42 protein-coding genes are annotated in these 42,464 nt (G+C 59.3%); 20 read left to right on the forward strand and 22 right to left on the reverse strand.

Annotated elements, in window-relative coordinates; genetic code table 11:
- Positions 1-247 precede the first annotated feature (247 nt).
- Together ACIQJ2_RS36625 and ACIQJ2_RS36630 are read left to right on the forward strand one after the other, a co-directional pair.
- Complete coding sequence (locus ACIQJ2_RS36625; protein WP_400677739.1) at positions 248-418, forward strand: hypothetical protein; 171 nt, start codon at positions 248-250, stop codon at positions 416-418.
- Between the two features lie 265 nt (positions 419-683).
- Positions 684-857 (forward strand): hypothetical protein, encoded by a 174-nt coding sequence (locus ACIQJ2_RS36630; RefSeq protein ID WP_400677741.1) that lies wholly within the window; start codon positions 684-686, stop codon positions 855-857.
- A gap of 35 nt (positions 858-892) precedes the next feature.
- Here the strand turns inward: ACIQJ2_RS36630 and ACIQJ2_RS36635 are convergent, their stop codons facing one another.
- The 6 genes from ACIQJ2_RS36635 to traC form a co-directional block, all read right to left on the reverse strand.
- Positions 893-1,318, reverse strand: coding sequence for a thermonuclease family protein (locus ACIQJ2_RS36635; protein WP_400677743.1), 426 nt, complete (start codon positions 1,316-1,318; stop codon positions 893-895).
- 144 nt (positions 1,319-1,462) lie between these two features.
- Positions 1,463-1,795 carry a WGR domain-containing protein gene (locus tag ACIQJ2_RS36640; RefSeq protein WP_400677744.1) on the reverse strand — a complete coding sequence of 111 codons (333 nt, stop codon included), beginning with the start codon at positions 1,793-1,795 and terminating at the stop codon, positions 1,463-1,465.
- A gap of 151 nt (positions 1,796-1,946) precedes the next feature.
- Positions 1,947-2,114: a hypothetical protein gene (locus ACIQJ2_RS36645; protein WP_400677745.1), complete on the reverse strand. Its 168-nt coding sequence runs from the start codon at positions 2,112-2,114 to the stop codon at positions 1,947-1,949.
- A 49-nt stretch (positions 2,115-2,163) separates the two neighbouring features.
- Complete coding sequence (gene traG / locus ACIQJ2_RS36650) at positions 2,164-4,101, reverse strand: Ti-type conjugative transfer system protein TraG (RefSeq protein WP_400677746.1); 1,938 nt, start codon at positions 4,099-4,101, stop codon at positions 2,164-2,166.
- The gene (gene traD, locus ACIQJ2_RS36655) at positions 4,088-4,303 is read right to left on the reverse strand and encodes a type IV conjugative transfer system coupling protein TraD (RefSeq protein WP_400677747.1); all 216 of its coding nucleotides are present in this window, start codon (positions 4,301-4,303) and stop codon (positions 4,088-4,090) included. Before traD ends, traG begins: the two co-directional genes overlap by 14 nt.
- A 4-nt stretch (positions 4,304-4,307) precedes the next feature.
- Complete coding sequence (gene traC / locus ACIQJ2_RS36660) at positions 4,308-4,604, reverse strand: conjugal transfer protein TraC (protein WP_400677748.1); 297 nt, start codon at positions 4,602-4,604, stop codon at positions 4,308-4,310.
- Between the two features lie 255 nt (positions 4,605-4,859).
- Between traC and traA the strand changes: the two genes are divergently transcribed.
- From traA to ACIQJ2_RS36685, 5 genes are all read left to right on the forward strand, one after another.
- Entirely contained in the window at positions 4,860-8,162 is a 3,303-nt protein-coding gene (traA, locus tag ACIQJ2_RS36665) for a Ti-type conjugative transfer relaxase TraA (protein WP_400677749.1), read from the forward strand.
- Positions 8,159-8,689, forward strand: a complete 531-nt coding sequence (gene traF, locus ACIQJ2_RS36670; protein ID WP_400677751.1) for a conjugative transfer signal peptidase TraF — start codon at positions 8,159-8,161, stop codon at positions 8,687-8,689. Before traA ends, traF begins: the two co-directional genes overlap by 4 nt.
- Positions 8,690-8,705: 16 nt before the next feature.
- A complete protein-coding gene (locus ACIQJ2_RS36675; protein ID WP_400677753.1) occupies positions 8,706-9,905 on the forward strand; it encodes a conjugal transfer protein TraB in 1,200 nt (399 codons plus the stop codon).
- Between the two features lie 13 nt (positions 9,906-9,918).
- Positions 9,919-10,539, forward strand: a complete 621-nt coding sequence (locus ACIQJ2_RS36680) for a TraH family protein (protein ID WP_400677754.1) — start codon at positions 9,919-9,921, stop codon at positions 10,537-10,539.
- A 309-nt stretch (positions 10,540-10,848) separates the two neighbouring features.
- Positions 10,849-11,157 (forward strand): transcriptional repressor TraM, encoded by a 309-nt coding sequence (locus ACIQJ2_RS36685; protein WP_400677756.1) that lies wholly within the window; start codon positions 10,849-10,851, stop codon positions 11,155-11,157.
- A 7-nt stretch (positions 11,158-11,164) separates the two neighbouring features.
- Here the strand turns inward: ACIQJ2_RS36685 and traR are convergent, their stop codons facing one another.
- The 4 genes from traR to ACIQJ2_RS36705 all read right to left on the reverse strand — a co-directional run bounded on the left by traR (position 11,165) and on the right by ACIQJ2_RS36705 (position 14,165).
- Entirely contained in the window at positions 11,165-11,863 is a 699-nt protein-coding gene (traR, locus tag ACIQJ2_RS36690; protein ID WP_400677758.1) for a transcriptional regulator TraR, read from the reverse strand.
- 213 nt (positions 11,864-12,076) lie between these two features.
- Positions 12,077-12,274, reverse strand: coding sequence for a hypothetical protein (locus tag ACIQJ2_RS36695; protein ID WP_162751806.1), 198 nt, complete (start codon positions 12,272-12,274; stop codon positions 12,077-12,079).
- A gap of 205 nt (positions 12,275-12,479) precedes the next feature.
- Positions 12,480-13,520: a hemin-degrading factor gene (locus ACIQJ2_RS36700; protein ID WP_400677760.1), complete on the reverse strand. Its 1,041-nt coding sequence runs from the start codon at positions 13,518-13,520 to the stop codon at positions 12,480-12,482.
- 204 nt (positions 13,521-13,724) lie between these two features.
- Positions 13,725-14,165, reverse strand: coding sequence for a pseudoazurin (locus ACIQJ2_RS36705; RefSeq protein WP_113379953.1), 441 nt, complete (start codon positions 14,163-14,165; stop codon positions 13,725-13,727).
- A gap of 535 nt (positions 14,166-14,700) precedes the next feature.
- Here ACIQJ2_RS36705 and ACIQJ2_RS36710 point away from each other — a divergent pair.
- Positions 14,701-15,933: an MFS transporter gene (locus tag ACIQJ2_RS36710; RefSeq protein WP_400677761.1), complete on the forward strand. Its 1,233-nt coding sequence runs from the start codon at positions 14,701-14,703 to the stop codon at positions 15,931-15,933.
- Between the two features lie 225 nt (positions 15,934-16,158).
- A complete protein-coding gene (locus tag ACIQJ2_RS36715; protein ID WP_400677763.1) occupies positions 16,159-16,905 on the forward strand; it encodes an SDR family oxidoreductase in 747 nt (248 codons plus the stop codon).
- 111 nt (positions 16,906-17,016) lie between these two features.
- On the opposite strand, the gene ACIQJ2_RS36720 is transcribed toward ACIQJ2_RS36715, so the two are convergent.
- The 4 genes from ACIQJ2_RS36720 to ACIQJ2_RS36735 all read right to left on the reverse strand — a co-directional run bounded on the left by ACIQJ2_RS36720 (position 17,017) and on the right by ACIQJ2_RS36735 (position 19,930).
- Positions 17,017-17,628, reverse strand: coding sequence for an SCO family protein (locus ACIQJ2_RS36720; protein WP_400677765.1), 612 nt, complete (start codon positions 17,626-17,628; stop codon positions 17,017-17,019).
- A complete protein-coding gene (locus ACIQJ2_RS36725; RefSeq protein ID WP_400677766.1) occupies positions 17,625-18,572 on the reverse strand; it encodes a cytochrome c oxidase assembly protein in 948 nt (315 codons plus the stop codon). Before ACIQJ2_RS36725 ends, ACIQJ2_RS36720 begins: the two co-directional genes overlap by 4 nt.
- A 584-nt stretch (positions 18,573-19,156) precedes the next feature.
- Entirely contained in the window at positions 19,157-19,588 is a 432-nt protein-coding gene (locus tag ACIQJ2_RS36730) for a CopD family protein (protein ID WP_400677768.1), read from the reverse strand.
- A 9-nt stretch (positions 19,589-19,597) separates the two neighbouring features.
- A complete protein-coding gene (locus ACIQJ2_RS36735) occupies positions 19,598-19,930 on the reverse strand; it encodes a DUF3817 domain-containing protein (RefSeq protein ID WP_400677770.1) in 333 nt (110 codons plus the stop codon).
- A 345-nt stretch (positions 19,931-20,275) separates the two neighbouring features.
- On the opposite strand from ACIQJ2_RS36735, the gene ACIQJ2_RS36740 reads away from it, so the two are divergent.
- Positions 20,276-21,283 (forward strand): GlxA family transcriptional regulator, encoded by a 1,008-nt coding sequence (locus ACIQJ2_RS36740; protein WP_113379961.1) that lies wholly within the window; start codon positions 20,276-20,278, stop codon positions 21,281-21,283.
- A gap of 120 nt (positions 21,284-21,403) precedes the next feature.
- On the opposite strand, the gene ybiB is transcribed toward ACIQJ2_RS36740, so the two are convergent.
- Positions 21,404-22,336 carry a DNA-binding protein YbiB gene (gene ybiB / locus ACIQJ2_RS36745; RefSeq protein WP_113379962.1) on the reverse strand — a complete coding sequence of 311 codons (933 nt, stop codon included), beginning with the start codon at positions 22,334-22,336 and terminating at the stop codon, positions 21,404-21,406.
- Between the two features lie 386 nt (positions 22,337-22,722).
- Here ybiB and rirA point away from each other — a divergent pair, with 386 nt between their 5' ends.
- Complete coding sequence (gene rirA / locus ACIQJ2_RS36750; protein ID WP_400677772.1) at positions 22,723-23,184, forward strand: iron-responsive transcriptional regulator RirA; 462 nt, start codon at positions 22,723-22,725, stop codon at positions 23,182-23,184.
- A 35-nt stretch (positions 23,185-23,219) separates the two neighbouring features.
- Here the strand turns inward: rirA and ACIQJ2_RS36755 are convergent, their stop codons facing one another.
- The 6 genes from ACIQJ2_RS36755 to cyoA form a co-directional block, all read right to left on the reverse strand.
- Positions 23,220-23,972, reverse strand: a complete 753-nt coding sequence (locus ACIQJ2_RS36755) for an SURF1 family protein (protein WP_400677773.1) — start codon at positions 23,970-23,972, stop codon at positions 23,220-23,222.
- Positions 23,973-24,023: 51 nt separating this feature from the next.
- Complete coding sequence (gene cyoD / locus ACIQJ2_RS36760) at positions 24,024-24,428, reverse strand: cytochrome o ubiquinol oxidase subunit IV (RefSeq protein ID WP_113379966.1); 405 nt, start codon at positions 24,426-24,428, stop codon at positions 24,024-24,026.
- The gene (gene cyoC, locus ACIQJ2_RS36765; RefSeq protein WP_113379967.1) at positions 24,425-25,045 is read right to left on the reverse strand and encodes a cytochrome o ubiquinol oxidase subunit III; all 621 of its coding nucleotides are present in this window, start codon (positions 25,043-25,045) and stop codon (positions 24,425-24,427) included. The genes cyoD and cyoC overlap by 4 nt, the downstream gene beginning before the upstream one ends.
- Before the next feature lie 6 nt (positions 25,046-25,051).
- Positions 25,052-27,055, reverse strand: coding sequence for a cytochrome o ubiquinol oxidase subunit I (cyoB, locus tag ACIQJ2_RS36770; RefSeq protein WP_400677775.1), 2,004 nt, complete (start codon positions 27,053-27,055; stop codon positions 25,052-25,054).
- 110 nt (positions 27,056-27,165) lie between these two features.
- Positions 27,166-27,759 carry an SCO family protein gene (locus ACIQJ2_RS36775; protein ID WP_113379969.1) on the reverse strand — a complete coding sequence of 198 codons (594 nt, stop codon included), beginning with the start codon at positions 27,757-27,759 and terminating at the stop codon, positions 27,166-27,168.
- Positions 27,760-27,789: 30 nt separating this feature from the next.
- Complete coding sequence (gene cyoA, locus ACIQJ2_RS36780) at positions 27,790-28,836, reverse strand: ubiquinol oxidase subunit II (RefSeq protein WP_400677786.1); 1,047 nt, start codon at positions 28,834-28,836, stop codon at positions 27,790-27,792.
- Positions 28,837-29,571: 735 nt separating this feature from the next.
- On the opposite strand from cyoA, the gene ACIQJ2_RS36785 reads away from it, so the two are divergent.
- The 5 genes from ACIQJ2_RS36785 (at position 29,572) to ACIQJ2_RS36805 (ending at position 34,496) form a co-directional block, all read left to right on the forward strand.
- Positions 29,572-29,736 (forward strand): hypothetical protein, encoded by a 165-nt coding sequence (locus ACIQJ2_RS36785; RefSeq protein WP_400677776.1) that lies wholly within the window; start codon positions 29,572-29,574, stop codon positions 29,734-29,736.
- Positions 29,737-29,859: 123 nt separating this feature from the next.
- Entirely contained in the window at positions 29,860-30,729 is an 870-nt protein-coding gene (panC, locus tag ACIQJ2_RS36790) for a pantoate--beta-alanine ligase (RefSeq protein WP_400677778.1), read from the forward strand.
- Positions 30,726-31,550: a 3-methyl-2-oxobutanoate hydroxymethyltransferase gene (gene panB, locus ACIQJ2_RS36795; protein ID WP_400677780.1), complete on the forward strand. Its 825-nt coding sequence runs from the start codon at positions 30,726-30,728 to the stop codon at positions 31,548-31,550. The genes panC and panB overlap by 4 nt, the downstream gene beginning before the upstream one ends.
- A gap of 719 nt (positions 31,551-32,269) precedes the next feature.
- Positions 32,270-33,010, forward strand: coding sequence for an SDR family oxidoreductase (locus ACIQJ2_RS36800; protein ID WP_113335227.1), 741 nt, complete (start codon positions 32,270-32,272; stop codon positions 33,008-33,010).
- Positions 33,011-33,287: 277 nt separating this feature from the next.
- Positions 33,288-34,496, forward strand: a complete 1,209-nt coding sequence (locus ACIQJ2_RS36805) for an MFS transporter (protein WP_400677782.1) — start codon at positions 33,288-33,290, stop codon at positions 34,494-34,496.
- A 239-nt stretch (positions 34,497-34,735) separates the two neighbouring features.
- On the opposite strand, the gene ACIQJ2_RS36810 is transcribed toward ACIQJ2_RS36805, so the two are convergent.
- Positions 34,736-35,221 (reverse strand): Lrp/AsnC family transcriptional regulator, encoded by a 486-nt coding sequence (locus ACIQJ2_RS36810; RefSeq protein WP_113335215.1) that lies wholly within the window; start codon positions 35,219-35,221, stop codon positions 34,736-34,738.
- A gap of 132 nt (positions 35,222-35,353) precedes the next feature.
- Between ACIQJ2_RS36810 and mdeB the strand changes: the two genes are divergently transcribed.
- From mdeB to ACIQJ2_RS36830, 4 genes are all read left to right on the forward strand, one after another.
- Positions 35,354-38,035 (forward strand): alpha-ketoglutarate dehydrogenase, encoded by a 2,682-nt coding sequence (mdeB, locus tag ACIQJ2_RS36815; protein ID WP_400677788.1) that lies wholly within the window; start codon positions 35,354-35,356, stop codon positions 38,033-38,035.
- A gap of 112 nt (positions 38,036-38,147) precedes the next feature.
- The gene (gene aceF, locus ACIQJ2_RS36820) at positions 38,148-39,428 is read left to right on the forward strand and encodes a dihydrolipoyllysine-residue acetyltransferase (protein ID WP_400677783.1); all 1,281 of its coding nucleotides are present in this window, start codon (positions 38,148-38,150) and stop codon (positions 39,426-39,428) included.
- Between the two features lie 40 nt (positions 39,429-39,468).
- Entirely contained in the window at positions 39,469-41,202 is a 1,734-nt protein-coding gene (gene lpdA / locus ACIQJ2_RS36825; RefSeq protein ID WP_113379976.1) for a dihydrolipoyl dehydrogenase, read from the forward strand.
- Positions 41,203-41,375: 173 nt separating this feature from the next.
- The gene (locus ACIQJ2_RS36830; RefSeq protein WP_400677784.1) at positions 41,376-42,263 is read left to right on the forward strand and encodes a DMT family transporter; all 888 of its coding nucleotides are present in this window, start codon (positions 41,376-41,378) and stop codon (positions 42,261-42,263) included.
- Positions 42,264-42,464 lie beyond the last annotated feature (201 nt).

Here is a 42,464-nt window from a genome sequence, read left to right on the forward strand (position 1 = left end):
CATCGCTCGACAGCGCATTTGACGCCATCATGGCAGACGAGGAGCCGCCAGAATGACGGCGCCTTCTCCAAACAGGACGCTTGACTAAGACCTAAATCGTGGTACCCCCAATTTCGAATTGGCTGCGAAGCCGCCAACACGAAATCGGCTCCCCCACTCCCCGGCGCTGCCGGTCGCTTCAGCGATCCCTGACATCGTCATCCCCTATCCGGCGCCGCTGATCGTCTTTCACATAGGAGATCAGACGATGACCCACGAACTTGAGCGCCAGATCGAAGAACTTCGTGCCGAACTGCGTAACGCTGTCGATCCTTGCGAGCGCCGCCAGATCGAGACGGAACTCGATCTCGCACAGGCGGAACTGACACTGGCGATTGCCGAGACGGATGGCAGCGCCGATGCGGAGCCACCGTTCTGAGGGGGAGGCCTCAAGTCGCGTCGTGTGCGTCGCGAGCTACCGAAAGATCTCCTGTCGATCCGATTTCATTGACATCAGGGATGGTGCGTCCCGCGCGTCTGGCTGCAACCTGATGACGCCAGAATTTTCCCCGCTTATCGCTCCTCGCGCATCAAAATTCAGTTGCTATCAGGTCCTTCGCTCCGCTTCGGCCCTGCGGGTGCAGCCCTCCTTCCTTGTCCGCTCTTCATCCCCGCAATGAACCGCAATCAACAGGAGATCCACGATGCACCAGCTCGCAAAATTCCTCAGCGCCACCGGCCGCCGTCTTCGCACCCTTGGCAAGGTGGTCAGTCACCTCTTCCGCAAGGGCAAGCTCGGTCTGAAGATCGCCATCAAGATTCCCTTCTTCGTTGACGTTGAGATTAACATCGATACCGAATGGGAACGGCGCCAATGAGCGCCGTTGGCTCGGCCCTCACCGGCCGAGCCGTCCTAGCACCATGGTTCACGACGACCTGTCCAGGTGCGCGCCAATCCTTCGGAGACGAGAATATCGCCGAGGCTATGGCCATGGCGAACAAGAACCCGGAGGGCGCGACCGTAGCGATCCTTGTCACGACCCGGCCACGCCTGCAATTCGAATGGACCCTGGTTCACCAGTTCGACCAGCCGCTGGGTCGCGCGGTTACCGAGAGCAAGTTCCGAGGCGCATTTGGGCTCACTGATCTCGGGTGCATCGATGTCGGCGATCCGGATTTTCGTGCCGCCGATCCACAGCGTATCGCCATCGATAACGCAGGCGGTTCGATGGCCGCCGGTGCATTTTCCAAACTTTATAGAAGCCACATTCGATGCGGCAAGTGTGACCGTTGGAGGCCAGACTTCCAGGGCGACGGCACTTATGATGCCAGAGATCATCGCGAGGATCGCGAGATTGCGTTGCCTTCTCTTTTTCCGGAAGAAAAGCCGGAGATCATGCGAATGTGCCAAACGTCAAATGCTCCAGTTTCATCATCGTCGATGTGTGGACTTGGGTCAGAGGCCGCAAGAGATCGCCGGTCGTCAGTGACGGGCTGCCGAGGGGGTGACACGGTATCCGCGGCTTCGCTTCTGTCGAAGAAGATCGAGGAAGGCTGCGACAGCGTCTCGCTCTCGGGTAAAACGCTGGACCTTCATCTGGCCATGCGCTCCGATCCGGCCCCAGCGGCGTGTCAGGCATACCTCGCCGAACAGATTCGGCTCGATCGTCATGGCATAGAAGCGAGCCATGTTGCGGGCTTCGTCCGTGCGTTCGACATAGAGCTGATAGGGCTGGATGAGCATGCCAGCATAATCGCTCGGGCGCCAAAGTTCGTCCAACGAGAGATATGAATCGATGATGTCTGACCGATTCATTTTCGTGAAGTTCCGCTGAAAGATGGGCGGCACGCCTGCGGCGTACAGCTCTATTCGCCGAGGCGAACGGAGCCCTAGGTCTCCGCCCCATTTGGGTGACGATCTTCCCGCAAACACCAGACCAGACGTCTTCTGTGCAAATGGGCGTCGATCAATATCCGAGGTAGCCGAGGACATCTCCGCCATAGAACTCTCCGCAGTCGTCGGGAAGGCCAATCACGTCTCCACTTTCTTTATCGATCAACGCGCCGTCGCAGTCGCGAAGCACCGCATCGACGCAGTGCTTTCGGCATTCTTCAACCGCTTCAGCTGCCGTCACCTGAGCTTCGCATGCTTCCCAATATCTCATCGCCCGTCCTCCATTGATCTCATGACGGTCTGCTGGTGCCGGAGAAGTTCCTGTGAAACCTGTTCTCACCGACACAGGCCATCATGTCCTCGCGGCGGAACCAGACGGCGCGCCCGCATCGAAGCGGTGCATTGCCCGCGGTGAAGACGATCTGTTCGTCGGCGCGCATGCGCAGAACCTCATGCGGAAGGATCAACGGCCGGCGGTTGAGTTGCTTCGACCGCGATCTCGACGATCCCCTCATTCCGGACGAACGATTGGTTTGGTCGACCTCCACCGTCGTGTCGCCACAACGCTTGGAGATGTAGTCGGCGGTATCGGGATCGTTGATTGCCGAGAAAGAAATCCAGGATGCGGATTCGAACCACTTGCTCGTCGCATCACGCCCGCCATAAGCCTCACGCATCTGGCCGAGCGACTGGAAGATCATCGTCAGCGTGATGCCGTATTTGCGGCCCGCGTCACGCGCGGTTTCGAGGATGCGCAGATAGCCGAGACGCGCCACCTCATCGAGCAGGAAAAGGGTGCGACCCTTCACGTCACCGTTGCGGTTATAGATCGCGTTCAACAGCGAACCAATGACGACGCGCGCGAGCCCCGGATGGGCTTCCAGCACTTTCAGATCGAGCGCGATGAAAATGTCGGTCTCGCCGTTTGCGAGATCGTCCGTCGAGAAACTGTCGCCGGAGACCAGAGCGGCATAGTTGGGGTAGGAAAGCCAGTGGGTTTCCTTCACTGCATTGGCGTAGACACCGGAAAACGTCTCCGGCGTCATGTTGACGAAGACGGCGACATTTTCCTTCACAAAGTTGGACTCCGACCCCTCGTAGATTTTCGTCAGACGTGCCCGAAGCTGCGGCTCGGGTTCGGAAAGGTTGGCTCGGACACGACGCAAAGTCTGGTCTTTTTCAGCCGTGTGCCCCGACAGGCAGACGTCCGCGATCAGCGCCGTCAGCAACTGCATCGCCGAGGCTCTGAAGAAGTCGTCTCGGGCGGACGCGGTGCGCGCATTGTCGGTCATGATCCACGTGGCGACAGCAACAATATCCTCTTCCTTGGTATTGCCATGACGGCCAATCCAGTCGAGCGCATTGAAGCCGACAGCCGACGCCATGGGATCGACCACGATCACCTTCCGGCCAGCCTGGCGCCGGTGCTCGCTGACCATCGCTGCCACCTCGCTAGACGGGTCCAGAACAACGAGACCACCGCCCCATTTGAGCGCGGTCGGGATCGTCACCGAAGTCGTCTTGAAACCACCGGAACCGGCGAAGACGATGCCATGCGACGAGCCGAAGGAACCGTCGAAGCAGAGCAGCGGCGATCTGCCGCCGGCACCCCAGCTTTTTTGATCGTCAGCACGGAACGGCATGGCGGCAACGCTGTCGCGATCGACGCGATAGCGCTCACCGATAACGATGCCGCCGGGCTCGGGAAACAGCTTTGCCGCCTGCTGGATCTTCATCCAGTCGGCTTCGCCATGCACGGCGCGTTTGCCGCCAATCCGGCGAGGGCCGCCGCTTGCAAAGGCCGCATTGCCCTTGATGGCGACGCGAAGCGCGAAGACGCCACCCAGGAAGGCGAGACCCGCGCCGACCACGGTCGCAGGATCGGCATAGGCGAGAACCGATTGTCCGGCCGGTACGTTCGCGGCGATGCCGGTCCGACGGATCGTTTCCCGCACGATCGCGATGATGGTGGTCACGCCGCTTCCGGCAAGCACGCTCACACCGGCGGTCTTGATATTTGTCGAACCGTTGGCAGCGAATAGCGCGACGACGCCGATCGCGGCGGCCGCGAGATAAGGCAGGGCGAGACCGGCCCTTCCGAGCAGCAGCTTCGCTTGCGCCGATGTTCCGAGCGCCGCCAGCCGATGTTCCATGCCTGACGACAGTATCATGGCGGCGAGCATGATTGCTGCCGGCAGGATTGCCAGAAGCAGCCTATTCGGCGTCATTGCCAAAGGCCTCCGCACCGATTGCCGCCAGTCGAGCCTTCTCCGTCTCGTCGCCCCTGATCCGCTTGCTCGCGTCGATCAGAAGGCCGAGCAACAGAGAACGCTTCTCGTACCGCAGTCCCGCCTTGACGATCAGGCCGCCGAGTTCGATCTTTTCGCGCGTGTCCTTTTTGCGCGCCTCTGTCGTCGTTGATTTCGCCATTCGCTCAAGCCTCAACAGTCCCGCCCGCATCCGCGCCAGACGGCTGTGCCGTGGACGACCCGCTTTCAGCTCGGTCGTCTCCGGTGTTCTTCTTCCCGGTCGCACTACCTTTGCCTCCGCGAAACCGTTTGGCGGTCTCCTCGAAGGCCGCTTGAAGCTCGGCTTCGTCGATCTCGATTTCTCCAAGGCCGGCCTTCAGCGCGATCCGTCCGATGCGTTCGGCTTCACGGGTCTCGGCCTGCCTGAGCTGATCCTGCAATCTGGCGATTTCTTCCCTGATTTTCGATGATGGTTTCTTCATTCCGGTTGCTCCTCTGAACTCTGGGCGTTGCACTCGCGACGCCCAGAGTCTCCCGGATGTGCAGAAAAGGACATCTGCAGATCTGCAGATCGCCAATGGCGATGCTTTGGTGAATGATCCCGGCCGTTCCGAAGGAATGGCTCCAAGGGCGCAATTATACGTCGCGATGCGACGTGTTGCTCATCGCCCCGGGCGGCGCCGTGTGGCCCCAGCCGCTCCGGACGAACCCGTTCGAACCCTGGAGTTTCCTTCGCCGTGGCCATTGCCCATTTCTCAGCCAGCATCGTCAGCCGTGGCTCGGGCCGCAGCGTCGTGCTGTCTGCGGCCTACCGCCACTGCGCGAAAATGGAATACGAGCGTGAGGCCCGCACCATCGACTACACCCGCAAGCAAGGCCTGCTGCACGAGGAGTTTGTATTACCCGCCGGTGCCCCGAAATGGGTTCGCTCCCTGACCGCTGATCGTTCTGTCTCCGGAGCGTCGGAAGCCTTTTGGAACAGGGTCGAAGCTTTTGAGAAGCGTGCCGATGCGCAGCTTGCCCGTGACCTGACGATTGCCCTGCCGCTCGAACTGTCGGCGGTGCAGAACATCGCCCTGGTCCGGGATTTTGTCGAGAAACACATCCTCGCCAAGGGCATGGTCGCGGACTGGGTCTATCACGACAATCCCGGCAATCCGCACATTCACCTGATGACCACGTTGCGGCCGTTGACGGAGGAGGGGTTCGGCTCGAAGAAGGTCCCTGTCGTCGGCGAGGACGGCCAGCCGGTCCGCACGAAATCCGGCAAGATCCTCTATGAACTCTGGGCTGGATCGACCGAGGACTTTAATGTCCTGCGCGACGGCTGGTTCGAAAGACAGAACCATCATCTGGCACTTGCCGGGATCGATCTTCGCATCGACGGCCGCTCCTACGAAAAGCAGGGTATCGCTCTCGAGCCCGCCATTCATCTCGGCGTTGGGGCCAAGGCGATCGAGCGCAAGGCCGAACAACAGGGTGTTCGGCCGGAGCTTGAACGGGTCGAACTCAACGAGCAGCGACGCACGGAAAACGCACGCCGCATCTTGAAGAATCCTGCCATCGTGCTCGACCTGATCACGCGGGAAAAGAGCGTCTTCGACGAGCGCGACGTGGCCAAGGTCCTGCATCGCTATGTCGACGATCCCGCTGTCTTCCAGCAGCTGATGCTGAAAATTATCTTAGCCCCGGAGGTGCTCCGGCTGCAGCGCGACACGATCGATTTTGCGACCAGTGAGAAAGTGCTGGCGCGCTACTCAACGCGTGCGATGATCCGGCTCGAAGCGACGATGGCACGGCAGGCCATGTGGCTGTCGGCTAAGAAAACGCATGCCGTCTCCGAGGCTGTACTGGATGCGACGTTCAGGCGGCATGAACAGCTGTCCGATGAGCAGAAAGCAGCCATCGAGCGCATTGCAGCGCCTGCCCGCATCGCCGCCGTCGTCGGGCGCGCCGGGGCCGGCAAGACCACGATGATGAAGGCGGCCCGAGAGGCGTGGGAGCTGGCCGGATATCGTGTCGTTGGCGGCGCGCTTGCAGGCAAGGCAGCGGAGGGTCTGGAGAAGGAAGCCGGGATCGCGAGCCGAACGCTTGCGTCATGGGAGCTGCGCTGGAACCGCGGCCGTGACGTCCTGGACGACAAGACGATCTTCGTTATGGACGAAGCCGGCATGGTGGCGTCGAAACAGATGGGCGGGTTCGTCGATACCGTCGTGAGGGCGGGTGCGAAGATCGTGCTGGTGGGCGATCCCGAACAGCTCCAGCCGATCGAAGCGGGTGCCGCTTTCCGCGCGATCGTCGATCGCATTGGTTACGCCGAACTCGAAACCATCTATCGCCAGCGCGACGACTGGATGCGGAGGGCATCGCTCGATCTTGCGCGCGGCAATGTCGAAAGGGCTCTCGTTGCGTATGAGGGTCAGGCCAGGGTGCTCGGCTCTCGTCTGAAGTCCGAAGCCGTCGATCGTCTTGTCGCCGATTGGAACCGCGACTACGATCAGACGAAGACAACGTTGATCCTCGCTCATCTGCGCCGCGACGTCCGCATGCTCAATGTCATGGCTCGCGAAAAACTCGTCGAGCGCGGCATTGTCGGTGAAGGTCATGTCTTCAGAACGGCTGACGGCGAACGCCGTTTCGATGCTGGCGACCAGATCGTCTTCCTAAAGAACGAGGGATCACTCGGCGTCAAAAATGGCATGATCGGTCAAGTCGTAGAGGCCGTAGCAAACCGCATCGTTGCAACGGTGGGAGATGGCGATCAGCGCCGACAGGTTTTCGTCGAACAGCGGTTCTACAACAATGTCGACCACGGCTACGCCACGACGATTCACAAGTCGCAAGGCGCCACCGTCGATAAGGTCAAGGTGCTCGCTTCCCTGTCCCTGGATCGGCATCTGACCTATGTGGCGATGACCCGTCACCGTGAGGATCTGCAGCTCTACTATGGGACGCGGTCCTTCGCCTTCAATGGGCGCTTGGCCAAGGTTCTATCCCGAAGAAATGCCAAAGAGACGACGCTCGATTACGAGCAAGGCCAGCTCTATCGCGAGGCGCTGCGCTTCGCGGAAAACCGCGGCCTGCACATCGTCCAGGTCGCGCGCACGCTGGTCCGCGACCGGCTTGAATGGACTCTGCGCCAGAGGGCAAAGCTTGTCGGTCTCGGCCAGCGCCTTGGCGCTTTCGCCGCACGCCTTGGCTTCACCCAAACATCGAAGACCCAAACGATGAAGGAGACCGCACCCATGGTTGCAGGCATCAAGACATTTTCCGGCTCTGGTGCCGATACGGTCGGTGACAAGCTTGGCGACGATCCCGCCCTGAAGCGGCAATGGGAAGAAGTCTCGGCGCGCTTCGCTTATGTCTTTGCCGATCCCGAAACCGCCTTCCGATCGATGAACTTTGATTCTGTCCTGGCAGAAAAGGAGATGGCGAAGCAGGTCCTGCAAAGGCTCGGGGCAGAGCCGGAGTCTATCGGTCCATTGAAGGGCAAGACTGGCATTCTCGCGGGCAAGGTAGAGCGGGAGGCGCGTCGCGTCGCGGAGGTCAATGTCCCGGCCTTGAAGCGGGATCTTGAGCAATATCTTCAGATGCGCGAGACCGCCACAATGCGGCATCAGGCGGAAGAGCAGGCGCTGCGCCAACGGGTCTCGATCGACATTCCGGCGCTGTCGCCGGCAGCGCGTGTTGTGCTGGAGCGGGTGCGTGACGCTATCGACCGCAACGATCTGCCGGCGGCGATGGCCTATGCACTCAGCAATCGCGAGACCAAGCTTGAAATCGACGGGTTCAACAAGGCTATCACCGAGCGGTTCGGAGAACGGACGCTGTTGAGCAACGCGGCCCGCGAGCCCACTGGAGCGCTGTACGAAAAACTCTCCGAGGGCATGAATCCGGAACAGAAGGAGCAGCTGAAACAAGCTTGGCCGGTGATGCGGACAGCGCAACAGCTTGGCGTTCATGAGCGCACCGTCCAGTCGCTAAGACAAGCCGAGGAACAGCGTCTCACCCAGCGCCAGACGCAGGTGCTGAAGCAATGAGGCACAGGCGCATTCTTCAGTTTCTCGCGGCTGCCGCCGTCATCATGTCCGCACTGGCGGCGACGGCGTTCGCGGGCGGCTATCGGCTGAACCTGACCCCCAGCGAGCCGCTCGGCCTCTGGCGCATCGAGGAGCTCCAGCGTCCGGTCGCGATCGGCGATCTGGTGTTTTTATGCCCGTCCGCGACAGCCGTTTTCGAAGACGCGCGGCGGCGCGGATATCTGCGCCGAGGGCTCTGCGCCGGCGGAGTCGCGCCGTTGATCAAGACGGTCGCAGCACTTCCCGGACAACGTGTCGATATCACTGATCACGTGCTCGTCGATGGTCGCCTGGTTCCCGCATCGTCGGTGTGGCGCACGGACGGTGAGGGCAGGACGGTCAACCCCGATCCCGGCGGTGTAGTGCCGCCGCACCATCTGTTTCTTCACTCACCGTTTGCGAGTTCTTATGACAGCAGATATTTTGGTCCGGTTCCGGATTCCGATCTTCTCGGTCTGGCGCGGCCGGTCTTCACCTTCGATCCGTGAGCGGGGTGGCGACCACATGCCTGTTCGCTGGAAATCCCCTCTTCTGATCTTTGCGTCCATAGTGTGTGGGTGGATCGGCTGGAGCGGCGAGGTGCTTCTTCTCCCGCTCGCCATGTTCTTTCCCTGGCTCTGGTCAAAGGCGTCGTCGCGATCGATCGCGGCACTTGTAGCGGCGGGCTATTTCCTGGCGGCCTCCCGCGGGTTGCCGCAGGGCGTGGCCAACTTCTATAGCGCCGATCTCTGGCCTGGCCATCTGCTCTGGGTAACGGCTTCGGTTTCGTTTGCTGGCGTGCATGCTGCACTCTGGATGAGGCCCCTTGGTGAATTTGCCTGGCAGACCAAGGGCACGGATTCGGCCACCGCGATAGGTTATCTGCTCGCTATGGTGCTGAGCGGGCTGCCGCCCTTCGGCATCACCGGCTGGGCGCACCCCCTAACGGCTGCCGGGGTCCTGTTTCCCGGTTTGGGATGGTGGGGACTGTTCGCAATGGCGACCGGCCTCACCGTCATGACGACGAGGCTTTGGCCGGCCGCCGCCATCATCCTTGGAGGATTCTGGCTCTGGTCCGCCGCAACTTGGACGGGACCGCATCTACCTGATGCTTGGCACGGCGTCGACCTTCAAGAAGGGCAAAACCTTGGGCGTGACGCATCGCTTCCGTATCACCGTGACCTGATCGCAACGGTGCGCCGGAGCTTTGCGGGGCATCCGGACATGCGTGTCCTGGTGCTGCCCGAAAGCACGCTCGGCTTCTGGACGCCGACCGTCGCGCGTGTCTGGCGGGAAGGTTTGCGGGGCTCCGGTCTCACCGTCATCACAGGTGCAGCCGTCGTTGATCCCAAGGGCTACGACAACGTGCTGGTAGCGATTTCGGCGGATGCAGCAAATATCCTCTATCGCGAGCGCATGCCGGTTCCAGGCTCGATGTGGCAACCGTGGTTGCAATGGACCGGCCAAGGCGGTGGCGCGCGGGCCGACTTCTTCGGCAATCCGGTAGCTGAGGTTGATGGGACCAGGATCGCGCCCCTGATCTGCTACGAGCAGCTTATCCTCTGGCCGGTCCTCCAGTCGATGCTGCATTCCCCCGACATCATCGTTGCCATGGGCAACGGCTGGTGGACCGATGGCACGTCGATTGTTGCGATCCAGAAGGCGAGTGTAACCGCCTGGGCGAGGCTGTTCGGTCTGCCTGTCATCATGGCCTTTAACACCTGAGGAGATTTTTACGATGGTCGATGCCGCCCTGGTTCAACAATGCGCCGATCCTGGCCTGAAACCCGCCACTGTCGAGCAATTCATCGGACGCGCGGGCTCGCAGGACCCGCTCGCGATTACGGTTCGCTCAGGAAACCGCGTCGTGCTCGTGCCGAAACCAAAGACACCGGAAGAGGCACTGGGGCTGATCCGCGACAATCTCGGCCGTAACATCGTGCGCGTCGGGATCACGCAATATCCCGCCGGGCTTGGTATCCTGGAGGCGGGTCAGCTGAAGGCAGATCTTGTCGATGCGTGCGAGAACATCCGCATGGGCACCGCGCTGTTCGCAAAGGTCTACCAGATCGTCACCAAATGGTATGGCAATCCCACCGCGGAGGAAGTGCTGCCGCAGGTGTTCGACGATGCGATCATCGCGTGGCAGACTGGGTATTTCGAGGGGGTAGCGGTGTTTCGCGCGGACGACTCCGGTCAGATCAAGCTTGCTCCACCAACCGGTCGCAAGGAAGTAGAACCCCAGCCGAGCGATGGAGCAGACGCGACCTCTGTCGAGGCGTCAACCGAGGCTGTAGTAGTCAATCCGAACAATGCCGGCATTAGGGTCGATCTTTCCGGCATCGGTTCAAGACCTTGAGGGCGTTCTTCTGCAGATCTGCAAAGCAATTGTCGCTCTGCTCCCCTAGCGAAAACAACATGTGCCCTCTATAAGAAGGGGTAGAGCAGTACGCGCTGCTCCGGGGTGTGGAAACCCCTACTCAGCGGTTGATGCTGACCGATGCAGCATCAGAATCCTCTGGCTTGTGGCCGGGGGCCTGCGACGTATGTCCAGGCTCCGGCTAAAGGTCGTAGGACTGTCTGAGTACAGTTTCCAACCCCCGGCTTGGGATCAGAAGATTAACGTTGGCGGGGGCGCACCGCGGACGATACCTTGGTTGGATGGCAGATGGTTTCGGAAGATTCTCCGATGTTAGAAACATGTGAACTGCGCCCCGTGATTGGACTGACGCGTGGCCTTAACCGGACCGATGTTGAAATTCTCACCATCAATGCCGTCAGGCTCCACCGACAGCTGCTTGAAAGGGCGGATCAACTGTTCCAGGCGTTGCCGGACGAGTTCAAAACAGGGAAATCTGCAGGTGGAGTGCAGCATCTCCAGTACATCGAGGCAATGATTGAGATGCATGCCCAAATGGGCTCGCTGAACACGCTGGTCGGAATTCTGGGCTACATTCCGAAAGTAGCGGTCAATTGAAACCTCCTCAGATGAGCCCGGCGCGGACAGCGAGCGCAACGAGATGTGGCATGGAGTGAATTTCGAGGCGCTTCCGGGTCTCTTCGAGTTTGCTCTTTACCGAATTGTATTTGACGCCCTCTAAGTCTGCGGCTTCCTCCATGGTTTTGCCGACAGCAATCCAATTCAAGTAGGCGGCCTCTCTGGGGTCGAGCCAGTCGGGACGCTGTTCGTCCGGTGTCAGAGGCATCAAGGACATGCGGATATGAAGCTGGCCGACAGCGGCGGCGATCGGGTTAATATCTCGCTCGAGTCGGAGGGTTGTCAAATCGGATGCCAGTGTGAACATCGACGTCGACCCGTTCGCGGCTTTAATGGGAATTGTAATTCCTGATCGAATGCCAAAATCGGCCGCTAGGTCAAAGAATTTCCGCTCTGTCTTTGAAAGTCGCTGCCTTTCTTGCTCTCCGCTCCATGCAAAAGCCCGCTTCAGAGACTTGGCTCGGCTGACAACAGGATCAATGGCTTCAAATCTTCTTTTGAAATAGAGCGACCGCCATTCCGGGTGGTAGTTAGATGCGGCAACCGTATGACCTGGTCGCATGTAAAGATAAGCATAACCGCCGAAACCTGCTTGTTGAGCAAGATGTGTGAGAGCGTCCTTTAGCACATTTTCATCGCCTCGAAGTGCTGCAAGGTCAGTTAGATTGTCCAGCCAATGTTGCATTCTCTACTCCGGTTAGTGTCAAGTGGAACAGGTCATCGCTTATCCTTTGGCTCAAGATACCGTCTCCTGGCAACCCAAGATTGCAAAATCTTTCTATGGAACTTTCCGATGACGGCCAAGCCTTATACGAGCCTCCGGTCGCGCCTTGGGCAGCCGCAAACGGGAAAAGCGGGACTTCCCGATTTTCCGGCCACGTTCGAAAGAAGTTTCATCTCAGCCGGATTGAGTCGAAAAAGATCCCAGGCTAGCGCCGAGTTCCCGCCACTCAGATAGAAGGCGCCAGGAAATCAGCCAACCGCCGCCCCGTTCGACATAAGCATCTCTCTCGGCAATACCCCCAGGGAGTTTCAGTTCGAAGGCGGACAGGAGCACGCTGATATTGTTGGCGATCAAGTCGGCAAACCTTTTCATTCTTGCCTCATCGAGACGTTTCAACTGAGATGGGAGCGCTTCGGCGATTTGGCTGGAGAGCCCGCTGCGCAAACGACGTTGCGCGGCACCGGACGTTACTCCCATTGGCTCGACCTCACGCGGTTGAAGGCTGCTGACTTCCTCGTGAAGGGAGGGAACAGCTGTATGTGAGAACCAGCGCCTCGAATTCAGCGGTCAGAGCGCCTCAAGCGGCGGCACTTCTATGGCGCGGCAAGCGCTCGGAAATCTCACGCCATTCCTTGCGTTCATCGACCCCTTCCTTACGCTTGCCGAAGAATTGGATGACCATGTTTCCATTCGCATCATAGACCTCCACCGACGTGACGTGACCTTCCTTGGTCGGTTTGCGAACGACCCAGGTCTCGCAGATATGGTCGTGGCGCAGGTGTAGATGGAAGGTCGGATCGGAAATGTTGATCCAGGACCCGGTCGCCTCGACGTTAAATACGGCGCCGGAATGGATCTGGATAATCCCGTCGTTTGCCACGAAACACATGATCGGCAGGGCTGAGGCGGCGCAGGCACGCAGCATTTCGATGGTTGCAGCATTGTCGAGTTTCGTCGCATAGTCATCGCCCACCGTGCGAATGGCCGTCTGGCGACTGATCTTGAGGCGCCGTAACATTCCGAAGAATTCATGCGTGTCCGTAAGCTTGGCCCAGCTGTCGCGCAACTCCTCCCTGGCAACGTCGCCATGGTCGTGAGATTCGGTGCCAACGGGAATTGGCACGAATTCCTGTGATTGGTCAGGCAACATCAGTTCGGCGACGATGCGCTGATAGGCGTAAAAATTCGAGGCGGTCCGCAGATGGATCTTGTGAACCGCAGTCCCGCTCGCGTCGAAATACTGGAGACTGTAGCGTTCGGCACCAGGATCGCCTTTCGAAACGGCAAAGGCGTATGCCCAATGCGAGGGAAAAACGCGCAGGTCAATATTCTCACCGAGAACGATCGCATTGCGTTCGCCAATGGTGATGTTCTCGAAGACCCCGATCTTCTCGTGCACGGCGCTTTCGTTACGCGAGAGGACCATCACCTCGCCGAGTTCTGCCGCTCGTTCCAAAAGTTTGACGGCGCTAGCATCGATCCGCGTTGCGCTGATGCCGACATCAGCTGCAACAACCGCGGCTTCGGATATTCCGAGAACAGCGGCGATGTCGCGCTCGCGCATCTCCCGGTTTTTGAGGCGAAAGACACGTATTTCTCTCGGCGATCTTGTCACCATGTCACCATCCTCCGTGTTTGATCTCGAAATCTTGACGAACGTAGTTGAGATTATTGGCGGAGCGAAAGACGATTTTCCCTCGAAAATAGCCATCGGGTCGCCTGCTTGCATGGCCCGCGTCATCACGTCCGGGCACGCCGCCGATAGGCCGCAGCGCTTCGCGCGAGGCGTCAAAGGCGCGAATTCAACCAGGCTTGGCCTTCGTCAGAACCCAAGCGCTGTCAGAGCCGCATCGACCCGTTCTCTGGCTTTCTTCGGCAAATCGGCTTGCTTGATGACGTCGAGGTTGGACGGGGTGCCGCCGACGGCGACAACCGCGACCATTCCCATGCTGAAGTGTGGCGTGCACCTGAACACATAGGCCCCTGACTGATCGAGTTTGACAAGGATTTCCTCGTTGATCTTGCCCTGCGCACCCGCAAAGCCATTAGGCACCAAGCCCGGTATCGAGCCGGCATTGTGACCTTTATCGGCCGGCACGAACCTGATCGTGTCGCCGACATTGGCCCTTACGGCGCTCGGCTCGAACACCATGAACTGACCGTCGCTGCCTCGGTTAAGCATCTTGACCTCGAATTCAGCGCCCAGAGCGGGGCCGGCAAGAAGCGAAACTGCGAGGATACCGCGGCTCATGATTTTCAGCATTTTATAGATCCCTGCGCGACAGAACTTTAAAAAGAGGAGCATGCGCCGCGACGGTATCTTCGATACTTCAGCCGACCGGCGCGGCGAGCTTTACGCTGGCGTTCAACTAGATCGGACTGTCCGCGGCAGAAAGGACATTGTTCCCTCGAAAAACGGCACGAAACCGCGGTTGCGAGCCTGGTCTAGGCGTCGCGCCAATCGGTTCTTGTCGTTAAGGAGCAATGTCTCGGGCGATATCGAACGCGGATGGGTGGGCAAGGGGTGCCCGTTGAGACCACGCGATCCGTTGAGGCAAGCACCAGCCAATTGCCGGCATGGCTGCCGGCAGAACGGGCCGCAGCGCCCTTGCTCATCATCGCCGATGAGACGATCCGAAGCTGTCGGCAAGCCGAACGAAGAGACAGGCAGGCTGTCCGAATTCGAGGGAAAAAAGTCCTTTTTACCGTGAGCCTCGCGATGTAATCCCTCTCTGCAGGCATGCTAAACAACAATTCTTCGCTGAGCGCCTTGCTCAGACCATGCAGGCACCTATCCAATGTCATTTTTCCGCAATTACACTTTGCCAAGTCAAAACACGATCGTGCTGGCCGCTGGCCAGGCGCTCTTTACGGCTGCGGTGTCGGTCGATCTGACATTGACCGGCCTGACCGGTTATCAACTCGCACCTGACAAGGCGCTGGCGACACTGCCCTTTGCGCTCATCTCGGCAGCAGGAGCGATCGTCACCCTGCTTGCGTCCTATCTGATCGAGCGACTTGGACGCCGGATGGCTTTCATTGTCGGGTCAGCCGCATGCGCAGGCGGAGGAGCGATTTCGGTCTGGGCGGTCCTGCATGCCGACTTTTGGATATTTTGTCTTGGCACGGCGGGAGTGGGCATCTTTCAGGCATTCGCGGGCTACTATCGGCTTGCGGCAGCCGATGCTGTTGCACTGGAAGGCAAGGCCAAGGCGATCTCCTTCGTATTGGCCGGCGGCGTTGCGGCAGCTATCCTGGGGCCTCTCCTTGCCTCCTGGACCAAGGATATATTGCCTGCGATGTTTGCAGGATCATATCTGCTCGTCTGCGCCCTCGGTGTCGTGTCCGTGCTCCTGTTCGCCCTTGTCTTCAAGGATCAGAGGCACACTTCTCATGTGGAGCAATTCGAAGGGCACGCACGGCCGGTCGGCGTCGTCTTCATGCAGCCGATCTCCTGGGCGGCACTTGCAAACAACGTGATCGGCGGCGCCATCATGATGCTGCTAATGACAGCTGCCCCGCTTGCGGCTGTGGGCGCCGGCCATACAATCGATGATGGCGCGGGAATGATCCAATGGCATCTCATCGGCATGTACGCACCCTCGCTGTTTGCCGGTGCACTGATAAGACGATTTGGCTTGGCGCGAATCCTGATCGCCGGGATGGTGCTGACGGCAATCTGCCCGGCCATTGCGGTCAGCTCACTCCAGGTTCCGGCTTTTTATGTCGCGCTGCTGTCGCTCGGTGTGGGATGGAACTTCATGTTCGTTGGTGGCACCACCTTGCTGGCGCGTTCTTACCTGCCGGTCGAGCGCGCGAAAATCCAAGGCATTGCCGAGATGCTGCGCGCGGCTGTGACGGCGCTCACCTCCCTTGCCGCCGGCCCGCTGCTCGAGTGGCTGGGGTGGAAGGAGCTCAATCTCATTTGCGTGCCCCTCGTCGTCGTCGCGGTCGCCATGACGGCATATTGGATCCTGGATGAGAAAAAAGCGCTTCGCGCCGGCAGCTCGCTGGCCGGGCAACGACCCTAGATTCACCTGCGAGACGACGGCGCACATCCTCTCGGATCTCCGGCATATTTCTCACCCTGACGGCATTCCTGCGTCAAACCGAGCCGTCGATCCATTTGAAGCAGGCCCGGTCTCGGCGACGACTTTTGGGAGCTCTATGTCCTCCTTTCGCTCGCCAGCCAGGTCCAAAAATAGAAACCGCCAGCCACGTTGTCGTGGGCACCTGGCCTTCGGAAGGAATGCAGCATGAGACTTGCAAACAAGACGGCTTTGATCACCGGCGGCACTAGCGGCATCGGCTTGGCGACCGCAAAGCTATTCCTCGCCGAGGGCGCGCGCGTTGCGGTCACCGGACGCAACGAGACGGTGTTCGGACAGATCATCGCGGAACTTGGCAACGAGGCATTGGTGCTCAAGGGCGACGTCCGATCAATCGACGACATGCGTGCGGTTGCCAGACAGGTTAAAGAAAGGTTTGGTGGTCTGGACCTGGTCTTTGCGAATGCGGGCTACGCATTTCCGTCCCCCATCAACGACATCGACGACAGGCTCTACGATGACATCATGGACATCAACGTCAAAGGGACCGTCGTCACCTTGCAGGCAGTGTTGCCGGACCTGCGCGACGGAGCATCGTTCATCATGAACACGTCCTTCGTGGCCCAGACGGGCAAGCACGGTATCTCCCTGACGGCGGCTGCAAAGGCCTCGCTGCGGTCGCTCGCCAGGAGCTGGTCGTTCGAGTTTCTGGACAGGAAAATCCGGTTCAACGCTATCGCCCCCGGCGCGATCGACACGCCTTTGACAAGCAAATGGGGCATGCGGGCGGAGGAGCTCTCGAGCATGAAAAGCGAACTCGCCAAGTCCATACCCGTTGGCCGCTTGGGCTCGGCTGAGGACATTGCCCACGCGGCGCTTTACCTCGCAAGCGATGAATCATCCTATGTCGTCGGAACCGAGCTCGTCGTGGATGGCGGTGCATCGCAACTCTGAACCGTGAAGAGGATTTGCCGGTTATTCTGTCTGGACTGTCATTTGAAGTGTCGCCCATGAGGCGCCAGAAGAACGGGTCCGCCTTCGGCACTGGCAACGTGAATGCCAGTGCTAGCCGAGGCCGCCGTTCTGAGCAAGCAACTGAAGATCGTGACCAAAATCCTCATCGCTTGTGCCATAGGGCGCGAGCAAGCGGAGGCGGCCTTCGCGGTCAAAAACGAAGACAGTTGCGGTGTGATCGACCGTATAATCATCCGCCGATGCGCCCGGGTTAACCGTATAGGCAACCCGGTATCGCCGCGCCAAGGCGGCCAGTTCATTGTCTGTCGCGCTCAGGCCGGTCACGTTCGGTGCGAAGGACCCGACATACTGTTTCAACACCGTTTGCGTGTCTCGCTTGAGATCCACGGAGACGAAAAGGACGTTCACCTCGTCTTGTAGCGCCGTCTGCTTCTCCATGACCGAGGTGAGAGTGAGCAGGGTTGTCGGACAAATCTCCGGACAGAAGGTGTAGCCGAAAAACAGCACGACCAGTTTGCCGCGATAGTTCTGCGCCCTTACAGGTCTTCCCGTCCTGACGTCGATCATTTGAAAATCGAGATCAGGATACATCCGATCGACATCGACCAGGCGCCACTTGGAATTGCCTTTGCAGCTGCTCGCTAGAGCGCCGATAACGAGCGCGCAGAATGAGCGGCGGCTCCAGATTGGCATGACTGTCATTGGAGACCCCTGTTGGCCAGAACCTCGGTTCCTTCGTTCAGCCGCATGAAATTCAACACCAGCAACGCGCCGATAATGCTCATCATGGTGCTCGGAACCCACAGGATCAGGCCGGCATAGGTCTGATCCTCGAGACCGCTGATCGGCAGGATGCGTCCGCAGATATTGTAGACGGGGTAAATGTCCCGCTCCGCAAATACCACGCACGCACCCAGCAGCATTTGCGGGAACATCACGGCAATGACGGCGATGAGCCTTCCCCCGTAAGAGATCCGTGCGAGTGGCTTGGGCCGCGGATCGAGGATGAGTGCCCAGAACAAAATCCCGTCGATCGTCACGCTCCAATTCATGACGGTGTAGAGCGTTGGATCGAGCATGGCCCAGAAGTGGATCGATGGGATCGGCCAGAGATAGATCAAGGCGACGAAAAGAAACGATGCCAAGACGGGCTGCTGCAGGACGCCCATCAGCCTGACGAGTGCTCTGTGCTGCAACCTCCAGCGCACCCTTTCCGGCAGGCCTTCCCAGATCGCGGCGCCAGGATTGCTGAGCGCGATGAGGAAGGGACCGGTGTGGTGGAGAAGGAGATGTTGAAACCGATGGATGAAGAACATGTGCTGTGCCGCATAGTCCAGCCATGTCTGCATCGATGCGTAAATCAGGCCGACCCCAATCAGGAAAGCTGCCTTACGCCAGCCACTCGCGCTCACGGCAACGGGCAACCTTCGAAGCCCGCGAAGATAGAGCACGATGCCAATTGCACAGCTCAGGAAAACGCCCCAGGAAAATTCGTAGGGCATCCAGAGCGGCAGCGAGCCTGGATAGCGTTCCACCAGGATCGCCTCGAGCGCTCCGGCAAGCAGTATCAATCCGACGAGCTTGAGATCGGCATCAACGCGTGACGTCCTGGACGCATCCGACGCCCTAGCAATCATTGCAGCCATGCTCGAACCGTCGGAAGCACAATTCCGATCGCAATCGTGATGCACAGGAACAGCAAGGCTATTCCCGCCATCATGAACGCCTGCATCCTCATGAGTGCGGGAAGAGAAGGGTCGGCGTGGCGATCGAACAAGGCAGTCGGCTGATGGTCTTCCATCCGACCGGCGACCTCTTCGGAGAGGCTTTCGATCCCCTTCTTATCGCCGTTTTCTGACACCAAAATGGAATGCCTCGTCTTTCTGGTCTTTTGGACCTACCGGAATCCCGGCCCGTCGTGGCGCGGGTCGCCTCAGCAGCGACGGTCCAAGGGCAGGAATATCGATGCCGGAAAAACTGGTAAACGACATTCTCCCCTCAAATCCGGACATGTCCGGAGAACGGGCTTGCCTTGCCATACTCCGGAGACGAAGCAGACATCGGCCATTTTCACGTGACATCCGGCGGAATGAGAACGTCAGAGCCTGCCTTTGCCTGGGCTGCGGCTCCGACGGAGGATTGCGCAGTCGGATGGCCGATTTTCCGATCGTGCAAGATTGCGAGGACGCACGTGGCTCACTGCCCAAAGAGAAGACGGCAGCGCCAGCGATCAGAACGGCTTGAGGACGACGAGTGTGACGACGATGACCACGATGCAGATGATGCCGGCAGCAGCAAACCGGATTGTGGCGACACCGCGAGGTTGTTGCCCGAGGGCAAGGCGCCTGAGCCCACCCGAGAGCACGCCGTGAAGCGCGGACAGCACCAACACAAGAGCGATTTTCACGCTGAGCCACGGCTGTGAAAACCATTGGCCGGTCACCGCCAGCGCCAGTCCGAAGGCCCAGACCGTGAGCATTGCCGGTGTCGTGATTCTTCGGTCCCAGCGCCGGACCCGTGCGAAGAACGCAGCTCGGCCCGTCTCGGTCTGGCCTTGCGCTACCGCGCTGAAGGCGCTCGTCGTCACCGCAACGGTCAACATGCCGCCGACCCATGTGATCACGGCTGCGATATGGATGGCTTTTAGCCAGAGGTAATCCATCAGATTTCCCTAGATTGAGGATTGTCGCGTTGCCTGGCGTCTTGCCAGCATGCGATCGTTGTAAAAGCCGCCGAAAGGGATGAAGGCGGCGACGATCATTCTCGCGATCTCCGGGCCACGAAAATCGCCCCCGGAGACCGTCTGGATCAGGGTCCAGGCATAATAGACAAAGGCAACACCGTGGACCGGGCCCATGACCGCCACGGCGGTCGAGAACCCAAGGAGGTGCTTCAAGGGTACCGCGATGAAAAGGAGGGCGACGAGGGTTATCCCCTCGATCACGGAGGCCATCCGCATCCTGCGAACCTGTGCGAATTCCTCGGCAATATCCACTGATGTCATCAGCCAAGATCCTGTCTGAGTTTCCGGGACGACAAGCGCGAGCCCCGGCCGTCAGAAGCGACGACCGACGCCTTCAGAGCCGATATCGGCATGTTCTCTTATTGCGATCCGCTGGGCCTGACCGCCGCAAAAGAGCGCGTCAGGCCACCGCCATCGCTGCAGAGATCAGCGCTATCGACCGAATGGTTTATCGTCTCGTTCTCTCTACACCACGCCGTCGTGTGGAAAAATGACGCACTTCCCTCATTTTTGGTCGCAGTCAGATGCAGAACTGGAAAACAGGTGCTAGAGATGAAGGCCAATCGCCGCAGCGTTTGAGCAGTCCCGGGCTTTGAAGGATCCGACATGAACATGCTAGCCAAGATCGAAGACGAAACCCCGATCGTCACGCGCGATGTCGCCTTTGTCGTCTACCCGCAATTTCAAATTCAGGATCTGAGCGGGCCGTTGGCGGCATTCGAATGCGCCGGCAGACAGCGTGGCTGCGGCCCATACAGGCTCCACATCGTCTCACGGGACGGGGGCCTTGTCGTCAGTTCGTCGGGGTTGGCGGTTGCGACCGAAGCGATCCGGTCGGAACCCTACGATACGATCCTCTTTACAGGGGGAGACGTGCTGACCAATCCTGCGAACCTGGGGTTTGCGATTGACGGCACCTTCAGTAAAAGCCTCGGCAAAGCGCGGCGCATTGCGAGCGTCTGCACCGGTTCCTTTCTCTTGGCTGCCGCTGGCGTGTTGAATGGGCGCCGTGCCACAACCCATTGGAAATATGTTGGCCAGTTCCAGCGCACCTTCCCGCGTATCAAGGTCGATGGAGATCGCATCTTCACAAAAGACGGCGACATCTGGACATCGGCAGGTGTCACGGCGGGTATTGACCTTGCTTTAGCGATGATTGAAGAAGACCTTGGCGCCGAGGTGTCAAAAGCGGTCGCGCAGATACTGGTCGTCTATCATCGACGCCCGGGCGGACAATCGCAATTCTCCGCAATGCTCGATATGGAACCGGCGTCCGATCGTATCAGGACTGTGCTCACCTACATTCGTGAGCATCTGACGGAGACGCTCTCGACCGAACGCCTTGCCGACGTCGCTCATCTCAGCCCGCGGCAGTTCGGGCGTTCATTTTTGGCCGAAACCGGGGAGACGCCGGCCAAGGCCGTGGAACGTCTGCGCGCTGAGGTCGCGCGTGCGCGCGTCGAGCGCGGCGTGGAGCCGATCGAGGTGATTGCTCGCCATGTCGGCTTCACCGATCCAGAAAGAATGAGACGGGCCTTTGTGCGTATCTACGGACATCCGCCGCAAAGCCTGCGTCGCATGGCGGCAGAGCCGGTTTCAGGCGACCCGATCTGATGCCGTAAGGTCTGGTACGATTGAAATGCGTGCCATCGTGATATCTGCTCTCGAGGTATGCGATCAGATCGGCCCCAGTGCCATTCAAGCAAACTTGGGGCCTCTTCGCACGCGCCTGTCTCAGGTGGCTCGCTGATCGGTGCTCATCATGGCACGGAGCGTGTCTTCTATGTGCGCGACCTGCCTTGCGATCGGCTCAGGCACCTGCCTGCGGTGCTCGATGACGTCGGCTATATACTCAGCTGTGGCCTTTGCAGAGACATCAGTTGGCCAATCCGGCCCGACCGCCAGGAGTGATTTCTCCGCTTCTTGCAACTGCGTTTGAACCCCTTCAACAAACACGTCGATCTGTTGGATTTTTCTCGCGTCGGCCACCGATTCGCCTTCGATGCCCCGCAGCAGCATTGCATCGGCACCGATCAATCGATAGGTCTCGGCCATGATCTCGGCATAAGCCGAATGCGTATAGCTGCCGATGACCAGCGCTCTGCCGGCCACGGGATTTAAGATTTTCACCAGGCTATGCGCCGAGTTCCTCAGTCCGACGGTCTTGCGCACGTTCAGGAGCTTGGAAAGCTGCGGCGCAAAGACATCGATCGGAAGGAAATTGACACCATCGTAGACGTCGTCCACGTGACGGCGATGGGGAAGTCCAAGCGCAGAAAAGGTTTCCGCAACGGTCGTTCGTCCGGGATCGTGATCCAATCCGTGCACGATGACACGAATGCCTTTTTCGGCAAGAAGCAGTCCAAGCAGGGCCGTCAGGACGGGAAGCTTCCTTGCGCCGTTGTAACTTGGCAGGATGACTGTTGCCTGCCCGGACGTCGCAGGCGCAACAACTGACTGCCGCAACCGCGCGGCATCGTTAAAGCCGGCCATCTCCTCGGGCGTCTCTCCCTTTATGCGCATGGCGAGGCAAAACGCGCCGATCTCCAGGTCGGTCACCTCACCGTCGAGGATTTTTGCAAATAGGTCTTCCGCCTGCTCACGTGCAAGGGATCTGGCCCCGCGCGCGCCGCGACCAATCGTTTTGAGATAATGACTAATACTCATGATATCCACGTTTGACGAAGGGCGCGTGCGAACATCGCAGCCGCTTTGCTCGAGTTTGATGCATTGCCGGATTTGCGCAGATCCAAGACCCGTATCAGGTCACGGGCCGAAGTCGCCTTTGCATAAGGCGTCGACTTCAGCGCCTCGCAAACAAGCGGCGGCACTGTTTTGCCGCGTGATCGCCATGTCGCAAAAGACATTTTTCCCTCAGAACGCGCCACTGAAGCGCCGTCAACCCCATCCGCGCGCCATAAGTATCTGTTTGAATTGATAGATTCTACGTTCACTCGCGCCGACAGCGAAAATTCCGGCTGAACCGCGCACGATTGTTGGGAAAGCGCAAAACTCGTATATCGAGCCGCGATCCTAATATGTGGAGGTCTTTTATGAGGCTTACGAAACAAACAAATTATGCAGTTCGCGTTTTGATGTATTGCGCCGCAAACAATGGACGGCTGAGCCATGTTCCGGAAATCGCCAAGGCTTACGGGATCTCGGTGCTCTTCCTCTTCAAGGTGCTCAAGCCGCTTACCAATGCCGGGCTCGTCGAAACCGTGCGCGGTCGAAACGGCGGCATCCGCCTGGGTCGCGCCGCTGAGAACATCAACCTCTTTGATGTTGTGAGCGTGACCGAGGACGGATTCCTTATGGCGGAGTGTTTCGAACACAGCGAACCATCGGACTGTCCGCTGATCGGGGGGTGCAGCCTGAACTCAGCGCTGACAAAGGCTCTGGGATCGTTCTTTTCCGTATTGCGCCAGCATTCTATCCATGACCTGATCGTTTCGCGGGCTGACCTCAGTTTCCTGCTCGGCATCGACACACGCGCTCTGCGCATACAACACTAGCACGCCCCCGACCGGATAATGGACGCGTCGCAGCGCTACGGGATCGCCAAGCGATCGTCGTCGTGGCGTGCTTTTGCCGTCCGCACCATTATGACCAGCAGCCCGGCCGCCATCAACGCGAGGACAAACCAGGTGATGGCGTAGACCAGGTGATTATTGGGAAAATCGATGACCGTCAGTCCGCCGACGGGCAATCCTCCCGGATTTGGCGTTTCGTCGGCATCGACGAAGAATGGCGCGGCATTTTCAACACCGTTCTTTTGGGCAATCGCCGCAACGTCACGAGAATACCAGCGACCGGTGCTGGGATCGTTTGAGCGCAGCAGCGAACCTTTGGGCTCGCTCAAGCGGATCAATCCGGTGATGCTTGTGGCGCCTCCAATCTGGCCGGGCTGACGGGTCAGCGGGTTTTTCATGTCGAGCGGCACGAAACCGCGATTGACGATGATCGCGGTGTCGTCGGCAAGTCGCAGCGGCGTCATCACCCAGTAGCCGGGCCCGAGCGCCGTCGAAGCGTAGACGAGGCTCTCGCGGTCATTCTCGAACAGACCGCTCATCGTCACGCGCCGATATTCATCGCCCTCGGCGCTGAGCGTTTCCCATTGAGCCTGGGCCGGCGGCGCCACCGGCGCGGAATGAACCCGCGCATCGACGCGGGCGATCAGCACATGCTTCCAGGATAATCTTTCGACTTGCCAGACGCCGAGGCAGACCAGGACGACCGTCAAGAACGACAGGGCGACACATGCAATAATGCGGGAGGGCGAAAGGCGCCTTTGCTTTTTCACGACCTTTTCCTTCAAAGAAACATGTTTCGCCCCCGAAGATCTGCCGATCCTCTAAGGTATGTTTTTCATCATCGCGGGGGTCATGGTCGGCATCATATTGGTATTCAGGTGATACATCACCCAGAGGGAACCGGCGAGCGCGATGGCGATGATGACGATGGTGAAGATCAACGCCATCATTGTCCAGCCGCCCTCGGACTTCGAGTTCATATGGAGGAAATAGATCATGTGCACGACGATCTGGATGACGCCCATGGTCAGCACCAGGCTGACTGTCGCAAGTTTGCTGTGGAAGACGTCCCCGATGACCAATGCGAAGGGGATCGCCGTCAAAATGACCGACAGGACGAAGCCGGTCATATAGCTCTTGTAAGTGCCGTGACCGGCCTGGTGCCCGTGGCTATGGGCGTGATGAGCCGCATGCGCATCTTCTCTGACAGGACTTTGAGCGGTCATCCAACGACTCCCATGAGATAAACAACGGAAAAGACGCCGATCCAGACGACGTCAAGGAAGTGCCAGAACATCGAAAGGCACATCAGGCGGCGACGGTTGGCTTCGATCAGGCCATGTATGGACACCTGCACCATCAGCGTGATCAGCCAGATGATGCCGAAGGTGACGTGCAGACCGTGGGTGCCGACCAGAGTGAAGAAGGACGACAGGAAGGCGCTGCGCTGCGGACCTGCCCCCTCGTGGATCAGGTGGATGAACTCATAGAGCTCAAGGCCGATGAAGGCTGCGCCGAAGAGGCCGGTGATTGCCAGCCAGAACAGCGTTTCCGCCTTTGCATTACGCTCCATCTGCAGCATGGCGAAGCCATAGGTGATGGAGGAGAGCAGCAGCATCGAGGTGTTGATCGCCACCAGCGGCAGATCGAAGAGATCGGCCGGAGAGGGGCCGGCCGCGTAATTGCGGCCGAGCACGGCGTGTGTGGCAAACAGCACCGCAAAGATCAGGCAGTCGCTCATCAGATAGAGCCAAAAGCCGAGATTGGTGCTGTTTTCCGGATGATGGTCTTCCGTGAGGTAGAATTCAGGCTTTTCGGCCGTGTCGATAGTATGATCGCTCATGGTCTCTTATACCTGCTCGGCAAGCAGCTTTGTGCGCTTGCCTTCCGTTTCGGTGACTTCGTCGGCGGGAATGTAGAAGTCGCGCTTGTAGTTGAACGTATGGCCGATCGCGACGACCAGCATGGCGACTGCGGAGAGAACGGCCAGCCACCACATGTACCAGATCAGGCCGAAAGCGAGGGTAATGCTAAAGGCCGACAGGATCGCGCCGGTGCCGGTGTTCTTCGGCATGTGGATTGGCTTGAAACCACCGAGCGGACGTTCGTAACCGCGCTTCTTCATGTCGTACCAGCTGTCGTGATCGTGCACGACCGGCGTGAAGGCGAAGTTGTAATCCGGCGGCGGTGAAGAGGTCGACCATTCCAGCGTACGGCCATCCCACGGATCGCCGCTGTCGTCGCGCAGTTCCTCGCGCTTCCTGAACGAGACGACGATCTGGATCAGGAACGAGGCGATGCCGAGTGCGATCAGGCAGACGCCGAAGGCTGCGATGATGAACCAGATCTGCAACGACGGATCGTCGAACTGGCTCATGCGGCGAGTAACGCCCATCAGGCCGAGCACGTAAAGCGGCATGAAGGCGAACCAGAAGCCGATCTGCCAGAACCAGAAGCTCATCCTGCCCCAGAAGGCATCGAGCCTGAAGCCGAAAGCCTTCGGGAACCAGTAGTTGACGCCCGCAAACATGCCGAACAGCACGCCGCCGATGATCACGTTATGGAAGTGGGCGATCAGGAACAGCGAGTTGTGCAGCACGAAGTCGGCCGGCGGAACCGCCAGCATGACACCGGTCATGCCGCCGATGGCGAAGGTCACCATGAAGCCGACCGTCCACAACATCGGCACGTCGTAGCGGATGCGGCCGCGATACATGGTGAAGAGCCAGTTGAAGATCTTCGCTCCCGTCGGGATCGAGATGACCATCGTGGTGATGCCAAAGAAGGAGTTGACCGATGCACCCGAACCCATCGTGAAGAAGTGGTGCAACCACACGAGATAGGACAGGATCATGATCACGCAGGTGGCGTAGACCATCGACGCATAGCCGAACAGGCGCTTGCGTGAAAAAGTCGCGACCACTTCGGAAAACACCCCGAAGGACGGAATGGCAAGAATATAGACTTCCGGGTGACCCCAGATCCAGATGAGGTTGACGTACATCATAGGATTGCCGCCGAGGTCGTTCGTGAAGAAGTTCGTGCCGGCATAGCGGTCGAGCGCCAGCAGCGCGAGCGTTGCCGTCAGGATCGGGAAGGAAGCGACGATCAGGATGTTGGTGCAAAGCGTGGTCCAGGTGAAGACCGGCATCTTCATGAAGGTCATGCCCGGAGCGCGCATCTTGACGATGGTGGCGATCAGGTTGATGCCTGATAGCGTCGTTCCGATACCCGCTACCTGCAGGCCCCAGATGTAATAATCGACACCGACGTCGGGGCTATAGGCGATGCCGGAAAGCGGCGGATAGGCCAGCCATCCGGTCTTGGCGAATTCGCCGATGAACAGCGAGAGCATGATGATGATCGCGCCTGCCGTCGTCATCCAGAACGAGAAGTTGTTGAGGAACGGGAAGGAGACGTCGCGGGCACCGATCTGCAGCGGCACCACGAAGTTCATGAGGCCGGTGACGAATGGCATCGCCACGAAGAAGATCATAATGACGCCGTGGGCGGTGAAGATCTGATCGTAATGATGTGGAGGCAACGGGCCTTCATTGCCGTTGAAGGCGACCGCCTGCTGGACGCGCATCAGGATCGCATCCGAGAAGCCGCGCAAGAGCATGATGATGGCGAGGATGACGTACATGATGCCGATCTTCTTGTGATCGACGCTCGTGACCCAGTCGCGCCAGAGCGGACCCCAGAACTTGAAATAGGTGATGACGCCGAGCACCGCGATGGCACCGATGACGACACCGATGAAGGTCACGACCAGGATAGGCTCGTGATATGGGATCGATTCGAGGGTCAACCGGCCGAAGATGAACTTGAGGAGGTCAGGATTGGAAAACATTGGATTGGCCCCATGGTGGCGACGGGCTTGCGTCACCGATTTTTGCCGCCGGTACGGACAGACGCCGTCCTGGCAGGACACGAATTGAGAAAGCTACGAATGGGTTCTCGTCACTTGAGCAGCTGGCGGATTTTATCGACCGCCGAATCCGCGCTCTCCTGATAGGCAATGGTGCCTTTGAGATCGCCGTTTGCATCGACAAGCAGAACCGAGGCCGTATGGTCCATTGTATAATCACCATCGTCGGTCGGAACTTTCTTGGCGTAGATCCGCCATCCCTTGATCACGCGTTGAACCTCCGCCGGATCGCCGGTTATGCCGGTCACCTTGTCGCTGAACGAGGAGACATATGTCCGCATTGTCTCGGGCGTGTCCCGCTCCGGATCGACCGAGAAGAAGAAGGCGTGCAGGTCCTTGGCGCCTGGCCCAAGCGTCTTGAACCAACCAGACATCTCAAAAAGCGTTGTCGGGCAGATTTCAGGGCAATGCGTAAACCCGAAAAAGACGAGCGACGGATGTCCCTTCAACGCAGCCTCGGTAATCGGTTGGCCGTTGTCAGCGATGAGGCGAAAGCTTGCCCCGAAACCTGACGATGCGGCCTCCTGTTTGCTCGCCGGCATCTTCGAGACATAGCCGGCAGCACTCACACCCGCGAGCACGGCAAAGCCGATAACGACGGAGAGGAACGTTTTCCTGTTGATCATGGTATGCACCTTGATAGATGGCTGGACGGCTTAGAAGCTGAGCTTCGTTGCTGGCGGAAGCACTTCGCTGCCGCCAGGACCAGAACCGGTTGGCGTGCACCGCGCGACGACGAACGGCAGCGAGCTGCGCCCATTTGCCCCCCACGTTCGCTCGCGATCGTAGGTGAGCCTGAAGACGTTGTTGACCGACTCCATGCCGCCGCCACCTCTGGCATCGAGATCGTACATTTCGTTGAGACACATTTTCGATGGATCCGTGCACATGTTCAGGATGGCATCGTAGAGGCCGTCTTCGACCCTCGCGTAGTAGCGCACGGGATCGTTTTGGCTCGGAAGGTCGAGATCGCGATAGGCAGGCCGCGTCAACGCGACACCGTCGTTTCGCACTCTTGCGACCCAACGGTCGAAGTCATCCTTTTGCATTCCGTGGAACTTGAAGCGCATCTGGGAAAACCCGGGCCCGCTGTAGTTTGCGGAAAAGCCGTCGTAGATGCCGACGTGGTTGATGACGGCGTGCATCTTCGTTTCCATGCCGGCCATCGCGTAGATCTGTCCGGCAAGAGCGGGGATGTAAAACGAGTTCATGACCGTCGAGGCGGTGATCTTGAAGTTGATGGGAACATCAACGGGCGCAGCCAACTCGTTGACGGTCGCTATTCCGAGGTCGGGATAGACAAACAACCATTTCCAATCCATGGCCACGACTTCGACCGTAAGCGGCTTGACATCCGCCATGACCATTCGATCGGCGTCGATCCGATCAAGTTGGCGGTATGGGTCGAGTTTATGCGTGCTGATCCATGTGATCGTCCCGAGGGCGATAATGATGGCGAGCGGCGCCGACCAAACGATGATTTCCAGTCGCGTGGAATGATGCCATTCAGGATCATAGGGAGCGGACGTATTGGAACTGCGATAACGAAACGCAAACAACAGGGTCAGCATGATCACCGGCACGATGATCAGAAGCATCAGCACTGTGGAGATGACAATCAGGTCACGTTGCTGTGCGGCGACGTCACCCGATGGCGCCATCACCACCAGGTTGCACCCCGCCAGCGTGGCAAAGAGCGGCATGAGAGAAAGGCGCACCGTGATCCGCGCGAACGACCTTAGCGTTCGACATGCGTAATCAACGGCGGCCCTCGGCAAAGAAGGCGCGATCATAAAAATGTTCCGAAAGATTGTTGGCGCGGAGGGCGCCGGTCCTGAATGTGGGTTTTATCCCGAAGGATCAGACCAATTGGAGCGAACGCGGCGGCGCGCGCGGCTGCGATTTCGGAGGCACGAACGGATAGAGCGGTGTCGGATGTGCGCCAAGCAACGCAGGCTGCAGCGAGAACGCAATCCGCCGACCACATTGATCCGAAGGCGGAGGCAAAAGGACGGATGCGATAATCCTGCAGGCCTCGCAACTTTGCGCAAAACCTGCCGGTTGCTTTCCGCCGGAACTTTTGTCGTTTTCGCAAAGGGACGGGATAGAGCCGTCGGGCAGAGCGAATTCGGCTGCCGCATCGATCCGCTGCTGCAGGAGCAACGTCGGATTGAATTGATGGCCAAAACCAACGGATGCCAGGGCCAGCACGCATATGATGCGTAAGTACCTGGTTACGATCATCCGTTCGAAAAACACGGCCCTGGATCCCTCATTCGCTGCTCATCGACAGCGTTAACGATGATCGATTCGCAACGCAACACGAGGCCGTCGGCGCCGACCCGCAAATCGAGCATTATGACGCGATCTGAGGTGTCTTTGTCCGAAAGGAACGGCTGACATGCGTCTGCTTGCCCCCTCGTCGATGGACGCGGCGCATGCGGGCGCTGTCTCTCGAATCGAAGGAAGATCGGCTGCGAAGGTGTGAAGCCGCGCAGCTCTGTCAGACCTGGCGGCAGCCAGACGAGGATGAGGGGACGATGCGCATGGCGATGGAGCGGCCGGTCATGCAGCTGGCATTGTGCTCCAATCCCCATGCCTAAGGCCCGGATAAGCAGAGCTTGTGAACTTGCAGCTTATCTAATCGATATTATGTTTTGCGCCCGATTGACGCCGTTCTTCTCTTGCCGTTTTTGTGTCGGCCCGAAACCGGAGGAGGAGACGGAATGAAGGTTTATGCAAGTATCGAAGCGCTACGCCACGCGCTTGCAGGCCTCAGGGGAGAGGGCCGCACGGTCGGTTTGGTCCCGACAATGGGCTATCTGCATGCCGGGCATATGGAGCTGATGGCCCGTGCGCGCGCCGCAAATGACGTCGTCGTTGCCTCGATTTTCGTCAATCCTCTGCAATTTGGCCCCAACGAGGATCTGACGAAATATCCCCGTGATCTCGAACGCGACGGCGCCCTGCTCAGAGAGGCTGGCGTTGATATCCTGTTTGCTCCGACCGTCGAGGACATGTATCCGCGCCCGATGCTGACGGTGGTCGATGTTCCCCTGCTTGGCGGGCTGTTGGAAGGCTCGGTCCGGCCCGGGCATTTTGCCAGTGTCGCAACGGTCGTCTGCAAAATCCTCAACATTGTTCAACCCGACAGGGCCTATTTCGGCGAAAAGGACTATCAGCAGGTTGTGATCATCGAACGCATGGTGGACGATCTCGCAATCCCCGTCGAGATCACCCGCGTGCCCACGATGCGCGACAGCGACGGTCTCGCTCTTTCATCGCGCAACGTTTATCTCAGTGGGCTGGAAAGAAAGGCCGCTGTCATCGTGCCGCAGGCGCTCGACGAGGCCGAGCGGCTCGTGGCATCCGGCGTTTCGGGTGCCGATGATCTTTCAAGCAAGCTCGCGGCGTTTCTCAGTCGTGAGCCCTTGGCAAAACCGGAAGTCATAGAGGTGCGAGACGCCGCGACCCTTCAACCTGTCTCGTCCATCGATCGTCCGATCGTCATTGCCCTCTTTGTCCGGTTCGGGACCACGCGTCTCCTTGATAACCGTGTCGTGGTGGCCAAGCGAAGCACGGAGGCCGCAGCGTGAGCACACCATCATCCACCAAGCGGCTGTCACCCCCTGGCATTCGCGCCATGAAGGGTTCGCGCCCGATCGTCTGCCTGACGGCCTATACGACCCCGATCGCGCGCCTGCTCGATGAGCATTGCGACCTGCTGTTGGTCGGGGATTCGCTCGGCATGGTGCTTTACGGGATGGAAACGACCACCAGCGTGACACTCGACCTCATGATCGCCCATGGTCGGGCCGTCGTCCGTGGCGCCAGCAGGGCCTGCGTTACAGTCGATATGCCGTTTGGCACCTATCAGGAAGCGAAAGAACTAGCCTTTCGCAATGCCGTTCGAATCCTCCAGGAAACGGGATGTGATGCGGTCAAGCTCGAGGGCGGCGAAGAAATGGCCGAAACCGTCTCCTTCCTGTCGAAGCGCGGCATTCCGGTTCTCGGCCATGTGGGACTGATGCCACAGCTCGTGCATGCGACGGGCGGTTACCGCTCGCTCGGTCACTCCGACGTCGAGGCGTCCAAGATACGTCAAGATGCCCACGCGATCGCCGACGCGGGCGCTTTCGGCCTTGTCATTGAAGGAACGGTGGAGCCACTGGCCCGCGAGATCACCGGAACGCTGAAGGTTCCGACGATCGGCATTGGTGCGTCGTCGGCATGCGACGGGCAGATACTCGTCTCGGACGATATGCTCGGCTTGTTCAATGACTTCAAACCCCGCTTCGTCAAAAGGTATGACGAACTCGCCGAACACATTGCACAGGCGGCCGCACACTACGCCGACGATGTGCGTTCGCGCACCTTTCCGGCGCCCGAACATACTTTTGGAAGAAAAATGACCTGATCAGGGGCAAGTGGCGGTAGGGCTTGATGCTAGCGGCCGATCGCGGCTGTCTGCACGCCGGCACGCTGAGGATTGCCTGGGACAGGAAATAGCCCGCATGCATGCATCTTTTGCTGTTTTAAGGATCGCTTAGGGAGATCCGCCATCCTTGTCCGTCCCGCGCTGGCGCCCGACCCAGTCTGTCGCGCCTCAGAAACTGAGCCATCCATACTATAGATCAGATGCAAAGATCTGTTGCCGCGCCGGGCCGCCTGGCCGGGCGCCAGCCTCGGCATGGTTGCCACCGCAATGTCTCATTTCAATCCGTTAGGAAACGCGCGACCGTTTTCGAGGGAAGAATGTCGTATTCGTCACGAACGATTCATCCTATTCCGATCCCGGATCGAAACGACGCAGCCTTCGAGATGATTTCACTCAACGGATCGGAGCATGGCGAGGCGGGTGCGGTAATGTCTTGAGGAGTGCCCGGTTGGATGGCCGACGATCGCTCGGCAAGGTGACGACTGACGCATGCGCCGGCCAAGCCACAACAACGGCGAGACCCGAATGCCGATGCGGCAATCCTCTGTTGGCTGTTGCCACGGTGAGGTCCGTAGATACTCCGAACACCACAAGACAGTGCACCGCCTGCTCATTTTGAGCAGAGCGGAAAAATCCCTGCCTTCAGGCAAGCGGAACCACTCCCAGTCCGCATGGGATTATTATGTGAAAGGATCATGATGACCGAATTTCTAAACAAGCGCGCCCTGATCACCGGGGCCGCCCGCGGCATTGGCGCGGCGATCGCCCTCGATCTTGCCGAACGCGGCGCCGACATCGCCTTCACCTATGTCAGTTCGACCGAGGTTGCCGCCGAACTGGTTCGCAAGATCAAGGCTAAGGGTCGGCGTGCTTTTGCGATCAAAGCCGATAGCGCAGACGCCGGCGACGTCAAGCGATCGGTCGATGAAGCCGCCACATTGCTGGGCGGATTGGACATTCTGGTCAACAACGCCGGCGTGCTGTTCATGGGTCTGGTCGAGGAGATGCAGCTCGAACACATCGACAAGATCCTCGCGGTCAACATCCGCGCCGTCGTGCTCGCCTCGCAAGCCGCCATTCCACACCTTAAGGAGGGCGGCAGGATCGTGACGATCGGCTCGTGTCTCGCCGAGCGCGTGGCGTTCCAGCAGGTCGCCGTCTATTCAATGTCGAAATCCGCGCTCCTGTCCTTTACCCGCGGTCTCTCGCGTGAACTGGGGCCGAGGGGGATTACCGTCAATCTTATTCACCCCGGCCCAACCGAGACCGACATGAGCCCACCGGATGCACCGGGGGCCGAAGCCATGCGCGCTCAGATCGCCCTCGGCCGATATGGCACGGACAAGGATGTTGCCGCGGCGGTCGCATTCATCGCAAGCCCGGCCGCAAGGCACATTACCGGCACGGGTCTGAACGTGGACGGCGGTATGAACGCTTGATCCCATGGTTTCGGCTGTCCTAGCCGGCAATCGGCCCGACCTGCGCAATCGATAAGATTTCCGCTCGTTCTGCCTTGCGAACAAGGCGCGGTGCATGAGCAATTCGCATCGCGCCGTCGCCGTGACGCATCGATCGCTAGACGATGCAGATCCGGCGACAGCCTGGCTCATCAACGACCCGAGAGGCATCCGCTCCATTCGGAGCAATCTCTTGACGTTTGCCTCAGATGGCACGGTCCGAAGACCTCCCCCTTCAGATCAATGAAAGGAAATATACTTGTCATCCTACGACGCCGAGATTGCGGATGGCGCGACCGTTCGCGAGGAAGAAATTTCAAACGGGCCCCTTGCATGGACCTCTGTCTTTGCCGTCGCACTTGGGATTTTTGCCTTCGTCACGGCAGAATTCCTTCCGGTCGGTTTGCTGACCGAAATGGCGTCGGATCTCGGCGTGTCGGAGGGCAAAGCAGGGTTAATGGTCACGATGCCCGGTGTGACGGCAGCCTTCATGGCTCCGATTCTGACGGTCATCACGGGTAGATTGGACCGGCGCACTGTTCTTTGCATATTGATCGTCTTGCTTCTGCTTTCAAACCTCCTGACGGCGGTCGCCTCCGATTTCGTCATTGTCCTCACCGGACGGTTCTTCCTGGGCATGGGACTGGGAGGCTTCTGGGCGATTGGCGCCGCCCTCGGTCCGAGGCTGGTTCAACGCGCCTCGGCTGGAAAAGCAACCTCGATCATCTTCGCGGGCATCTACGTTGGCTCCGTTGCGGGTGTGCCGCTCGGGACCTTCCTTGGGAATGCCTTTGGGTGGCGACTTTCATTCGGCGTCTCTGCGGCGGTCTCCGCCATCCTGCTGCTGTTGTTGTTCGCTGTCATGCCGAAACTGCCGCCGCTATCTCGCATCCGCTGGTCGGACCTTCCGGCGCTCCTCAACAATCGGGCGGCTCGTAGCGTCCTGTCTGTGGCCATTCTGGTCTTCTTCGGCTATTTCGCGGCTTATACCTACGTCACCCCGCTGCTCGTCCAAATATCCGGCCTTGAGCCGAATGTCGTCGCCATCGTGCTGGTCGGCTCGGGAATTGCAGGATTTTTTGGAAACCTGCTTGGCGGCTGGGCCGTCAATCGAGGGTACAGGCGTCCTTTGCTCGTTGCGATCGCCCTCATGTTCGTCGCCATCGGACTTCTTCCGATGACACATGGCCAACCATTCGCCGCAGTTGCGCTGGTCTGCCTCTGGGGTGCCGCATACGGACCGATTCCAATGCTGCTCCAATCCTGGGTTTTGGATGCCGCATCCAGATCGATGGAAAGCGGTTCGGCCCTTTACATTGGCTTGGTCCAAGCCGCGGTCGCGGCAGGATCCCTTGCCGGAGGCTTGCTGATGGATGCCACCGGCATATCGGCAACGATCTATTCGGGGGCAATCACCATCGGCTGCGCCCTGATCGCAACCTATGCCCTCGCACCACAAGGGCGTTGACCAGGACGGTATCCTCGTTTGCTTTTCTGCCGCAACCGAGATGAATACACTTAGGGTGAATACAGATGGCAGGCACTTTCCTGACCGCTCGTTTCCGACAGTGTGAGAGCCGATCGATATCGGCTCTCGACAGCCCCATGGTCCGCCGAAGCGAGCACGCGCTGGCGGCATTTGACGTCCTTGTCGCGTCCAATGCGGCCTTCTCGTGCATTGCCTCCGGCCGCCCCAGAACGTCAACTCTATCGCGAGATTGCCGGCCACAATTCGGCAATCGGGAGCGATGTGTTGTATTTCACCTGCTTCAAGGCGAAGCTTGACCTGATATTTGCAACACCAGGGGTGCGCGTCAGTTTATCGAGGATAAAATCCTTAAGCGCGACGGTGTCACGTACGACGACGCGCAACAGATAGTCCGCGTCTCCTGACATAAGATAGCACTCCATCACTTCAGGCAGTCGGCTGACGGTCGTCTCGAACACGTCAAGGACGGGCTCGGACTGCCGTTCCAGTGTGACATGGATGAAGACGCTGACCGTCCCGCCAAGCTTCTCGGAATCCAGAAGCGCCACATAGTCTTTGACGATGCCGGCGTTTTCGAGCGCCTTGACGCGGGCAAGGCAAGGCGAAGGCGACAGCCCAACGCGCGAGGCGAGCTCGACATTGGTCAGCTTGCTCGATTTTTGGAGCTCCGCAAGTATTTTGCGATCAAAGCCGTCAAGTTTCATTCCGTCCCCATTCTATGCTGAAGATCTTAGCGAATGCCGCATGATCTGCCGGACACCCGGTATTCCGGGTCATTTCCGGCATAATACGCTTACTGGTTTATGGTACAAGTGTTCTAAATAGGAGGAATGATGATGAATGCCATTTCCAGTCAAACGAACGCACATGCACTGACCGCCGGTGATCCCGATCCGGCCGAGACCTCGGACTGGCTCCAGTCGCTGGAATCCGTCACCAAGACGGAAGGCGGTCGCCGTGCACGCTTCCTGTTGGATGCGCTCGACCGCAGGGCGAAGGAGATCGGTGTCGTCGAGGAAAGCCCTCCTTACTCCCCATACCGCAACACGATCGAACTCGACAAACAGCCGCCCTTTCCAGGTGATCTGGCCATGGAAGAGCGCATCACCTCGATCATCCGTTGGAACGCATTGGCAATGGTCGTGCGCGCCAACCGCGCCTATGGCGAGCTCGGCGGCCATGTCGCCAGCTACGCGTCCGCGGCGGAAATTTTCGAGATCGGCTTCAACCATTTCTTCCACGCCAAGAGTGACGATCACGGCGGCGACCTCGTGTTCTTCCAGCCCCACTCTGCGCCGGGCGTCTATGCGCGTGCCTTCCTCGAAGGGCGCTTGAGCGCAGATCACCTCGCGCATTATCGCCAGGAAATCGCCGGCGAGGGGCTTTGCTCCTACCCGCACCCCTGGCTGATGCCCGACTTCTGGCAGTTTCCGACGGGTTCGATGGGCATCGGGCCGATCAGCGCCATCTACCAGGCTCGCTTCATGCGTTACATGCGCGACCGCAAGCTGCAAGATACCGATCCCCAGCATGTGTGGGGCGTGTTCGGCGACGGCGAAATGGACGAGCCGGAATCGATCGCGGCCCTGTCGTTGGCCGCTCGCGAGAAGCTGGACAACCTGACCTTCATCATCAATTGCAATCTGCAGCGTCTCGACGGCCCCGTGCGCGGCAATGGCCAGGTCATCCAAGAGCTGGAAAGCCTGTTTAAAGGGGCCGGATGGAATGTCATCAAGGTCCTTTGGGGCTCCGAATGGGATCCGATTTTCGCGCGCGACGAAAACCATAACCTCCTCAAGCGCTTTGCGGAGACTGTCGATGGCAAGTACCAGACCCTTGGGGCCAAGGACGGCGCCTATAATCTCGCCCATTTCTTCGATGGCGACCCCGAGGTACGGAAGCTTGTCGCCCATATGTCGGACAAGGATATCGATCAGCTGAAGCGCGGCGGCCACGATTTCCGCAAGCTCTACGCAGCCTTCAACGCTGCCAAAGCGACGAAGGGCCGTCCGACCGTCATCCTCGCGAAGACCAAGAAAGGCTACGGCATGGGCGGGGCGGGTGAATCCCGCATGACCGCGCATCAGGCAAAAAAGCTTGATATCGATGCCTTGCTCGCGTTCCGCGACAAGTTCAATCTCCCGCTGACCAACGAGCAGGTCGAAAAGCTCGAATTCTTCCGCCCGAGCGCAGATTCGGCCGAGCTCACCTATTTGCGAAACCGGCGCGCCGCCCTCGGCGGCTATTTGCCGAAGCGGCAACAGTCTGCCGAAGCGATTTCGGTTCCGGCCTTTGCGAGCTACGCGGATTTTGCGGTCAAGGCAGATGGCAAGGACATGTCGACGACGGTCGCGGTCGTGCGCTTGTTCAGCAATCTGCTGAAAAGCAAGGATTTCGGGCCTCGCATCGTGCCGATCGTCGCCGACGAAGCGCGTACCTTCGGCATGGACAACCTGTTCCGCCAGGTCGGCATCTACTCACCGGTCGGCCAGCTTTACGAGCCGGAGGATGCCGGATCGATGCTGTACTACAAGGAATCCGTCGATGGTCAGCTCTTGGAGGAAGGCATCACCGAAGCGGGGGCGGTTTCTTCCTGGGTGGCGGCAGCCACCGCATACAGCGTCCACGGTTATCCGATGCTGCCCTTCTACATCTACTATTCCATGTTCGGTTTCCAACGGATAGGCGATCTGATTTGGGCTGCCGCCGATCAAAGAGCGCGAGGCTTCCTGATCGGCGCCACGGCCGGCCGTACGACGCTTGGCGGGGAGGGGCTGCAGCATCAGGATGGAAACAGCCACGTCATGGCGGCGATGATCCCCAATTGCCGGGCATACGATCCGGGCTATGCCTACGAGATGGCCGTGATTGTTGATCATGGCGCACGCCGGATGATCCAGGATGGCGAGGACGAATTCTATTACATCACCGCGATGAACGAGAGCTACGCACAACCCTCAATGCCTGCCGGCATCGAGGAGGGGATCGTCAAAGGCATGTATCGCCTTGCCGGCCCCAAGGATATCGCGATCGTCCGGTTGCTCGGCTCAGGCGCAATCCTGCCGGAAGTCGTCGCCGCCGCCGAATTGCTGAACAGCGAATGGGGCATCGAAGCCGAAGTCTTCAGCGTTACGAGTTTCAGCGAACTGGCGCGCGAAGCTCGCGAGATCGAACGGGAGCAAATCTTCGGACAGAATGCGGCAACGCGCAAAAGCCATGTCGAAAGCCTTCTATCCGGGTCGGCACCGATCGTCGCCGCGACGGACTACGTCCGCGCCTATCCGCAGCTCATCGCGTCCTATGTTGCGGCCCGGTTTGTCGCACTCGGGACGGACGGGTTTGGACGAAGCGATACCCGCCAAGCCCTGCGATCATTCTTCGAGGTCGATCGCCACCACATCGTCGTTGCTGCCCTTTCGGCCCTCGCCGCGGAGGGAAAATTCGACCGAAAGAAAGTTTCGAAGGCGATCGACAAATACGGGCTCGCAAGCGGGCGTGCCGCGCCGTGGCTGCGCTGAGCCCAGGCGCGCCAACCGGCTAGACGACAATCGTTGAGATTTCGGCAAACGATCCGGCCAAGACCCTGAGAGGTGTCTCAGGCCCGACGTGTCGAAGAAGGAGGAAGCGCCCATGGGCGTTCAGCAGACAATCGAGTTACCAGATATCGGCGACTACAAGGACGTTCCAGTGGTCGAGATCATGGTCAAGCCCGGCGACACCGTCACCGTTGATCAGCCCCTGATCGTCTTGGAATCCGACAAGGCCACGATCGAAGTACCATCGCCTGTGGCCGGCACGGTCGTGGACCTGTTGGTCGAGGTGGGCAGGAAGGTCTCCAAGGGCGTTCCGGTTCTGACCATAGAGGCGAGCGAGGGGACGAGCGCGCCAGCCTCGCCGGCGAAGGCCGAACCGCTGGAGGAGCCGCAAAAGACGAGCGCGCCGGCCAAGGTCGAAACGCCCGCCACGAAATCGGAGCTCACAGTCCCGGTGGCACTTTCCACTGCCTCGACACATGCCACGCCCTCGGTGCGCGCATTCGCCCGCGAGCTCGGCGTCGATCTGAAGGAGATCCCTGCCTCTGGCCCCAAGGGGCGCATCCTGCGCGAAGATGTGCAGACCTTCGTCAAGAACAAGCTCGCCGCTAACGGCACCACGCCCGTCGCCGGTGCATCGTCAGGATCGGGCATTCCGGCAATGCCTTCGTTCGATTTTGCCAAGTATGGCGAAATCGATCGGGTGCCGTTGTCGCGGATCCAACAGATTTCCGGTGCAAACTTGCATCGCAACTGGCTGAACATTCCGCATGTCACGAACTTCGATAACGCCGATGTCACGGATCTCGAAACCTTCCGTCTGGCGTTGAACGCTGAAAAACGCCAGCCCTCGATAAAGCTCACGATGGTCGCCTTCCTGATCAAGGCATCCGCCCTGACGCTCGCTGCCTATCCGCGATTCAACACCTCGCTTGAAGGCGACACGCTGATCCAGAAAAAATACGTCCATGTCGGATTTGCCGTCGATACGCCGAAAGGCTTGATGGTGCCTGTGATCCGCAATTGCGATCGCAAGGGCCTCGTCGAGATTGCCAATGAGATGGCTGCACTGTCCGAAAAGGCGCGGCAAGGAAAACTCCTGCCGACCGACATGGAGGGTGGCTGCTTTTCCGTCTCGTCGCTGGGCGGTATTGGCGGTGCAGGCTTTACGCCGATCATCAACGCGCCGGAAGTCGCCATTCTCGGCGCCGCGCGTTCGCAGATGCAACCGGTCTGGGACGGGACGGCCTTCCAGCCAAGGCTGATCATGCCGGTCAGCCTGTCATGGGATCACAGGGTCGTGGACGGTGTCGCGGCTGCTCGGTTCCTCGGGCACCTGGCCGCCCTGCTCGGTGATTTTCGCCGCGCCATCCTTTGATCGTCCATCCCGACGTCCTTTTTTTTGCGAAAGAGCCCGCATGACAACAGTGGAAATTCTCGTCCCCGATCTTGGTGACTTTAAAGATGTGCTGGTTGCCGAGGTCTTCGTCAAACCCGGCGATATCGTTGTCGTTGAGCAGCCCGTGGCCTCCGTCGAGACCGACAAGGCGACGATGGATATTCCTTCTCCCGCGGCCGGGACCATAGGCGACGTCAAGATTAAAATCGGAGACAAGGTTGGAAAAGGCACGTTGCTGGCGACGCTCGTACCGGCCGGATCGCCGCAATCCGAAGCGTCGATACCGATCGCCGCTCAACTCGCGTCGGTCGAAGTCGCCACGCAACCGTCTACTGGCGCGGCGGTCACCGCCGTCGAGGGAGCCTACGACCTCGTCGTGATCGGCGGCGGTCCGGGTGGCTATTCTGCCGCCTTCCGCGCCGCCGACCTCGGCTTGCGGGTAGCGCTCATCGAGCGGTACCAGACCCTGGGCGGCGTTTGCCTGAATGTCGGTTGCATTCCCTCGAAGGCGCTGCTCCACGTTTCGGCCGTCAAGGAAGAGGCAGAAAGACTTGGCGCGCACGGCGTAAGCTTTCCCGCCCCGGTGATCGACATCGACAAACTGCGCGCCTTCAAGGACGCAACGATCCACAAGTTGACCGACGGACTGGCGCAGATGGCGAAGATGCGCAAAGTCGAGCGCATCACCGGCACGGCGCAGTTTGCAGGCTCCCACCACCTGCTGGTTTCAGCCGGCGGAAGCGAACAACGCGTCGATTTCAAATCCTGCATCATCGCCGCCGGTTCCTCGCCGGTGTCGCTTCCCTTTCTTCCCAGCGACCCGCGCATCGTCAATTCGACAGGGGCACTGGCGCTTGCGGCAATCCCGGCGCGGATGCTGGTGATCGGCGGCGGCATCATCGGGCTCGAAATGGCGACGGTCTATAGCGCGCTGGGCGCAAAGATTGACGTCGTCGAGCAATTGGACGGGCTTCTTGCAGGCGTCGATCGCGATCTCGTCTCGATTTGGCAAAAACGAAACGCCCATCGCTTCGATCGCATCATGCTGGCGACACGGCTTCAGTCTGTCAGCGTCTCCGAAGAATCTCTGACCGCGGCGTTCGATGCAGATCAAGCCGAAGGCGACTACGATCTGATCCTTCAGGCAGCAGGGCGTCGCCCGAACGGCGACAGTCTCAATCTTGCTGCAGCCGGCATTCGTGGCGAACGCGGTTTCATCGCTGTCGATCAGGAAATGCGGACGAATGTTCCCCACATATTTGCGATCGGCGACATCGTCGGTCAACCGATGCTCGCCCACAAGGCGGTGCATGAGGGACATGTGGCCGCCGAAGTCGCAGCGGGCCACAAAGCAGCATTTGAACCTGCCGTCATTCCAAGTGTCGCCTATCTCGACCCCGAAATCGCCTGGGTGGGCATGACGGAAGATTCCGCCAAAGAAAACGGCATCAAGGTCAAGGTCGCACGTTTCCCTTGGGCTGCATCGGGCCGCGCGATCGCCAACGGAGCCGAATACGGGATGACAAAGCTGGTATTCTCCAGCGAGACCGGCCGCATTGTCGGCGGCGCGATCATCGGTCCAAACGCCGGCGACATGATCGGGGAAGTGTGTCTCGCCATCGAACTCGGCGCCGATGCCGTCGATATCGGCAGGACAATCCATCCTCACCCGACCCTCGGGGAAACCATCGGCATGGCGGCCGAAGTCGCCGAAGGCAGCTGCACCGACCTGCCGCCGTCGAGAAGGTCGTGAGCGACCTGGCTCTCTGCGTAGATGACCGTGACCGGTCGACAGCCATGACCTTCCTTTCCGATTGAAGCCATCTGGCCGGTTCAAATCATCTGCAAACACCATTGTTCCCGCGCGTCTCCAAAGCGGGGGCGCAAGTCCTCATCGAGACAATCAGTCACAAAGATCGGCCTAACATGCGCGGCGCGGCTCATTCCTATCGTGGTCCTCTTCTCATGGTCCTCTCGACAGGCTCCTATATCGTCAGCGACACATTCATGAAGCTCGCAACCGCAGGGCTCCCGCCTTACGAAGTGTTGTCTCTGCGCGGAATATTTGCGACGAGCTGGGGCGTGTTGCTCCTGAGTGTCCTTGGGAAGTGGGGCCAGATGCCCGTTGTCTTCGACCGGTGGGTGACGGCGCGAAACCTGATCGAACTGCTCTGTGTCCTCTGTTACGTCCTTGCATTGGCGAACATGCCGATTGCCAATGTCGTCGCACTCACGCAGATCACGCCACTCGTCGTCCTCATCGGGGCATCCTTGATGTTTGGTGAGCGTCTGAGTGTCCTGTCGATGGTGCTGATTGGTATAGGCTTTGCCGGAGCCGTGCTGGTCGCCCAACCGGGAAGAGGCACGCTGACTTCCTTTGCGCTTCTTGCAATCGGCAACGCGGTCTTCGGTGCGCTGCGCGACCTTGTCGGCCGACGCGTCCCCAGCCATGTTCCTGGGATCATGGTGGCCTTCGGCGCTTGCATACTTGTCCTTGCCGGCGCAATCGCGATGCACCTTATATTCGAAGAGACAACCGTTCCCGGCGCGCACCATCTCCTGCTGCTGGCCGCCTCGGGGCTCTTCCTGTTCGGCGGGCATTATCTTCTTTTCATGGCCTATCGGCTCGGCCCGACGGTCAATGTCGCGCCCTTCTACTATTTCTTCACGTTCTGGGCATTGATTGCCGGCATTTTCGTTTTCGGCACTTTGCCCAATCTGATGGCGCTGACGGGCATTCTGCTCGTCATTGCAAGCGGCCTTGCGATCGTCGTTCTCGATCGGCGCCAGCTCCGAAAAGCGCTCGTCGAGTGATTAGGGACGTAAAAGCCCGAGTGCTTGTTTGCGAGGCGGGCAATGCGGCGTGCTCGGACTGCTCAAGCGGTTCCGGCGCGACGCGTTCGATCGACCCGCCTTAAGGACCCACTCTCATGTTCGCCCTTACAAGATGCAGGAATAGAAAAATTGTCGCCCTGTCGTCAGGGCGTTTCGTTGCGTGTGGATGCATCCTGGGGA

It is taken from the genome of Rhizobium sp. NPDC092011 (genome assembly GCF_044756305.1).
Lineage (GTDB): Bacteria > Pseudomonadota > Alphaproteobacteria > Rhizobiales > Rhizobiaceae > Rhizobium.

Coding starts and splice junctions, on each gene's coding strand:
- ACIQJ2_RS36625 (WP_400677739.1), top strand. CDS start 248: ATGACCCACGAACTTGAGCGCCAGATCGAAGAACTTCGTGCCGAACTG.
- ACIQJ2_RS36630 (WP_400677741.1), top strand. CDS start 684: ATGCACCAGCTCGCAAAATTCCTCAGCGCCACCGGCCGCCGTCTTCGC.
- ACIQJ2_RS36635 (WP_400677743.1), bottom strand. CDS start 1,318: ATGATCTCTGGCATCATAAGTGCCGTCGCCCTGGAAGTCTGGCCTCCA.
- ACIQJ2_RS36640 (WP_400677744.1), bottom strand. CDS start 1,795: ATGAATCGGTCAGACATCATCGATTCATATCTCTCGTTGGACGAACTT.
- traG (WP_400677746.1), bottom strand. CDS start 4,101: ATGACGCCGAATAGGCTGCTTCTGGCAATCCTGCCGGCAGCAATCATG.
- traD (WP_400677747.1), bottom strand. CDS start 4,303: ATGGCGAAATCAACGACGACAGAGGCGCGCAAAAAGGACACGCGCGAA.
- traC (WP_400677748.1), bottom strand. CDS start 4,604: ATGAAGAAACCATCATCGAAAATCAGGGAAGAAATCGCCAGATTGCAG.
- traF (WP_400677751.1), top strand. CDS start 8,159: ATGAGGCACAGGCGCATTCTTCAGTTTCTCGCGGCTGCCGCCGTCATC.
- ACIQJ2_RS36675 (WP_400677753.1), top strand. CDS start 8,706: ATGCCTGTTCGCTGGAAATCCCCTCTTCTGATCTTTGCGTCCATAGTG.
- ACIQJ2_RS36680 (WP_400677754.1), top strand. CDS start 9,919: ATGGTCGATGCCGCCCTGGTTCAACAATGCGCCGATCCTGGCCTGAAA.
- ACIQJ2_RS36685 (WP_400677756.1), top strand. CDS start 10,849: ATGGTTTCGGAAGATTCTCCGATGTTAGAAACATGTGAACTGCGCCCC.
- traR (WP_400677758.1), bottom strand. CDS start 11,863: ATGCAACATTGGCTGGACAATCTAACTGACCTTGCAGCACTTCGAGGC.
- ACIQJ2_RS36695 (WP_162751806.1), bottom strand. CDS start 12,274: ATGAAAAGGTTTGCCGACTTGATCGCCAACAATATCAGCGTGCTCCTG.
- ACIQJ2_RS36700 (WP_400677760.1), bottom strand. CDS start 13,520: ATGGTGACAAGATCGCCGAGAGAAATACGTGTCTTTCGCCTCAAAAAC.
- ACIQJ2_RS36705 (WP_113379953.1), bottom strand. CDS start 14,165: ATGCTGAAAATCATGAGCCGCGGTATCCTCGCAGTTTCGCTTCTTGCC.
- ACIQJ2_RS36710 (WP_400677761.1), top strand. CDS start 14,701: ATGTCATTTTTCCGCAATTACACTTTGCCAAGTCAAAACACGATCGTG.
- ACIQJ2_RS36715 (WP_400677763.1), top strand. CDS start 16,159: ATGAGACTTGCAAACAAGACGGCTTTGATCACCGGCGGCACTAGCGGC.
- ACIQJ2_RS36720 (WP_400677765.1), bottom strand. CDS start 17,628: ATGACAGTCATGCCAATCTGGAGCCGCCGCTCATTCTGCGCGCTCGTT.
- ACIQJ2_RS36725 (WP_400677766.1), bottom strand. CDS start 18,572: ATGGCTGCAATGATTGCTAGGGCGTCGGATGCGTCCAGGACGTCACGC.
- ACIQJ2_RS36730 (WP_400677768.1), bottom strand. CDS start 19,588: ATGGATTACCTCTGGCTAAAAGCCATCCATATCGCAGCCGTGATCACA.
- ACIQJ2_RS36735 (WP_400677770.1), bottom strand. CDS start 19,930: ATGACATCAGTGGATATTGCCGAGGAATTCGCACAGGTTCGCAGGATG.
- ACIQJ2_RS36740 (WP_113379961.1), top strand. CDS start 20,276: ATGAACATGCTAGCCAAGATCGAAGACGAAACCCCGATCGTCACGCGC.
- ybiB (WP_113379962.1), bottom strand. CDS start 22,336: ATGAGTATTAGTCATTATCTCAAAACGATTGGTCGCGGCGCGCGCGGG.
- rirA (WP_400677772.1), top strand. CDS start 22,723: ATGAGGCTTACGAAACAAACAAATTATGCAGTTCGCGTTTTGATGTAT.
- cyoD (WP_113379966.1), bottom strand. CDS start 24,428: ATGACCGCTCAAAGTCCTGTCAGAGAAGATGCGCATGCGGCTCATCAC.
- cyoC (WP_113379967.1), bottom strand. CDS start 25,045: ATGAGCGATCATACTATCGACACGGCCGAAAAGCCTGAATTCTACCTC.
- cyoB (WP_400677775.1), bottom strand. CDS start 27,055: ATGTTTTCCAATCCTGACCTCCTCAAGTTCATCTTCGGCCGGTTGACC.
- ACIQJ2_RS36775 (WP_113379969.1), bottom strand. CDS start 27,759: ATGATCAACAGGAAAACGTTCCTCTCCGTCGTTATCGGCTTTGCCGTG.
- cyoA (WP_400677786.1), bottom strand. CDS start 28,836: ATGCCGCTCTTTGCCACGCTGGCGGGGTGCAACCTGGTGGTGATGGCG.
- ACIQJ2_RS36785 (WP_400677776.1), top strand. CDS start 29,572: ATGCGGGCGCTGTCTCTCGAATCGAAGGAAGATCGGCTGCGAAGGTGT.
- panC (WP_400677778.1), top strand. CDS start 29,860: ATGAAGGTTTATGCAAGTATCGAAGCGCTACGCCACGCGCTTGCAGGC.
- ACIQJ2_RS36800 (WP_113335227.1), top strand. CDS start 32,270: ATGACCGAATTTCTAAACAAGCGCGCCCTGATCACCGGGGCCGCCCGC.
- ACIQJ2_RS36810 (WP_113335215.1), bottom strand. CDS start 35,221: ATGAAACTTGACGGCTTTGATCGCAAAATACTTGCGGAGCTCCAAAAA.
- mdeB (WP_400677788.1), top strand. CDS start 35,354: ATGAATGCCATTTCCAGTCAAACGAACGCACATGCACTGACCGCCGGT.
- aceF (WP_400677783.1), top strand. CDS start 38,148: ATGGGCGTTCAGCAGACAATCGAGTTACCAGATATCGGCGACTACAAG.
- lpdA (WP_113379976.1), top strand. CDS start 39,469: ATGACAACAGTGGAAATTCTCGTCCCCGATCTTGGTGACTTTAAAGAT.
- ACIQJ2_RS36830 (WP_400677784.1), top strand. CDS start 41,376: ATGCGCGGCGCGGCTCATTCCTATCGTGGTCCTCTTCTCATGGTCCTC.